The organism is Rathayibacter sp. YIM 133350, assembly GCF_037404875.1.
Lineage (GTDB): Bacteria > Actinomycetota > Actinomycetes > Actinomycetales > Microbacteriaceae > Orlajensenia.
In genome coordinates, this window is sequence record NZ_JBBELO010000019.1 from 57672 (window position 1) to 114230 (window position 56559).

Consider the following 56559-nt stretch of genomic DNA (forward strand, 5'->3'; position numbering starts at 1 on the left):
CGCCGTCTCGACCATGGCGTCGCTGTCACTGCAGCTCATGCGCGACGGCATTCCGCTCTCCGTCGTCACCGACGAGCGTGCGCTCTCGACGGCGACACCGGTCGCCCTGCTCGATGACTGCTCCCGGCTGGTGGGAGTGCAGCGGCGCTACCCCTCTGTGCGCGAATTCGCCCGCACGTCGACCGCCCGCCTGCCCGCCCCGAGTGTCGTGTTCGTGGTGGCGGGTTCGCAGACCCCGGTCGCGGAGCTGCGGGCCGTCGAGCTGCTCTTCGGCGATGCCCGGGTCGTGGTCGTCCGGGTGGACCGCTCGTCCGCCGCGAGCGTCGCCTCGCTCGCGGGCATGGCCGTGCTCACCATCAGCGACCTGCCCGAGTTGCCGCGGGTTCTCGGGAGGCTCGCATGAGCGCCGCCTTCCGCCGTCCCTCGACGTCGTCGCTCGTCGACCTCGGGGTGCTCGCCGTACTCTCCGTCATCGGGGTGCTCGGGTTCGAGACCGCCTACGGGGGCGCGAACTTCCTTCTCGGGGCGTGCTTCGGCATCCTCGTCGGCATCGGGGCGGGGCTGCTGGCGTTCTCCCTGCGCCTGGGCGTGCTGACCACGACGCTCACGGGACTGCTCGCCTACCTCCTGCTCGGCTCGCTCACCATGCCGGGCCAGGCGATCGCCGTGCTGGTGCCGACTCCCGAGACCCTCGCGGGCCTGGTCATCGGTCCGGTCTTCGGCTGGGCCGACATCCTGACCGTGCAGACGCCCGTCGAGGCGCCGTACTACGTCGCGGTCGTTCCGTACTTCGCCGCGTGGCTGGTGGGTTTCGTCGGCGCCGTGCTCACCCTCGTCTGGCTTCCTCGTCGACGGGGAGCGGTGCGGGCGGCCGTCATCCTCATCGGCCCTGTGCTGCTCTATCTGTGCGGCATCCTGCTGGGCACACGTGAGCCGGTGTTCGCGGCGGTGCGCGGCATCGTCTTCGCCGTCATCGCCCTGGCCTGGATCGGCTGGCGGATGCGGTCGACACCGACCTCGACATCCCCGGAAGCGGCGCGCCGGCTGCGCACGAGCCGGCTGATCGGCATCGGTTCGGTCATCGCGGGTGCCGTCGTGATCGGCCTCGGCTCGGCCGTGCTGACGGCGCCGCCGGCCGCTGCCCGCTTCGTGCTGCGCGATGAGATCGTGCCGCCCTTCGACCCCGTCGACTTCTCCAGTCCGCTCGCCGGTTTCCGCAAGTACACCAAGGTCATGCGCGACGACACCGTGTTCACCGCAATGGGCCTGCAGGCCGGCGATCGCATCCGTCTCGCGTCGATGGACGCCTACACGGGCCGACTCTGGAACGTCGCCGGACCGGAGGACAGCGCGAAGGGAGACGGCGGCTTCGAGATCGTCGGCTCCACGCTGCCGGCGCCCGACCTGGCAACAGTCGCCGGCCGGCGCGACGCACGCATCACCGTGAAGGACTACGACGACGTGTGGATGCCGAGCGTCGGCTACCCGCGCGGGCTGCACTTCGATGACGCCGACTCCGAGGCGCGTCGCGGCGACATCCGGTACAACCCCGACAGTGGGACGGCCGTGCTCACGAGCGGGCTCCACGCCGGCAACAGCTACGACGTCACCGCCGAGGTGCAGCGCGAGGTCGACGCGGGTGCGCTCGAGAAGGTGCCGGTCGCCCGCATCGAGGTGCCCGCCGTCGAAGACGTGCCCGACGTGCTGGTCGCGAAGGCCGTCGAGTTCGCCGGCGACGCCACGACGCCCATCGACCGCCTGGCGAACATCGAGAAGGCGCTGAAGTCGCGCGGCTTCCTCAGCCACGGCCTGGCGTCGGATGCGGTGGCCTCGCGGGCCGGGCACGGCGCCGATCGCATGAGCGAGCTCTTCACCCGCAGCCAGATGGTCGGCGACGAGGAGCAGTACGCCTCGGCCATGGCCCTCATGGCCCGCCATTTCGGCTATCCCGCCCGCGTGGTCATGGGCTTCGCTCCCGAGATCACCGACGGCTCCCCGGTGAACGTCAAGGGCTCCGACGTGACCGCGTGGGTCGAGGTGCCCTTCGAGGGCGTGGGCTGGGTGCCCTTCTTCCCGACCCCCGACCAGACCGACGTGCCGCAGGACCAGGTTCCCAAGCCCAAGTCGCAGCCACAGCCGCAGGTGCGCCAGCCCCCGCGCAATGAGAGCGCCGACGACCAGCTGCTGACCACGGTCGACATCGACAAGTCCGACGACAAGAAGAAGAAGCCGCCGATCATCATCCCGGCATGGGTCTGGGTCACGGCGGCGGTTCTCGGCATCCCCCTGCTCGTGCTGCTCGTTCCCCTCGGCATCGCCGCCCTGCGCAAAGCCGTCCGGCGGCGACGGCGCGAGCGCGCGCCCTCCGCGGATCGACGTGCCGCAGGCGCCTGGACCGAGCTCACCGATCGCCTCGAGGAGATCGGCCTGACGGTACCCGCGCCCGCCTCGCGCCGCCAGGTCGCGGCGGCTCTCGAGCAGCAGTGCGCCGACGAGGGCCTTGCGAAGACGGGGTCTGCCGTGGGTCTCACGACCCTCGCCGACGAGGTCGATCGCACGGTCTTCAACGGCGAGGACGTGCCTGCCGAGCAGGTCGAGCAGCAGTGGAGGAACGTCGACGCCGCCGTCGCCGCGGTCTACCTGGCTGCTGGGCCGCTGCGCCGATTCGTCGCCCGTTACCGCGTGCGCCACTCCTCCCCGCGGAAGCCGCGGTGACGTAGGGTGGCTGGCGTGGAGAGAGACGGGTTCATCGTTCCGCCGCCGGGCGTGCTCGCGCCCCGCGACGCCCCGCACGAGGACTCCTCCACGGTCGAGCGACGCGACATCCGCGTGCCGGCGTCTCCGGTGCGCGCCGCGCCGCTGACCCCGCTTCCCGCCCAGAAGCCGCCCTTCGCCGCGCCGCCCTTTGCGCCGCCCGCAGCGCCGCCGCCCGCCCCTCCTGTCGCGGCCGCGCCTCCCACCGCACCCACCCCGACCCGCGCATCCGAACCCCTCGCCTGGAGGCTCGAACTCGCCGATGGTCAGAACGTGGCCGTCGAGGGTCGCCTCGTGCTCGGGCGGCGGCCCGTAGCCCCCGAGGAGAGCCCGGACGCAGTGCCGGTGGCGGTCAGCGATCCCGCGCGCTCGGTATCCAAGACGCACGCCCTCATCGAGGTGCGCGACGGAGCGCTCGTCGTGACCGACCTGCACTCCACCAACGGCGTCACGGTCGCCGACGAGGAGATCGCGTCCGGCCTGGGCGTGGGGCTCGTGCCCGGAGCCCTCATCCGTCTGGGCGAGTTCGAAGTGCGCGCCGTTGCGGGGCCGGCGGGAGAGTCGCGCTGAGCACGGGGTGGTACTCTTGCCTCGTGCTGCGCACTCCTCAGCTTCTTCTTGGATGCCGCGACGAGACCTCGTTCTGACAGGCCACCCTCGTCGCGGAGTTTCCCGCCGGCTGAATCCGTAGAGACGAAAGTGCAATGCGAATGAACCAGCAGAACGCCTCCGAGGCACCGCTGACCCTGGCCGAGAAGGTCTGGAACGCCCACCTGGTCAAGAAGGGCAGCAACGGCGAGCCCGACCTGATCTACATCGACCTCCACCTCGTGCACGAGGTCACGAGCCCCCAGGCCTTCGACGGCCTACGGATGGCCGGGCGCCCCGTGCGCCGCCCCGATCTCACGATCGCGACCGAAGACCACAACACGCCCACCATCGGCATCGACCGGCCGATCGCCGACCTGACGAGCCGCACGCAGATCGAGACGTTGCGCCGCAATGCCGAGGAGTTCGGCATCCGGCTGCACTCCCTCGGTGACGTGGAGCAGGGCATCGTGCACGTCGTCGGCCCGCAGCTCGGGCTCACCCAGCCGGGCATCACCGTCGTCTGCGGCGACTCGCACACCTCGACGCACGGCGCCTTCGGAGCGATGGCCTTCGGCATCGGCACGAGCGAGGTCGAGCACGTTCTCGCGACGCAGACCCTGCCGCTGAAGCCCTTCAAGACGATGGCGATCAACGTCGAGGGCTCGCTGCGCCCCGGGGTGACCGCGAAGGACATCATCCTCGCCGTCATCGCCAAGATCGGCACCGGCGGCGGTCAGGGCTATGTGCTCGAGTACCGCGGCAGTGCCATCCGTGCGCTGTCGATGGATGGCCGCATGACCATCTGCAACATGTCGATCGAGGCCGGCGCGCGAGCCGGAATGGTCGCCCCCGACGAGACCACGTTCGAGTACGTCAAGGGCCGCCCGCACGCCCCGGCCGGCGAGGACTGGGACGAGGCGGTCGCCTACTGGAGCACGCTGCACACCGACAAGGGCGCCGTGTTCGACGCCGAGGTGTTCATCGACGCCGACGAGCTCGAGCCGTTCGTGACCTGGGGCACCAACCCCGGGCAGGGCGTCTCGCTCTCGGAGTCGGTTCCCGATCCCGCAGCCTTCGCCGACCCGCACGAGCGTGCGGCCGCCGAGCGTGCCCTCGAGTACATGGATCTCGAGGCGGGCACGCCGCTGAAAGACGTGCACGTCGACGCCGTCTTCATGGGCTCGTGCACCAACAGCCGCATCGAAGACCTGCGCGCCTTCGCCTCCGTCATCCAGGGCAGGAGGAAGGCCGACGGCGTACGCGTCATGGTCGTCCCCGGGTCGGCCAGAGTGCGGCTCGAGGCCGAGGCCGAGGGGCTCGACAAGGTCTTCACCGAGTTCGGTGCGGAGTGGCGCTTCGCGGGCTGCTCGATGTGCCTCGGCATGAATCCCGACCAGCTGGCTCCGGGGGAGCGCTGCGCCTCGACCTCCAACCGCAACTTCGAGGGCAGGCAGGGCAAGGGCGGACGCACGCACTTGGTCTCGCCGCTCGTCGCGGCCGCGACGGCAGTGCGTGGCACCCTCTCGAGCCCGTGGGACTTGGAGGCGGCGGGAGCGTCGACCGCATCCGTCGGCGAGAGCGAAGGGGTGGTGCGCTGATGCAGAAGTTCGAGACCGTCACCGGGACAGCCGTCCCCTTCCGCCGCTCCAATGTCGACACCGACCAGATCATCCCGGCCGTCTACCTCAAGCGGGTCACCAAGACCGGCTTCGAGGACGCGCTCTTCGCCGCCTGGCGCCAGGACCCCGACTTCGTGCTCAACCGGCCCGCCTACGCAGGCGCGCGCATCCTCATCACCGGTCCCGACTTCGGCACCGGCTCCTCTCGCGAACACGCGGTCTGGGCGCTGCGCGACTTCGGCTTCGACGTGGTGCTGAGCCCGCGCTTCGGCGACATCTTCCGTGGCAATTCCGGCAAGCAGGGCCTGCTCGCCGGGGAGGTCGCCGAGACCGACATCGAGCGGCTCTGGGCAGCGATCGAGGCGGAGCCGGGAATAGAAGCCACCGTCGATCTGGTTGCCAAGACAGTGTCGATCGGCGCGCTCAGCGTCGGCTTCGACATCGACGATTACACTAGGTGGCGGCTCCTGGAAGGGCTCGATGACATCGGGCTGACCCTCCGCGACGAAGAGAGCATCGAGCAATTCGAGGCTCACCGAGAGCGGTGGCGGCCCCGAACCCTGCCGGTGAAGCAGAAAGTACAGCTGGAGAACGCTTGAATACGCTCGGTGAAGACGCACGCAACCATGGCACCGCCGTTGGGCTCGCCGTCGACAGGATCACGATCCACGGCGGAAAGCCGCTACGGGGACGCATCGAGCTGAAGGGCGCGAAGAACCTCGTCACGAAGGCCATGGTCGCCTCCCTGCTCGGTGAGACGCCCAGCGTTCTGAAGGACGTGCCGAACATCAGCGACGTGCGCATCGTGCGCGGGCTGCTCGAGGTGCACGGCGTCAACGTCGTGCAGGGCGTCGAAGAGGGCGAACTCATCTTCGACCCGTCGAACGTCGAGAGCGCGCACTTCGCCGACATCGACGCGCACGCCGGCTCGAGCCGCATCCCGATCCTGTTCTGCGGCCCGCTGCTGCACCGCCTCGGCGAGGCCTTCATCCCCGACCTCGGCGGATGCCGCATCGGCGACCGCCCGATCGACTACCACCTCGAGGTGCTGCGCAAGTTCGGCGCCGTCGTCGAGAAGCTGCCGAGCGGCATCCGCATGTCTGCTCCCAACGGCCTCAAGGGTGCGAAGGTCTCGCTGCCCTATCCGAGCGTCGGTGCGACCGAGCAGGTGCTGCTCACCGCCGTACGCGCCGAGGGCACGACCGAGCTCTCCGGTGCGGCCATCGAGCCCGAGATCATGGATCTCATCAACATCCTGCAGAAGATGGGCGCCATCATCACGGTCGACACCGACCGCGTGATCCACATCGAGGGCGTCGACCGCCTCGAGGGCTTCACCCACCGGGCTCTGTTCGATCGGAACGAGGCGGCCAGCTGGGCCGCTGCCGCGCTGGCGACCGAGGGCGACATCTTCGTCGGCGGAGCGCGCCAGAGCGAGCTGCTCACCTTCCTCAACGTGTACCGCAAGGTCGGCGGCCAGTTCGAGATCCACGACGACGGCATCCGGTTCTGGCACCCCGGCACCCCGCTGAACCCCGTGTTCATCGAGACCGACGTGCACCCCGGCTTCATGACCGACTGGCAGCAGCCCCTCGTGGTCGCACTGACCAAGGCGCAGGGCGTCTCGATCGTGCACGAGACGGTGTACGAGCAGCGCTTCGGATTCGTCGACGCCCTCATCGAGATGGGCGCCACCATCCAGGTGCACAAGGACTGCCTCGGCGGCCAGGCGTGCCGCTTCGGGCAGCGCAACTTCAACCACTCGGCGGTCGTGGTCGGCCCGACGCCCCTGCACGGTGCCGACATCGAGGTGCCCGACCTGCGGGGTGGGTTCAGCCACCTCATCGCGGCGCTCTCGGCGGAGGGCACCTCGACGGTCTCCAATGTGGGCATCATCGCGCGCGGCTATGAGAACTTCATCACGAAGCTGCGCCTGCTCGGGGCGGACTTCGTCCTCGAAGGATAATAGGCGGATGCCCCGCACCGCCCTGCAGCGCCGCAACCGTCGCGAGACGCGAACGCCCTCGATCTTCTGGTTCCTCGCGGGCGTCGTGCTGCCCATCTTCAACGTCTCGGTGAACTACCGGTTCCACGACACCGAGAAGCTGCCGAATGAGGGCGCGTTCGTGCTGGCCCCCAACCACTACAGCGAGATCGACCCGATCGTCGTGGGGGTCGCGGCCTACAAGCTCGGCCGCGTCCCGCGCTTCCTCGCGAAGGCGTCGCTGTTCGACGTGCCCGTGATCGGGATGCTGCTGCGCGCGAGCGGGCAGATCCCGGTCGACCGGCACGGCAGTTCCGGCCATCGGGCGATCAAGGCCGCCGAGGAGCTCGTGGCGAAGGGCCGCATGATCGTCGTCTACCCCGAGGGCTCGCTCACGCGCGACCCTGACATGTGGCCGATGCGCGGGAAGACGGGCGCCGTGCGGATCGCGCTCGAGCGCGGCATCCCGATCGTGCCGATGGCGCACTGGGGCGCCCAGGCTCTCATGCCGCGGTACGGAAAGAAGCTGCACCTGTTCGGCCGCAAGCCGGTCGACGTCATCTTCGGCGACCCCATCGACCTCGGCCCCTTCCAGGACCGGCCGCTCGAGCCGGCCCTGCTCATCGATGCCACGAACGTGGTCATGAACTCCATCGCCGCGCTGCTCGCCGACCTGCGTCATGAGGCGGCCCCCGCCGAGCGCTGGGACCCATCGCTGCACGAGCAGACCGAGACGGGCCGCTTCGATGGCTAGGCCCGCCAAGCCCGTCGCGAAACGACGGATGCGCGTGGCGGTGCTGGGAGCAGGAAGCTGGGGAACCACCTTCGCGAAGGTGCTCGCCGATGGCGGCGCCGACGTGATGATCTGGGCCCGCCGGCCGGAACTGGCGCGCGAGATCCACGAGGCCAAGCGCAATTCCGACTACCTGCCCGGCGTCAACCTTCCCGTGACCCTGCGCGCATCCGCCCGCCTCGACCTCGTGCTCGCCGGCGCCGAACAGGTCTACCTCGCCGTGCCGAGCCAGTCGCTGCGGGCCACGCTCGCCGCCGCCGAGCCCTACCTCGGCGCGAACGCCGTCGTCGTCTCGCTCATGAAGGGCGTCGAGAAGGGCACCGACCTGCGCATGAGCGAGGTCATCGCCGCGAGCCTTCCCATCACCGAGGACCGCATCGCGGTCGTCTCGGGCCCCAACCTCGCGCTCGAGATCGCCAAGGAGCAGCCGACCGCGGCGGTCGTGGCGTCGACGAGCCTCGAGACGGCGCAGGCGGTGGCACTCGTGGCCGCCACCAAGTACTTCCGCACCTTCGTCAACGTCGACGTCATCGGCACGGAGTTCGGCGGTGTGCTGAAGAACCTCATCGCCGTGGCCATCGGGATCGTCGACGGCGTGGGCTATGGCGAGAACACCAAGGCGTCGATCATCACCCGCGGCCTCGTCGAGATGACGGACTTCGCGGTCGCGCACGGCGCCCAGGTCGAGACGCTGTCGGGGCTCGCCGGCCTCGGAGACCTCATCGCGACGTGCCAATCGCCGCTCTCGCGCAACAACACCGCCGGCCGCCTGCTCGGCCAGGGACTCTCGATGACCGATGTCGTCAAGCAGATGAAGCAGACGACAGAGGGACTGGCATCCGTCGGCCCCGTGCTCGAGCTCGCGAAGGCGAAGGGCGTCGACATGCCCATCGTCGAGCAGGTTCGGCAGGTGCTCGCCGGCACGCTGGCCCCGCGCGACATCGCCCCTCACCTCACGACCGATTCCGACGAGCCGCAGGGCGAAAGGAGCCTCGATGACCGATCGACTCAGGGTGGTGCTGCTCTTTGGCGGTCGCTCAAGCGAGCATTCGATCAGCTGCGCAACGGCGGGGGGAGTGCTCTCGGCGATTGACCGGGAACGCTACGACGTCATCCCCGTCGGCATCACCCGAGAGGGCGCGTTCGTGCTCGAAGCGGATGACGCGAGCCGGTTCGCGCTCGATCCCGAGGCGCTGCCCGAGGTGCTCGACAACGGCACGCGCGTGCTGTGGCCCGACAGCACCGCATCCCGCACCCTGCACGTCGTGAACGCGGCAGGGGAGAGGAGCTCGCTCGGCGAGATCGACCTCGTCTTCCCCATCCTGCACGGGCCCTTCGGAGAAGACGGCACCATCCAGGGGATGCTCGAGCTCGTCGGCCTTCCCTACGTCGGATCGGGCGTGCTGGCCAGTTCCCTGGGCATGGACAAGCAGTTCACCAAGTCGGTGCTGCAGCACAGCGGCATCGCCGTCGCGCCGTGGCTGAGCCTCACCTCCCGCGAGTGGGCGAGTGACTCCGCTCGTGTGCGTGCCGGCATCGAACCGCTCGGCCTGCCCGTGTTCGTCAAGCCGGCCCGCGCCGGATCGAGCGTCGGAGTGACGAAGGTGTCGCATCCCGACGAGCTCGACGCGGCCCTGGCTCTCGCGTTCAACGAAGACGACAAGGTGCTCATCGAGGCCGCCGTCGTGGGGCGCGAGGTCGAGATCGGCGTGCTCGGCGGCCGGCCGGGGGATGCCGCGCGCGCCTCGAGTGCTGCCGGCGAGGTGATCGTGACCGGGCGTGACTTCTACGACTTCGAGGCGAAGTACCTCGACGCGCCCGGCGTCGAACTCGTCTGCCCGGCCGACCTGACCGACGAGCAGCTCGCCGAGATGCAGGATCTGGCGGTGCGCGCCTTCGACGCCATCGGCGGAGAGGGACTGGCGCGGGTCGATTTCTTCCTCACCGAGCAGGGCTTCGTCGTCAACGAGCTCAACACGATGCCGGGCTTCACGCCCATCTCGATGTTCCCGACGTGCTGGCTGAACTCGGGGCTGAGCTACCCCGAGCTCATCACGGAACTCATCGAGGTCGCCGTGGCGCGCGGAACGCGCGTCGGCTGACCCGCCCCGCCTCGCCCAGCGCCCGCTGTTGCGCCACTTCGGGGCGTGTTGCGCCAGAACATCTGGCGCAACGGCCGTGGAAGTGGCGCAACGCCGCATCCGGGCGTTGGGTCAGGGCGTGGCGGTCGGGGTCGGGATGTCGTCGACGTCGGTGCACTTCCGGTCCTGCGGCAGGATCGAGACGGCCTGGGCGAGGTCGGTGAGCGTCGTCGCGCCGCTGACCTCGTCGTAGTCGAGGATCACCTCGACGGCCGGAGTGCGGCCGTAGGTCGTGAACCGGTAGCGCGGGGCGTCCGAGTCGTCCTCGATCCAGTCGACGCCGTTCACGTTGACGCACGCGGCGGTCGTCGGTCCGGGGGTGGGTACCCCGCAGCGCAGCAGCACGGCAGCGGGGTCGCCCCACGCTCCGGTGCCCTGCGCATCCGTCTCCCGCTCCGGCTGGTCGGCGACGCTCTGCGGCAGTCGCACGACGACGTCGGCGCAGGCGGCGGAGGATGCGTCTGCCGCCGGCTCGAGGGAGACGGCGGCGGCGCAGCCGCTGAGGGCGAGCGCCGCCAGTGCCGCAGCACTGGCGAGGGCGAAGCGGGTCGCGAGTGAGCGGGAAGACATCCCGTTCAGGCTAGCGTGTTCACCGTGGACCTCCCTGAGCGCAGCGCCTCCCCGAGCATCGGCGAGGTGCACGAGCTCCAGGCGCTCTCGCGCATCTTCCCGCGACTTCCGGCCGCCGACGCCGCCATCATCGGCCCCGGGGATGACGCCGCAGTGCTCTCGGCGCCCGATTCCCGGTACGTCGTCACGACCGACATGATGGTGCACGGCCCCGACTTCCGGCTGGCCTGGTCGACTCCGTTCGAGCTGGGCTGGAAGGCGGCGGCGACCAACCTCTCCGATGTCGCGGCCATGGGAGCCCGGCCCACCGCCCTCGTCGTCGCGATCGCGGCTCCGGTGACGCTCGGCGTCGCCGTGCTCGAGGGCATCGCCGACGGACTGCGCGAGGCCTGCGCGGCGCTCGCACCCGGATGCGGCGTGGTGGGAGGCGACCTCTCCGCATCCGACACCCTCACGCTCGCGGTCACGGCGTTCGGCGACCTCGAGGGCCGGCCCCCCGTGCTGCGCTCCGGGGCGCGTTCGGGCGATGTCGTGGCCTACGCCGGCACCCTCGGCGCGGCCGCACTCGGCCTCGCCCTGCTCTTCGCCGAGGCGACGGATGCCGACGGACGGCCGGATGCGGGCCTCGCCGACGCGCTGCGAGCCCGGCACCCCGGTCCGTTGGCCGCCCAGCTCGCGCCGAGTCCGCCGATCGGCGCCGGCGTGATCGCCGCGCAGGCCGGCGCGACGGCCATGCTCGACGTGTCGGACGGTCTCGCCCTGGACGCCACCCGCATCGCCCGCGCCAGCGGGGTCGGCATCGACCTCTCGTCGGCGGCTCTCGGAGTCGACCCGGAGAGGGCACTCGGCGGCGGTGAGGACCACGGCCTGCTCGCGACCTTCCCGGCGCGCGACGCCCTGCCGGAACCCTTCCGGCGCATCGGGCGGGTCACTGAGGATGCGGGCGTGCTGAGCGTGGACGGCGTGCCACGCGCGCCGGCCGGCTGGGATCCCTACGCGGACTGGGACGGCGCGGCCGGCTGAGGCCCGTCCGGTCCGGCGGAGTCGGGCTCTGCGTGTGCGGTCGCCCACCACAGCGTGGTCTCGCCGTACTTCCTGTGCCGATCCAGGGCGATGCCGGCCGGCCAGCGCGGTTCCGGCGACCGGGTGCTGCGCTCCACGAGGACCACGGCTCCCTCGGTCAGTCGGCCGGCCAGGCTGTGCAGGGCTCGTGCGAGCTCCGGCTCGGGCAGGTCGTAGGGCGGATCGATGAAGACGAGGTCGGCGGCCATGCCCTCGGTGTCGAGGAAGGCCTGCACCGATTGCGTCGCCACCCGGATGCGGGGCTCGTGGCCCTTCGGCGCGGCACGACGCACGGCATCCGCGTTGCGACGGCAGAGGGCCGCCGCGGGGGTGGAGCGCTCGACGAGCACCACGGAGACCGCACCCCGGCTGACCGCCTCGAGCCCGAGAGCACCGGAACCGGCGTACAGGTCGAACACGACGGCGTCAGTCAGGGCGTCCCGCGCCTCGAGCGCCGAGAAGATCGCCTCGCGCACGCGGTCGCTCGTCGGCCGCGTGCCGCTGCGGGGAACCGCGAGAGCGAGCGAGCCGGCGAACCCCGAGACGATGCGTGTCATGGTGGCACGAGCCTACCGGCGCGAACGCCCCGCCACCGTCGCACGCGATGTCCGCCCGAGCGCCTAGCATCGAATCGTGACAGCGACGAGCCGGAGGTCCTCCGCAGCGGGGGCGGTTCCTCTCGGCATGGACACCGCTCTCAGCACCCTCCTCTCCTCGGCCATGGCCGGCGCGCTCGGCAAGGCGTTCGGAATCCGCACGGTTGCTGACCTGCTCGCACACTACCCGCGGCGCTACGCCCGGCGGGCCGAGCTGAGCCCGCTCGCCGAGCTTCCCCTCAACGAGAACGTGACGATCGTCGCCGAGGTGCGGCAGGTCAGGTCCCGCCCCATGAAGGCGCGGCGGGGCAGCATCCTCGAGGTCGAGATCTCGGATGGCACGGGCATACTCTGGCTCATCTTCTTCAACCAGCCATGGCGCGACCAGCAGCTGCGACCCGGCGTGCGCGGCATCTTCGCCGGCAAGGTGAGCGCCTACAAGAACGGGCGCCAGCTCGCCCATCCCGACTACCAGCTGCTGACCGACGAGGAGCGGTCCACCGATCCCGAGACCGCTCGACGCTGGACCGAGACTCCGATCCCCATCTACCCGGCCACGAGCACCGTGGCGAGCTGGAAGATCGCCGGTGCGATCGTCGACGTGCTCGATCACCTCGGCCCCGTCGACGACCCGATCCCCGAGACCCTCCGCCGGCAACGGCGGCTGCTGGACGCGCGCGCGGCGTACGAGGCCATCCACCGGCCGACCACGGATGCCGACTGGAAGCGGGCACGGGAGACCCTCAAATTCGGCGAGGCCTTCGTGCTGCAGGCCGCCCTCGTGCAGGAACGCGCACGCCGCAGGACGCTCGTCGGGGAGCCCCGCATACCGCGTGCCGGCGGCCTGCTGGAGCGCTTCGACGCCCGCCTGCCGTTTGCGCTCACCGGCGACCAGGTGCGAACCGGCGCCGAGATCGCCGCCGACCTTGCGGCATCCTCCCCGATGAACCGGCTCGTGCAGGGCGAGGTCGGTTCCGGCAAGACGCTTGTCGCCCTGCGGGCCATGCTCGCCGTCGCCGAGTCGGGAGGGCAGTCCGCCCTGCTGGCTCCGACAGAGGTGCTTGCCGCCCAGCACCTGCGTTCGATCGCGCGGGCGCTGGGCCCCGATCTGGCACCCGAGCTCATGCCCACGCTGCTCACCGGCCAGATGCCGACAGCCGACCGCCGGCAGGCCATGCTGCGCGTCGTCTCGGGACAGGCGCGCATCGTCGTGGGCACCCATGCCCTGCTCGGCGACTCGGTCGGGTTCTACGACCTCGGCCTCGTCGTCATCGACGAGCAGCATCGGTTCGGAGTGGACCAGCGGGAGGCGCTGCGGTTGAAGGGCAGCACGCCGCCGCACGTGCTCGTGCTGACGGCCACGCCCATCCCGCGCACGGTGGCCATGACCGTGTTCGGAGACCTCGACGTGAGCGTCATCCGTGAGCTGCCGAAGGGCCGGGCGGGCATCGAGACCCACGTCGTGCCGCTCGCCGAGAAGCCGACCTGGTTCGGCCGGGTGTGGCAGCGCACCGCTGAGGAGCTCGCACTGGGCAGACAGGCGTTCGTCGTGTGCCCGGCGATCGAGTCCAAGCAGGGCGAAGAGGGGGAGAGCCTCGAGGAGGCAGAGGGCGAGCCCTCCGACACCGTGCCGATCGCCTCCGTCGTCGAGGTGCTCGAGGAGCTGCGGCGAACGCCGGCGCTCGCCGGCCGGCGCATCGAGGCGCTGCACGGCCGCATGTCGGGCGATGAGAAGGATGACGTGATGCGCGCCTTCGCCGCCGGCCGCATCGACGTGCTCGTGGCCACCACCGTGATCGAGGTCGGCGTCGACGTGCCCAATGCGTCGACCATGGTCGTGCTCGACGCCGACCGGTTCGGCGTCTCGCAGCTGCATCAGTTGCGCGGGCGCGTCGGTCGCGGCACGGCCGCCGGCGTCTGCCTGCTCGTGACGCGGGCCCCCGCGGAGTCCCTCGCGCGCGAGCGCGTCGAGGCGGTCGCCGCCACGCTCGACGGGTTCGAGCTGGCGCAGGCCGACCTGGAACTGCGGCGTGAGGGCGACGTGCTCGGCCAGCGGCAGTCCGGGGGACGCTCCTCACTGCGACTGCTGCGGGTGGCGAGCGACGGCGACCTCATCGTGGAGGCCCGTGAGGCCGCCGAGGCGATCATCGCCGACGATCCCGAGCTCGCCGCCCTCCCGGCGCTGCGCACTGCGGTGGAGCGCAGGCTCGATGAATCCGAACGCGAGTTCCTGAACAAGGGTTGATGCGGCCCCGTCGGTCGCCATCGTGGCGCCGCCGCCACGCGCGGCGGGATGCCGCAGCCTGCACCGCCTCCTGAACAGGGGGAGCGGATGTTGAGGATTCACACGGGAACCCCAGCGGTGTGCCCCTGAGCCCGCGCTAATGTGAGGAACATGCGCAGGATCGCTGTCGTTCCCGGTTCATTCGACCCCGTCACACTGGGTCACCTCGACGTCATTGCGCGCGCAGCCGGTCTCTACGACGAACTCCACGTGCTCGTCGTGCACAATCCCGAGAAGAGCGCCCTGCTCCCCATCGCCCAGCGCGTGAGCCTGCTCGAGCGCTCCATCGCCGACGCGGGCGTCGGCGGCAACGTGATCGTCGCATCCTGGAGCATGGGCCTGCTCGTGGACTACTGCACCGATGTCGGAGCCAGCGTTCTCGTGAAGGGCGTGCGCTCCCAGGTCGACGTCGCCTACGAGACGCCCATGGCGATCGTCAACCGCAACCTCGCAGGCGTCGAGACCGTCTTCCTGCTCCCCGACCCAGCACACGCCCTCGTCTCCAGCTCGCTCGTGCGACAGGTGGCCTCACTTGGTGGCGACGTCGCCCCCTACGTGCCCGCCGCCGTCGCCGATTTCCTCCAGGGATCTTTACGATGAACAGCTACGCCACCCGCATCCCGACCGATTCCTCCGTCGCCCCGAGCGACGACACCGAGGCGATGGGGCTCGAGGAGGTCAACCACCACGCCCGGCTCATCATGGGCAACGTCGAGTCGGTCATCGCCGGCAAGCACGGGGCCGTGCGCACCGCACTCACCGTGCTGCTCGCCGAGGGGCACCTGCTGATCGAGGACGTGCCGGGCGTCGGCAAGACGATGCTCGCGAAGGCGCTCGCCAAGTCGGTGGACTGCACCGTCAGCCGCATCCAGTTCACCCCCGACCTGCTGCCGTCGGATGTCACGGGCGTCTCGATGTTCAACCAGGCGGAGCGCCGGTTCGAGTTCAAGCCGGGCGCCGTGTTCGCGAACATCGTGATCGGCGATGAGATCAACCGGGCATCGCCGAAGACCCAGTCCGCGCTGCTGGAGTGCATGGAGGAGCGCCAGGTCACCGTCGACGGCACGACCTACCCGCTCTCCTCGCCGTTCACCGTGGTCGCCACGCAGAACCCCATCGAGATGGAGGGCACCTACGCGCTCCCCGAGGCCCAGCGCGACCGCTTCATGGCGCGCATCTCGATGGGCTACCCCGACAGCGAGAACGAGCTCGAGATGCTCACGACCCGCGACCTCACGAGCCCGCTCGAGCGCCTGGACGCGGTCGTCACGCTCTCGCAACTGCAGGCCATGATGGCCGCGGCGCGCGCCGTCTTCGCCGCTCCCGGCGTGAAGGAGTACGCCGTCGACCTCGTTCGTGCCACGCGCGAGGACCGCGACCTGCGCCTCGGCGGCTCGCCGCGCGCCACCCTCCAGTTGGTGCGCGCGGCGAAGGCTCACGCCGCGCTGCACGGTCGCGATTTCGTGCTCCCCGACGACATCGACGACCTCGCCGTCGCGGTGCTCGGCCACCGCCTCGTGCCCACCAGCCGGGCGCTCGGCCACCACCACGCCGACACGGCGGCGCTCATCGAGGAGATCGTGCAGCGCATCGTCTCCCAGACGCCGGTGCCACTCGGAAACCAGAAGCGGGGCTGAGCCCGAGATGACGGCACGGGATCGTTCGCAGCGGCCGTGGTGGCCGCGGCCGACGCTGCGCGGGGTCGTCTTCCTCTCGGCCGGGGCCCTGCTGTTCCTGTACGGGCTCTTCCTCGAGCGTCGCGACGCCCTCTTCATCGGATGCTTCCTCATCGCCGTGCCGGTCGTCGCCATGGGCTACGTGCTCGTGCGCCGGCTGCGGATGCACGTCACGCGCAGCTTCAGCCCGCCCATCGTGGTGGCCGGAAGCGAGAGCGTCGTCGCTCTCGTGGTGCAGAACCTCTCGGCACGGCCGAGCTACGGGGCGCGCTGGCGCGACTCCGCAGAGCCCGGCATCACGGTGCCCGGCCAGACGATTCTGCCGGGCCTGGGCCGGCACGGTCGCCCCGATGAGGGCGACACGGCTCGGCTGGAGTACACGCTCACGCCGCGCCGGCGCGGCATCTTCGGCATCGGTCCGCTGGTCATCTTCCGCAGCGACCCGTTCAGCCTGGCCACGGGCGAGCAGGTTCTGGGGGAGGCGCACGACCTGGTCGTGACACCGCGCGTCACCGCGCTGCCGGGCAACGCCCTCTCGCTGACGAGCGGCGAGGGCTCGCTGCATGAGCTGCTGCGGCACACGAACCCCAACTCCGATGAGCTCATCGCCCGCGAGTACCGTCCGGGCGACCCCTTGCGGCGCATGAACTGGCCGGCCACGGCGCGCCACGGCGAGTTGATGGTGCGGCAGGAGGAGCAGCGCAGCAATCCCGAGGCACGGATGATCATCGACACGAGCCTGTCGGGCGCCGGCTCCCGCGCCGGCGGGGCGCTGCCCGACCGACGCGCCCGCCTCGAGGCCGCGTTCGAGCTCGCGCTCGAGATGGCGGCATCCGTCGGCATCCACCTGCTCGAGGCCGGCTTCAGCCTCGACGTCGTCGAAACCGGCCCGAGTCAGCTCTCGCCGGCCGCCGAGCGGGTACGCGGGGGACTGCGGGGCGATGCCCCCACCACCTACCGGGTGCCGGCGGGGGACCGCGAGTTCCTCGAGGGACTGGCCGGCCTGTCCGTTCCCCGCGGCGGCCGAGTCGGCTCCGACCTCCCCGAGTCGCCCGGGAGCGCGGTGCGCAATCCCACCGTGCGCATCCCGGCCTTCGCCGTGCTCGTGGATCCCGATGAGCGCGAGTGCCGTGAGCTGGTGGCGCTGCGGCCCTATTGCGACCCCGCCGTGGCGTTCGTGACGGAGACCGTTGCCCCGGCGCTCGTGGAGCGCCTGGAGGACGGCGGCTGGACCTGCGTGCCGGTGCGCACCGTGCGGGGGATCGCCGCGGCGTGGGCGAGCCTTGATCGTACGGGGAGGAGCGTGCATGAGCCGGTCTGAGACCCGTTCCCTGTTCGCGACCCGCGGCCGGCCCTACTGGCCGCTGACGCTCGCGCTCCTGCTGCTGCTGCTCATCGGATCGATGGCCCTCGGTCCCGTGCTGCGTGGAGCGTCGTGGTGGTGGGTGATGGCGGCGGTCGCGAGCATCACCCTGGTGTGCTCCGCCCTCTTCCGCAAGCTGAACTGGTCGCCGGCCCTCGTGCCGCTCGGCGCAGCGGGCGTGCTCATCGTCGTGCTCACGCTGTTCTTCGGCAACGGGACCGGCCTGCTCTGGCTCATCCCCACGCCCGGAACCTTCCAGACGTGGGGATCGCTCGCGGATGCCGGCACGCTCTCGATCCAGCAGCAGGCCGTTCCCGCCGTCCCCTATCCCGGCATCGTCTTCCTGCTCGCCGTGGGCGCCGGACTCATCGCCATCGCGCTCGACGTCGTCGGCGTCATCCTGCGCTCCCCGGCCATCGCCGGCATCCTCGTGCTCATCCCCATGGCCGTTCCCGCCCTCGTGACGAAGGCCGGCGCCAATGTGTGGATGCTCGTCGTGGCGGCGGCCGCCTACCTGCTCGTCCTGCGCGTCGACGTGCGCCTGCGCCGAGCCGAGGAGGCGGCGTCACCGGAACGGGGACGCGCGGCTCCGCGCAGCGTCGGTCCGGTGCGTCAGGGACCGGGGCCGGTGTGGGGTTCGCTCGGGGTGGGAGTGATCGGCGTCGTCGGCGCACTCGTGCTCTCGGTGGCGACCCCGGCTCTCTCGGACTCCACCCTGCTGCAGTCGCGGTCCACCGGCGTGCTCTTCGGAGCCGGCGTCAGTCCCCTCATCGACCTCGGACAGGACCTTCGCCGACCCGAGGAGACCCTCGCACTGCACTACAGCACGGATGCGGACCGCCAGCCCTACTTCAAGCTGCTCACGCTGGATGAGTTCTCGGAGGATCGCGACTGGGTCGCCGGCCACGGTGCCGTCGACCCCGCGAACACCGTTGAGCGCATCGGGCCGGCCCGCGGGCTGACCGACGACGACGTCAAGCGCGAAGAGGTGAAGACCTCGGTCCACGTCGACGGGGTCGTCAGTTCCTGGCTGCCTGTGCCGTACCCGGCGACCTCGGTGGCGGGCCTCGGGGGCAGCTGGAACTGGGATGCGGACGCCCTCACCGTCTCGAGCGACCGGGCCACGACCCGCGGGCAGGACTACACCGTCAAGAGCCTCGCCGTCGCGCCGACGGCCGACCAGTTGCGCCAGGCGGGCACGGAATATCCCGCCGACGTGATCTCGAAGGTCGCGCTGCCCGAGCAGACACCGGAGGTCATCGCCCAGACCGCCCGCGACGTGACAGCCGGAACGGACAATCCCTACGACGCTGCCGTGGCGATGCAGCGCTACCTGCGCAGCACCGCCTTCGCCTATTCGACGACAGCGCCGGTCGATGAGGGCTACGACGGTGGCAGCCTCGAGATCGTCGCACAGTTCCTGCAGGTAAAGAAGGGGTACTGCATCCACTTCGCCTCGACGATGGCGGTGATGGCCCGCACGCTCGGCATCCCGGCCCGGCTCGCCCTCGGCTACCTGCCCGGCGAGGCGACGCGCGACTCCTTCCAGGGCAACACCCGCTGGAACGTGTCCTCGCACGACCTGCACGTCTGGCCCGAGCTCTACTTCCCGGGGACCGGGTGGGTCAGCTTCGAGCCCACGACCGGTCGTGGTTCCATCCCCGACTACGCGCGGGCAGCGGCGGCGGCGGGTACGACCACGGCGCCGCCGACGCAGACGGATGCGCAGGAGCGCGCCGAGCAGCAGCGCAACCAGCACGGCGACGTCTCGAGCACCACGGATTCGTGGACGGACAGTCTCGTGGGCGTGCTGCAAATCGGCGGCATCGTGGTCGGCGTGCTCCTGCTGCTCCTGCTGCCGTTCCTGGTTCGCAAGGGCGTGCGGTTCGCTCGCCGGCGGCGGGTGCGACGGGGCCGTGGCTCGCCGGAACTGCTGTGGCGCGAAGTGGCCGACACGGCATCCGACTACGGCCATGCCGTTCCCGACACCGAGACCGCGCGGCACCTCGCGCACCGCATCGTGGGCCTCGATTCGGCGGATGCGGGCCTCGCCGACAGCGTGGAGCGTCTGCTCGTCGCGGTGGAGCGTGAACGGTACGCACCGCCGGAGGCCGCGGCCCGCGACGCGTCGGGACTGCTCGGCGACCTCGACCTCGTGCTCGCCGCCGTGCGTTCCCGTGCCACGTGGCCGGCGCGGCTGCGTGCTGCGCTGCTTCCGCGTTCGCTGCGACCGGCGGCGTTCGGGCCGGGGAGTGCGAGCGCCGCCACACCGGCCTGATGCGCGTGCCACCGCCGGTAGAATCGGGGGGTGAGCAAGATCGAGAAGACGCCGTACAAGGTCAACGTTCGCGACCTCGTGCACCGCCCGGGCGAGATGCGCGAACAGCACTTCAGCATCCCCGTCGACGAGGATCTGGGCGAGGGGCTCGTGGCGGTGAAGGCCGGCGACTGGATCGACGTCGACCTGCGTCTGGAGTCCGTGCACGAGGGCATCCTCGCCTCGGGCGAGGCCTCCGCGACGGCCGCGGGAGAGTGCGGTCGATGCCTGACTGACATCGAGCTGAGTGTCCAAGTCGAGTTTCAGGAGCTTTTCGCGTATTCTCGTGAGGAAGCTTTCGAGTTTGAGGTTCAAGACGACCACGTGGATCTTGAACCTCTTGTCAGGGATGCGGTGGTGCTCGCACTGCCGTTCCAGCCGGTCTGCCGGCCTGACTGCCCCGGTCTCGATCCCGAGACCGGATTGCGGCTGGCCGATCATCCCGAACTCATCGCACGAGCACAGCGCGACCCGCGCTGGGACGCGCTTGCGGGCCTGGAAGCTTCCTCAGACATCAGCGCCGGCGCCCCGGCGCCCGCTGAACCGAAGAAAGAGAGATAGTCATGGCTGTTCCCAAGCGGAAGAAGTCACGCGCCAACACGCACGCACGCCGCTCGCAGTGGAAGGCCGAGGTTCCCGCCCTGGTCAAGACCGTCGAGAACGGCAAGGTCACCTACAGCCTTCCGCACCGTGCGAAGGTCGTCGAGGACTCCGCGGGAACCCCGCTGTTCCTCGAGTACAAGGGTCGCAAGGTCGCCGACGTCTAGGTCGAGCAACCCCCGCCGCCCTCACGCGCACCGATGATCGCACCGGAAGCACCACGGGCAGAACTTCTCGAGAAGCTCGGCATCGATATCGATGACGGGCTTCTCGAGCTTGCGCTGACCCATCGCTCGTACGCCTACGAGCACGGCGGCATCCCCACGAACGAGCGCCTGGAGTTCCTCGGGGACTCCGTGCTCGGGCAGGCCGTGACGGTGATGCTCTACCGCGACCACCCGGAACTCAGCGAGGGCGACCTCGCCAAGCGCCGGGCGAGCCTGGTCTCGAGCGTCGCGCTCTCCGAGATCGCCGACGGCCTGGGTCTCGGCCGGTTCATCCGGCTGGGCCGCGGCGAGGCGCAGACCGGTGGACGGGCCAAGCCCTCCATCCTCGCGGACACGGTGGAGGCCATCATCGGAGCGGTTTACCTGGACTCGGGCCAGGATGCCGCGACGCGCTTCGTGCTCGAGCTCATCCAGCCGCTGCTCGCCGATCCCGCTCGCTTCGGCGCGGCGATGGACCCCAAGACGAGCCTGCAGGAGAGCGCCGCCCGCATCGGCGCCAGCGCGCCGGTCTACGTGCTCACCGAGAGCGGACCCGACCACGCGAAGATCTTCCTGGCCACCGTGAGCGTGGGCGAGACCATCGCAACCGGTGAGGGCACGAGCAAGAAGAATGCCGAGATGGCTGCCGCACTGCAGGCGTGGTCGCTGCTGAACCACGCCCGTCCCGTCGAGCGCTGAGTCGCCGTGCCCGAACTTCCCGAGGTGGAGGTGGTACGCGCCGGACTGGAACCGGCCGTCACGGGCGCGCTCATCGCGGGGGTCGAGGTCTTCGAGCCCCGGTCGCTGAGGCGGCATGTGCAGGCGCGCGGCGGCTTCGTCGAACTGCTCGAGGGCCGGCGCCTGCTCGCGGCGGTGCGTCGCGGCAAGTTCCTCTGGGTTCCCCTCGACAGCGGCGACGCCCTCGTGGCGCACCTCGGCATGAGCGGGCAGGTGCTGCTGCGCGAGCCCGGCCGGCAGGAGAGCGGGCTGCTGCGCATCCGGCTGCACCTCGAGCATCCGGATCTCGGCGAGTTCTGGCTTCACTTCGTCGACCAGCGCATCTTCGGGTCGATGGCGATCGACGCGATGATGCCCACGTCCGACGGGTTCGCCGCGGGATTCTCCGGGCGTGCCAAGGGACCCTGGCAGAGCCTCATCCCGGCCCAGGTCGCCCACATCGCGCGCGATCCGCTGGACCCGGCCTTCGACGACGCCGCCTTCCTCCGCGCCCTGCGGCGCACGCGCAGCGGGGTCAAGCGCGCGCTGCTAAACCAGCGCCTCGTGAGCGGCATCGGCAACATCTATGCCGATGAGGCGTTGTGGGCGGCGAAGATCCACTACGAACAGCCCGGCGACTCCCTGACGCTGCCCCGCGCACGCACACTGCTCGCCGAGGTACGCCACGTGCTCGCCAAGGCACTCGCCGAGGGCGGAACGAGCTTCGACGCGCAGTACGTCAATGTCAACGGCGCCTCCGGCTACTTCTCGCACTCCCTCAACGTCTACGGGCGGCAAGGGCTGCCGTGCCCGCGATGCGGCACCACGATCGTGCGGGAGCAGTTCATGAACCGGGGCAGCCACCTCTGTCCCCCCTGCCAGCGACTGCGGCGCCCCCGGACACCCGCTCAGACGCCGGCGACGTCGCGCCTCCACGCGCCCTCGTAGCCGATCGGACGGAAGCCCATCGCCTCGTTCACGGAGAGCATCGGGCGGTTCTCCTCGGCATTGAAGGTGATGATCGACGGATGCCCCGGAAAGGCGCGCTCGAGCGCCCTCAGATTCGCCAGCTTCACGAGCGTGCCCAGACGGTGTCCGCGGTGCTCGCGCAGCACGAGGGTGTCGTCCTGGGTGATCGCTCGGGTCGGCTCGGACGGCACGAGCAAGGTTGAGAAGGCGACCAAGGCGCCGCTGCCGCGATGCACCACGGCTGCCGTCAGCGGGACGAGGTCGGAGGACTCCCGCGAGGCGTCCTCCGCATCGAGGCGTGCCTCAGTCCAGACGTCTTCCGGTTCCTGCAGGCCCGCGGTCGGGGCATCCGTGCTCATGCGCGTGTGCAGCCTGGCGAGGTCGGCGCGGTATCGCGGTGGAGTCGAGCCGATCCAGGTGAGGGCGTCGTAGTCGGATGCAGCATGCACGACGGTGTCGGCCTCGAGTCTGCGCAGCGCCTCGGGATCCGCCGGCAGCGCCAGTCGGCTTCCGCGGTTCAGCTGCTCGAGCCGGTAGCCGCGGTCGAGGAGGAAGCGCACCTCGCGATTCTCCAGCGGGACCGAGCCGAAGCCCGTCGGCGCGTCAAGGCGGGGGCCGGAGGCATCCGGTGAGGCCGCGTACACGATGAAGGTCGATCGCCCGTCATCGGTGGCGAATTGTTCGATCGCATCGCTGAGGGCGGATCCGATGCCGATGCCCCGCGCCTCCGGACGCACCAGCACCTCGAGCCAGGCATGCGTCGACGCCGGGTCTGCGAGCGTGTCGCACACGGCGCGGCCGACGACGGCTCCGTCCAGTCGGGCGATGAGGCCGTGCTTAGGATCGAACTCGGTGTTGCGCCACATCGGGAGCAGCTCATCGGCCCTGTAGCCCAGATCATCGGTGCCATAGGCCACCGCCTCGCAGACGTTGCGCACGGCGTTCGCCGCCTCGAAGTCCTCCCAGCCGGCTGCGCCCGGCGCCTCGGGCACGATGAGAGGCTCGATGGTGAATCGCGACGTCATGCGAATGCCTTCCGTGGGCCAACATCGAGTGCGGAACTTCGCAGCCGACCAGCCTAGCCGCCTGCCGGGCGCGAGGCCAGGCGTCGGGTACCGTTGTGGCCAAGCATCCGTCACCGAGAAGAGGCGCACGTTGTACCTGAAGAGCCTGACCCTCAAGGGGTTCAAGTCCTTCGCGCAACCCACGACGTTCGCCTTCGAGCCGGGTGTCACGTGCGTCGTCGGTCCGAACGGCTCCGGGAAGTCGAACGTCGTCGACGCCCTGGCCTGGGTGATGGGCGAGCAGGGCGCCAAGACCCTGCGCGGCGGCAAGATGGAGGACGTCATCTTCGCCGGAACCTCCACGCGCGGGCCGCTGGGCCGCGCCGAGGTGACGCTCACCATCGACAACTCGGATGGCGCACTGCCGATCGACTACACCGAGGTGACGATCGCCCGCACGCTGTTCCGCAACGGGTCGAGCGAGTACGCCATCAACGGCGAGGGCTGCCGGCTGCTCGACGTGCAGGAGCTGCTGAGCGACTCGGGCCTCGGCCGCGAGATGCACGTCATCGTGGGGCAGGGCCAGCTCGACGCCGTGCTGCGCGCCAGCCCCGAAGAGCGCCGGGGCTTCATCGAGGAGGCGGCCGGCATCCTGAAGCACCGCCGTCGCAAGGAGAAGACGGTACGCAAGCTCGAGGCGATGCAGACCAACCTCACGCGGCTCTCCGACCTCGCAGGCGAGATCCGGCGGCAGCTGAAGCCGCTCGGCCGCCAGGCCGAGATCGCTCGCGAGGCGCAGGGCATCGCGGCCGTGGTGCGTGACGCCCGCTCGCGCCTGCTCGCCGACGAGGTGCTCACGCTGCGCACCGCCCTGGATGCGCACACGCGCAGTGAGCATGAACGCCACAGCGAGCGAATCGTGCTCCAGGAGCAGCTCGAGCAGAAGCAGCTACGCATCCAGCGCATCGAGCAGGAGCAGACCGGAGACGCCGTCGACGCCGCCCGCCGAACCAGCTTCGCCCTGGAGTCCGTGCAGGAGCGGTTGCGTTCGCTGTTCACCCTCGCCAACCAGCGCATCGCCCTGCTCGGCGCGCAGGCCGAGGGTGGCGACACCACGCCGAGCGTGACGACGCAGATGGTGCAGGACGCCCGCGACGAGGCCGAACGCCTCTCCTCCCTGCTCGGTGCGGCCGAGATCCGGCTCACGCAGGCGACAGCGGCGACGAAGGCGGCCCGCACCGGGCTCGACGCCGTGGACGACGAGATCGCGGCCCAGAGTGCGCTCGTCTCGCGTCACGACCTCGAGCTGAGCAAGCTCACCGGCCAGGCCGATGCCGCGGCCTCACGCCTCGCCGCGGTACGGGGCGAGGTGCTGCGCCAGCAGAACGCGCTCGAGGGCGCGAGCGGTCGACGCGATGCCGCGATCGCCGAACTCGAGCGCGTGGAAGCGGAGTCCGACGCGACGGATGCCGGCGAGACCGACCTCGACGAGACCTACGAGCTCGCCCAGAACGCCGTCTTCGAGGCCGAGGCCGAGATCGAGCGCCTCCGCGAGCGACTGCACGAACGCGAGCGCGAACGCGACGGGCTCACGGCTCGAGCCGCAGCACTCTCGCTCGCCCTCGACACGAAAGACGGCTCGGCTGCCCTCGTGGCCGCCGGCATCCCGGGCGTTCTCGGGCTCGTCGCCGAGCACGTGCAGGTGCAGTCCGGGTTCGAAGCGGCGATCGCCGCTGCGCTGGGTTCCCTCGCCGACGCCGTGCTCGCCTCAGACGTGGATGCGGCGGCCCGGGCCGTGCAGTACGCCGTCGACGAGGAACTCGGCCGCGTGGAGGTCGTCGTCGCCGCTCCGGACCGCGCGGTCGCGGCGGGCGCATCCGTGGACGGACTCACCGCCGCCACCGAGGTGCTCAGCGCGCCCGACGGAGTGCGCAGCCTTCTCGGGACGACGCTCATCTCCGAGGACCTCGACGCAGCGCGAGCCGCGTGGAGTGCTGGACTGAGCCGCTCGGCCGAGGCGGTCACGGTCATCACTCGTGCCGGGGAGGTGCTCAGCGCGTACGTGCTGCGCGGCGGGAACGGTGCGAAGCGGTCGCGGCTGGAACTGGTCGCCGAGCGGGAGAGCGCCAGGGAACGGCTCTCCGAGGTGACGGCCCTCATCGAGGATGATCGGGCGGAACTGGCCGAGCGCCGCTCGGTCCTCCAGGCGGCGAAGGAGGCTTCGGCGGCAGCACTGAGCGGCCTGCGGGAATTCGACGCGCGCCTGGCCGCTGTCACCGAACGGCGTAACCGGGCCAAGGTGCAGGCCGAGGCCGCTGCGGCCGAGCACGAAAGACTGCGGGCGGCACTGGCCCAGGCGGGCGACCGCGTGAGCGAGGCGGAGACGGTCGCCAACACCGCCAAGGCGGCGCTCGAGACCGCGCGCTCGCGTCCGCGTCCGATCCTCGACGTGTCCCAGCGCGAGGCGCTGCTGGCGGAGCTGGAGACCGCTCGGGAGGCCGAGGTCGAGGCGCGTCTCGGCCTCGAGACGGCACGCGAGCGGGTGCGTGCCGAGCAGGCACGCGGGGAGGCCCTCGCCCGCGCTCTCGAGGCCGAGCGGGCCGCTGCCGAGGAGGCCGCGCGGCGTGCCGTCATCCGTCGCCGTCAGGTGGCAGCGGCGACCGGTGTGGTCGAGGCGCTGCCCGCCGTCCTCTCCTCGGTCGAGGCATCCGCGAGCCAGGCGCGCGTGGTGCTCGCCACCGCCGAGCAGGAGCGTGCAGGCCAGAACGAGGAACTCGGCCGGCTGCGCCGCGAGGAGGCCGGGCTGCGTGAGCGTCTGCAGGCCGTGACCGAGAACGTGCACGGTCTTGAACTGGCCATCTACGAGAAGAAGCTGCACCTCTCGAGCCTGCTGGAGCGGGCAGGCTCCGAGCTGGGACTGGTCGAAGACGTGCTCGTCGCTGAGTACGGACCCGACGTTGCCGTGCCGGCGGATGTCGAGGGCGGTGAACCCCGACCCTTCGACCGGGCGGAGCAGCAGCGCCGGCTCGAGAAGGCCGAACGCGGCTACGCCCAGCTGGGCCGGGTGAACCCGCTGGCCCTCGAGGAGTTCGCCGCGCTGGAACAGCGCCATTCCTTCCTCACGGAACAGCTGAACGACCTCACGAACACGCGGCGCGACCTGATCAGCATCATCGAGGAGATCGACGAGAAGATGCAGGTGATCTTCGAGGCGGCCTTCCTCGACACCCAGGCCGCGTTCACGGAGGTCTTCCCGATCCTGTTCCCGGGTGGAACCGGCAGCATCACGCTGACCGACCCCGAGAACCTGCTCACCACGGGCATCGAGGTGGCGGTGAAGCCGGCCGGGAAGAAGATCGAGCGGCTCTCGTTGCTCTCGGGTGGTGAGCGCTCGCTCGCAGCCGTGGCCCTGCTCATCGCCATCTTCAAGGCGCGGCCGAGCCCCTTCTACATCATGGACGAGGTCGAGGCGGCGCTCGACGACGCCAACCTCGGGCGGCTGCTGCGCATCTTCGAAGACCTGCGCGCCTCGAGCCAGCTCATCGTGATCACGCACCAGAAGCGCACCATGGAGATCGCGGACGCGCTCTACGGAGTCTCCATGCGGCAGGACGGAGTCTCAGCTGTGGTCGGCCAGCGGGTGGCCGAGGAGCGCGTCAGCGCCTGAGCCGCCGCCCGCCCGCGCCCGCGGCGCCGGCCGCGCCCGCCCGCGCGTGCCCCGCCGAGTGTTGCGCCACTTCGACGGCCGTTGCGCCAGAACAACGGGCGCAACGAGCCCCGAAGTGGCGCAAGGGCGTCAGCCCAGTCAGGCCGTCGGTGATTGCGCGATGCGTACCGTGTTGCCCGAGGGATCCCGGAAGGCGCAGTCGCGCGGCCCCCACGGCTGGTCGATGGGCTCTTGAAGAACCTCGGCGCCCGAAGCGCGCACCGTCTCGAAGGTCGCGTCGACATCGTCCGAGCGGAAGACGAGGATGGGCAGTACGCCCTTGGTGAGCAGCTCCTGCAGGGCGTCGCCGTCGGCCTGAGACCGGCCGGCGTGGGGCACCGAGAGCACGATCTCGGGACCGGGCTGGGCGTCGCTTCCCAGGGTGACCCAGCGGAACCCGCCGGAGGCAACATCGTTGCGCACCTGGAGGCCGAGGGCATCGCCATAGAAGGCGATCGACTCGTCGACGTCGTTGACGGTGATGTTGCAGTACTGAAGTGCGATGGTCATGAGGCCGACTCTATTCCGGCGATCCCGCCGGTACTTCTCCGATCCTGCTCGATCGCATCCGTGGGCGAGCGACAGCGCGGGGTCGTCGCCACGGGTGTGGCCGGGGCGTTCGCACCTGTCGGATGCCGTCTGCCCGTCCTCCACACATTCCAACCCACTACTTCTGCGTGCTCGGGGGCGTGTGGCAGCGAGCCCGCAGCAATTGCGGGTCCGACCGGATCGAGCACGCAGGAATTGCGGGTGTCGGCGCTGCCGCACCCACAGAATCTGCGGGCTCGGCATCCGTAGCTGCGAGAACGCAGAAATTGTGGGTGCCGCGGCTGCCCACTAACTCCGCGGGCTCGGCATCCGTAGCTGCGAGAACGGAGGAATTGCGGGTGCCGGGGCTGCGACACCCACGGAATCTGCGGGATCGGGAACGCCGCACCCGCCGAATCTGCGGGATCGGCGCCCGGGCCGCGGGACGCGGTCAGGGGAGCGGGCGGTTGCTGCGGATGACTCCCTGCGGGTCGACCCGCTGCTTGATGGCCGCGAGCTTCGCGATCGTCGCGGGCGGGAACGCATCCGCCAGTCCGGCGCCCGCGCCCAGGAACGTCGGCACCATGCCCTGGGCGGGGTAGCGGTCGGCGACGTCCCGCAACGGCTGCAGGGCGGCCTGGGCCGCCGGCACCTGCGCGGGATCGAAGATGAGCACGCCGGCTCCGATGAGGGCGGGTGCCGAGATCGCGCCCAGCAGCGCATCGCTCTGCCGGCCGATGGCGCCGCCGAGGATCCGCACTCCGGCGCGCGAGAGCCCCTTCTCGGCGCCCGCGAGGAACGCGTCCACGAACGCCTTCGCCGACTCACGGTCGAAACCGTCGATCGTTCCGCCCCAGTCCACGGTCGGCATCGGGTCGACGGGCTCGTTCGCCACCGCGGCGAGGCCGCCGATCGTGAACGAGGTCAGGCCGTCGATGATCGGCGTGGCGATGCCGCGCAGCGCCTGTGCCACGGGCTCTGCGGATGCGGCATCCCCGAGGGCGACGATCGCCACGGACGTGACGGAGCGCCCCCTCAGCGGCTCGGGCAGGACAGGAAGGTCGGGAAAGCGAGCAACTCCCACGTCGATGCCGAGCTCGGGATGCTCCGCGGCCAGATCTGAGACCGCGAGGAAGACGTCCACGGCGGCCTCGAGCGGATAGAACAGCGATCCGCCGAACAACGCGTCGCCCGGATGCAGGCGGAACTCGATCGCGGTCACCACTCCGAACAGCCCGCCGCCGCCCCGGAGGGCCCACAGCAGCTCGGCGTCCGAGTCTTCGGTGACCCGGCGCACCGCACCGGTGCCGTCCACGAGCTCGACCGCCGTCACGGAATCGGCGGCGAGGCCGTACGCGCGAGAGAACATCGAGTGGCCGCCGCCGAGGGACAGGCCTACGACGTTGACCTCGGGGTTGCTGCCCGAGAGGGCGATGAGGCCCGTGCCGTCGAGCTGGGAGAGAGCGGGTCCCCAATTGACGCCGGCTCCGACGCGGGCGGATGCGGTCTCGACGTCGATCGTGATCTCGTCGAACCGCTTCGGGCGCACGAGGATGACGCCCTCGAGCGAGCCGTTCGCCCCGTGCCCGTTGGGCTGGGTGCTCACTCCCAGTCCGGCCGCAGCGGCGGCGCGCACGATGCGCTCGACGTCGTCGACGTCTGCCGGCACCGCGATGGCCGCCGGCCGTTGGTCGACGGAGAGGTTCCACGGCAGCCGCGCCGTCTCGTACTGCTCATCGCCCGGCAGCACGAGGTCGCCGGAGAGTTCTGCCCGAAGGGCGTCCAGTGCGGATGATTCTGTCGTCAGTGACACGAAGGTCTCCAGGTTCGTGAGGGATTGTCGGGTCAGCGCCACGCTAGCGAGCAGCACCGACACGGCAGAAGAGCTTCGTACCCGCCACGCACGGCGGTTCGCTGCCCGCGTATTCCGATGCATGAACCGCCGTCGCGAGAAGCCGGCCATCGCCGCCCCGGTACGCTGGGCGCATGGCAGAACGCAGTTCGTGGTCGCTCGCCGGCGCACTCCGTGGCATGTTCACGAAGAAGACGATCGACGAGGGCACGTGGGAAGACCTCGAGGACGCCCTCATCACGGCGGACTTCGGCCCCGACCTCACGGATGCGATCGTCGCCGACCTGCGCGCGAAGGTCGCCCGCTACAACACCACCGATCCCGCCGACCTGCAGCGGATGCTGCGGGAGGGCATCGAGGAGCGCCTCGTGCGCTTCGACACGACCCTCAAGCTCACTGAGCGACCAGCCGTCGTGCTCGTCGTCGGCGTCAACGGCGTGGGCAAGACCACGACCATCGGCAAGTTCGCCCGCTTCCTGCGCACCTACGGACGCACGGTCGTCGTCGGGGCCGCCGACACGTTCCGAGCCGCGGCGGTCGAGCAGCTCGCCACCTGGGCGCAGCGCGCCGGCGTCGAGGTCGTGCGGCCGCAGCACCAGGGCCAGGATCCCGCGTCGGTCGCCTTCCAGACCATCGAGAAGGCCAAGGCCGACGGCACCGAGATCGTGATCATCGACACCGCCGGACGCCTGCAGACCAAGGGCGGCCTGATGGACGAGTTGTCCAAGATCCGCCGGGTCATCGAGAAGCAGGCGCCGATCAGCGAGGTGCTGCTCGTGCTCGACGCCACGACGGGCCAGAACGGGCTCGCCCAGGCGCAGGCCTTCGTCGAGCACGCGGGCGTCACCGGTCTCGTGCTCACCAAGCTCGACGGTTCGGCGAAGGGCGGCTTCGTGCTCTCGGTGCAGGATGTCACGGGCATCCCGATCAAGCTCGTCGGGCAGGGTGAGGGCATCGGCGACCTCACCGGCTTCACGCCGCACGTCTTCGCCCAGCAACTGGTGGGCTGAGCCATGGCGATCGAGCACGACTACTTCGGCATCATCGGGGACTACTGGTCGGAGCGGGTTCCCGCCGGCGACCAGGACGTGGAGGTCGTCGTCGACGCCGACCCCGCGACCGTGAGCATGGACGCCCTCGACATCGCCGCCGGCATGATCGTGGAGCTCGAGGTGCTCGACGCCGAGGCCAGGGAGGCGTTCGTCTCCGAGTTGGCGAGCGGCTCGTCGGCGACGAGCGCCTTCGTCGCCGCGCTCCTCGAGCAGCTGGATGCCGACACCCTCGCCGACGCGGTCGATCGCGAGTCGGGCGACGCCCAGATCGACGTGCTGCGTTCCCTCGAACTGCTGCGGGTCGACATCCGGCCGGGCAACGACGGTGACGAGGAAGCGTTCGCCTCGTTCGAGTACGCGCTCGCCCCCGACGAGACCGACGTGCGCATCGTGGCCATCCTCGATGCCCGGGCCGAGGTCGTCTCGGTCGACGCGCAGCTCTGAGTCCGGCACCAGCGGCGGAGCAACCCGTCGGCGGGCCGGTAAACTGACTGGCACCATGGCTACTTTCGGCACCCTGTCTGACCGTCTGTCCGACACATTCAAGAACCTCCGCACCAAGGGCAAGCTCTCGGCGGCCGACGTCGACGGCACCGTGCGCGAGATCCGTCGCGCACTGCTGGACGCCGACGTCTCGCTCGAGGTCGTCAAGGACTTCACCGGCAAGGTGCGCGAGCGTGCGCTCGGCGACGAGGTGAACAAGGCGCTGAACCCGGCCCAGCAGGTCGTGCAGATCGTCAACGAGGAGCTCATCCAGATTCTCGGCGGGCAGCAGCGCCGGCTCGAGTTCGCGAAGAAGCCGCCGACGATCATCATGCTCGCCGGCCTCCAGGGCGCGGGAAAGACGACCCTCGCCGGGAAGCTCGCCAAGTGGCTCAAGAAAGACGGCCACACCCCGATGCTCGTCGCCGCCGACCTCCAGCGTCCCAACGCCGTCACGCAGTTGCAGGTCGTGGGGGAGCAGGCGGGCGTGCAGGTGTTCGCGCCGGAGCCCGGCAACGGCGTGGGCGACCCTGTGCGCGTGGCGAAGGATGCGGTGCGCGAGGCCGAGCGCCGCCAGTACGACACCGTGATCATCGACACCGCCGGTCGCCTCGGCGTGGACGCCGAGCTGATGAAGCAGGCCGCCAACATCCGCAAGGCGACCGATCCCGACGAGGTGCTCTTCGTCATCGACGCGATGATCGGCCAGGACGCGGTCACGACCGCCAAGGCCTTCCAGGAGGGCGTTGACTTCACCGGCGTCGTGCTCACCAAGCTCGACGGCGACGCGCGCGGTGGCGCCGCCCTCTCGATCGCCTCGGTGACCGGGCGGCCCATCATCTTCGCGTCGACGGGCGAGGGCCTGGATGACTTCGAGCCCTTCCACCCCGACCGCATGGCCAGCCGCATCCTCGACCTCGGCGACATCCTCACCCTCATCGAGCAGGCGCAGGGTGCGTTCGACGAGGAGGAGGCTCGCAAGGTCGCCGAGAAGTTCGCGACCGACACCTTCACGCTCGAGGACTTCCTCGGCCAGATGCAGCAGCTGCGCAAGATGGGCTCGCTCAAGGGCATGCTCGGGATGCTGCCGGGCGCCCGCGGCATGAAGCAGCAGCTGGAGAACTTCGACGAGCGCGAGATCGTGCGCACCGAGGCGATCATCCAGTCGATGACCCCGGCCGAGCGCAAGAACCCCAAGCTGCTGAACGGTTCGCGACGCCTGCGCATCGCCAAGGGCTCCGGCATGACGGTCACCGATGTGAACCAGCTCGTGACGAGGTTCGAGCAGGCGGCCAAGATGATGAAGACCGTTGCCAAGGGCGGCGTCCCCAACGTGCCCGGCATGGGACCCATCCCCGGAGCCGGCTTCGGGGGCGGGCGTCCGAAGCAGCAGCCCAAGAAGAAGGGCTCGCGATCGGGCAATCCCGCCAAGCGCGCAGCCGAGAACGCGGCCATCTCGACGGGGGCCGGCGTCGCCAGCGGCGCGCCGGCGGGTTCCGGATTCGGCCTCGGCAAGGGAGCATCGCCGACCGGAGCGCCGAGCGCCGAAGACCTCGCAGCGCTGCAGAAGCTGCTCGGCCGCTAGCTCCGCCGGCCACCGCGGGCCCGTTCACCCGTAGGGTGAACACATGAGCTATGACGCCGGTGAGCGACCCATCCGCATCGGGGTGCAGGTGCAACCCCAGCACGCGCCCTACGAGAAGATCCGCGACACCGTGCGCGAACTCGACGACCTGGGCGTCGACCTGGTGTTCAACTGGGACCACTTCTTCCCGCTGAGCGGTGACCCCGACGGCCTGCACTACGAGGCCTGGACGATGCTCGGCGCCTGGGCGGAGCAGACGAGCAACGTGGAGTTCGGGTCGCTCGTGAACTGCAACAGCTACCGGGGCGCCGATCTGCAGGCCGACATGGCACGCACCCTGGACAACATCAGCGGCGGCCGTTTCGTCTTCGGAACGGGCGCCGGCTGGTTCCAGCGCGACTACGACGAATACGGCTACGAGTTCGGAACGCCGGGCACGAGGCTGAAGGCGCTGGCGGAGGCGATGCCGCGCATCCGTGCCCGCTGGGAGGTGCTGAACCCCGCGCCGGTGCGCCGCATCCCGGTGCTCATCGGCGGTGGGGGAGAGCGCAAGACGCTGCGCATCGTCGCGGAGCACGCCGACATCTGGCACAGCTTCGCCGACGTGCCCACCCTGACCCACAAGCTCGGTGTGCTCGAGGAGCACTGCGAGAGCGTCGGACGCGACATCGGCGACATCGAGATCTCGGTCGAGGTGCGCAGGCAGTCCCCGGAGGCAGCTCAGGAACTGTACGACCTCGGCGCGAGGCTGTTCACCATCGGCATCAGCGGCCCCGACTACCCGCTCGACGACGTTCGTCGCTGGCTCGCCTTCCGCGATTCGCGCAATGCGTGAGCGCGACTTACTGACAGTCAGGTAAGTTCGAGACGGATCATCGGCGGGGAGCGCCCCGCCTCCGACAGAGCACGCGAGGTGTGAACGACATGAGCATAGGCAACGCCGACTATCGGGATGCGGGACTCGCCTTCCCCGACGACTTCCTCTTCGGATCGGCGACGGCGTCGTACCAGATCGAGGGAGCGGCGACGGAAGACGGCCGCGGGGCCTCCATCTGGGACACGTTCAGTCACACCCCCGGCAAGGTCTGGAACGGCGACACGGGTGACGTCGCCGACGACCACTACCACCGGCTCGACGAGGACCTCGACCTCATGAAGGAGCTCGGGCTGCAGGCGTACCGCTTCTCGATCGCGTGGCCGCGCATCCAGGCCACCGGGCGCGGCGAGGCGAACGAGGCCGGACTCGCGTTCTACGAGCGGCTCGTCGACGGCCTGATCGCGCGCGGCATCCGCCCCATCGCGACCCTGTACCACTGGGACCTGCCGCAGGCACTCGAGGATGAGGGCGGCTGGCGCAACCGCGAGACCGCCTACGCCTTCGCCGACTACGCGCGCATCGTGGGCGAGCGCCTCGGGGACCGCATCACGGTCTGGACGACCCTCAACGAGCCGTGGTGCTCCGCCTACCTCGGCTACGGTTCTGGCGTCCACGCGCCGGGCCTGACGGATGCGCTCGCCTCGCTGCAGGCCGTGCACCATCTGAACCTCGCGCACGGCCTCGCCCTGCAGGCGCTGAAGGAGGTCGTCACCAACGACCCCGGCTTCTCCATCACCCTCAACCTGCACGTCGCGCGACCCGAGGGACCCACCGGCGAGGAGGCGGTTCGCCGCATCGACGGCGTCGCCAACCGCGTCTTCCTCGACCCGCTGCTGAACGGCCGCTACCCGGCCGACGTGCTGGAGGACACCAAGGAGATCACCGACTGGTCCTTCGTGCAGCCGGGCGACCTCGAGGCGATCACCGCCGTTCCGATCTCGCTGCTCGGCGTGAACTACTACTCGACCGGCCGTGTGCAGCTCTGGGACGGGGCCGGGGCGAAGTCGCAGGCCGACGGTCACAAGGATGCGGAGGGGTCGCCGTGGCCCGGTGCGGCGGGCGAGGTCGAGTTCCTGCCCCAGCCCGGTCCGTACACCGAGATGGGCTGGAACATCGAGCCGGCCGGCCTGGAAGACCTGCTCGTCTCGCTGCACGAGGAGTTCCCGCACGTTCCGCTCATGGTCACCGAGAACGGCGCGGCCTTCGACGACGTCGTCGTCGAGGACGGCGACTCCCGTGCGGTGCACGATCTGGATCGCACCGACTACCTGCGCAGGCACTTCACGGCGGCGCACCGGGCCATCGAGCGCGGCGTCGACCTGCGCGGCTACCAGGTGTGGTCGTTCATGGACAACTTCGAGTGGGGCTACGGCTACTCGAAGCGGTTCGGCATCGTGCGGGTGGACTACGACACGCTCGAGCGACTGCCGAAGGACTCGGCGCGCTGGTACGCGGAGCTCATTCGTACCCGCAGCATCCCCGACACGCCTGCCGCATAGCGGAGCGCCTGCCGCATAGCCGCACAGCGGACCGAAGGGCCGCCCGTTCTCAGAGCGGGCGGCCCTCGCGCATCTCGCGCACGACGTGGGCCACGACGGCCTTGAGGTCGCCGCCCGCCGCCTCCGCGACAGCCAGCTGCCGCTGGTAGCCGGCTCCGATGTCGAGAAGCTCGGGCAGCTGCAGCAGTTCGCGGGTGCACCCGAGTCGATCGGCGAACGGCTCGAGCACCTCGATGAGTTCGCGCAGGTCGTCGGTCACGAGCGCCTCACGACCAGTCGTATCGAGGATGATCTCCGCCTCGAGCCCATAGCGTGCGGCGCGCCACTTGTTCTCGCGCACGTACCAGGGCTGCATCGACGGCAGCGTCTCTCCGTCATCCAGGCGCTGGCTCATCCACTCGACGAGGCACTGGATGAGGGCGCCGAGGGCGCCGAGTTCGAAGGGCGTCGAGACGCCATCGCATGCGCGTACCTCGAGAGTGCCCCAGTGCGGCGACGGGCGGATGTCGCTGCGCACCTCGGTGTAGTCGGTGATGACACCGGTGCGCGTCATGTCGTCGACGTAGCGCTCATAGCCGCTCCAGTCCTCGAACTGCCAGGGCAGTCCGGCCGTCGGCAACTGCTGGAACATGAGCGCGCGGTTGGAGGCGTAGCCGGTGTTGACCCCCGCCCAGAACGGGCTGGAGGCCGAGAGTGCCTGCAGGTGGGGGATGTAGCCGAGGAGGGCGTTGAGGATGGGGACGGCCTTGTCGGCCGACTCGATCCCCACGTGCACGTGGATGCCCCAGATCATCATGTTGCGGCCCCACCACCGCGTGCGGTCGATGAGTCGGTGATAGCGGTCCTTGTCGGTGATGCGCTGGTCGTACCACTGGCTGAACGGGTGCGATCCGCTGCACATCACGTCGGCTCCGAACGCTGCCGCGGCATCCCGCACCTCGTCGATGACGCCGTCGAGCTCGGCCACGGCCTCGCCGACCGTGTGGTGCACGCTCGAGACGATCTCGACGGTGTTGAGCATCAACTCGCCGGTGGCGCGCGGATGCGGTGACCCGTCGGCATCCTTCATGGCCTCGAGCACGCCGTGCGCGCAGTCCGAGAGTTCGCCGGTCAGGGAATCGACGAGTTCGAGCTCCCACTCGATGCCGACGGTGGAACGTTCGGAGTTCGCGAAGCTGATGTGCACGGTGCGCCGCCTTTCTGAGCGTCCTGCCATCCTTGCGGCTCGACGCCACGAACGCCACGACCGGCACCCCGCGCCGCCTGTGCGGGCGCCGATTATCGTCGGCGGCCGAAATCTGCAAGGTTTGTTAGCCACCCCTGAAGATCCGGGCCTCTCACTATTTTCGAGAAATGGATCCGCCTATTTTCAGGAAAGTGGATTCGGCTCCTAGGTAAAACCTAGTGCCACTGGTGCCACTTCCTGTTGGCAACCTTGGCAAGAAGTTGGCAAGGGTCGGCGGGGATGGTGCGTCATGCCTTCATGCGATTCTCGTTGAGCCTCCCATCAAGCGGAAGCATCGGGGGATAAACTCCGCTGATGTTTGGAGGCCGGTGAACAACAACACGAATTTCTTCAGCGATGACAAGGGGTCAGCCGCCGTGCTGAAGCATGGTGTCCTTGGTCGGTACGCGGCGAAGTTCATGGCCAAGACCTCCAGCACTTCGCCGGGCAGGCGCGTCGGATTTCTCGACGGCTATGCCGGTCAGGGAGAGTACGTGAACCCGATCACCGGCAGCACGAAAGAAGGTTCACCCGTCATCCTCCTGCGGATCGCCATCGACCTCGTGCGGGTAGGGCGAACCTCTCACCTCGTCTTTGTGGAGAAGGAGAAGGGGGCATACGCGAGCTTGAACGCCGTCGTGCGGGCTTCCACATACTCGCCGGCAGTCGCCCATCACGGCGATGTTGAGGAGCACATCCAGGCGGCCTTGGATGAGTTCGACAACATGCCTGCGCTGATCTTCTTGGATCCTTTTGGGTCATCTCTGGATCACGCGTCGCTGGTAAATCGGGTGCTGAAGAGACCCGGCACACAACCGACGGAGCTTCTGCTCAACTTCAGCCTTCAAGCTCTGCGCCGCATGGGGGCGCGTCTGTGGGAGGCCGAGGGTGCCAGCGGAAGGGCGAAGACGCTGGAGCGCGTAGATCACTGGCTAGGAGGCGACTGGTGGCGCGCGTTCTTCATGGCACCCGATGTGCTCTCGCTGCCGAAGTCCGAGCGTGCCGATGCCGCCGCCACCCGGGTCGCCACCGAGCATGCCAAGCGGATTCATGACGCAACCGGGTGCGGATACTTCGCGGTGCCGATCAGACGCAAGCCCCACGCGAAGCCTCTCTTCCTCCTGACCCTTTACTACCCCCGTCAGTTGGCGGTGTTCGACTTCAACGAAGCCGTCAGCTTGGCACTGAAGGACTGGCGAGCATTCCTCCATGACCTGGAGTTGGCCGAGGCGGAGTTGCTTGACGAGAGCGACCCGCAGTTACTCTCTCGTGTTGCCGAGCTTCAGACGGTCTACAAGCTGGACGAGGCCCAGATTGACCGGGATGCCATTGATGAGATCAAGAAGTCGGTCACGGAGGCCCTTCGGACTCGCACGTCGTTGTCTGTTCGGACTGACCTTCGCCTGGTGATGGGAGAAGCCATCGGCGTGGGACGCACGACCCACCTGCGTACGGCCTGGAAGGAACTGGCGGCAGAGGGTATCGCGGGAGAATGTCCGAAGGGTGACCTTGACTCTGCTGTAATCGGACGCGCTAACTGAAGCAAGGGGAGGTCGACATGTCGAAGACCACCATCGAATGGACCGAGATCACATGGAACCCGGTCACGGGGTGTGATCGAACGTCAGCAGGATGTGACAACTGCTACGCCCTCACGCTATCGAAGCGCCTGAAAGCAATGGGCGCGGAGAAGTATCAGACCGACGGAAATCCAGTCACTTCAGGCCCCGGTTTCGGTGTGACGATCCATCCCGCATCCCTCCAACAGCCGTACTCATGGCGAAAGCCCGCAACCGTCTTCGTCAACTCGATGAGTGACATGTTTCACGCGAAGGTGCCGCTGACATTCGTGCAAGATGTGTTCGATGTGATGGCGGACACGCCTCAGCACACATACCAGATTCTGACGAAGCGGTCCGTGAGACTGCGCCGTCTAGCGCACAAGCTGAACTGGCCAACGAACGTTTGGATGGGCGTATCGGTTGAGGAGCCAAAGGTTCTGAACCGCGTCGATGATCTTCGGGAGGTCCCGGCAGCCGTGCGCTTCCTCTCTTGCGAACCCCTAATCGCGCCGCTTCCAGACATGAACCTTGATGGGATCGACTGGGTAATCGCCGGGGGCGAGTCAGGTGCTCGCCATCGTCCAATGGAACTGGCCTGGGTCGAGGAAATCCGCGATCAGTGCACGGACTCGAGCATTCCGTTCTTCTTCAAGCAGTGGGGCGGACGAACGCCCAAGCAGAATGGGCGGACACTTGCCGGTCGAACTTGGGATGAGATGCCCGTTCCCAAGGTGCGGCACGCTGCTGCCTAAGGCAGTCCGACCTCAAGGAACGGGACTCCTACACGTGGGATTTCCGGAGTTCAACTGCCGACGACAAACCCGGGATCATGTTTGCAGATCATCAAGAAATCCTCGGCCCGACGTGTGGGTATTTGGGATTGTTGTAGGCGGACTAGGCCGGGGCGCTACAGCCGAGCAAGCAGTTCACGTAGTTCGGCTGGCCCAACCCACGGTCGTCGATGAATCATTCGATGGCAGTTCGAGCAGAGCAGAGCGAGGTCAGAAAGTCTTGTCGTGCGCTCGCCCGACACGTAGAGCGGGATGACGTGGTGGACCTCGATGTAGTCGCGGCCACGTGCACCATATCTGGCTTCAAAGTCGAATCCGCAGACCTCGCAGGCGACCTGCAGTCCTGCATCACGCACCGATTTGATCTTTCGTGCGCGGAGCTTGGGATTGCGCTCTCTCCGAACGTGTCGCGCTAGGAGAATCCGCCCCTCCACCGCCTCCGCAAGGTCTTCCGCTGCCTCCGGGAGAGGCTCGATCCCGTCCTCAAACGCCTGACGAATCGCCCTGGCCTCCCGTGCCATCCCGTCGGGATCCGCCAAGAACGCAAGCAACACGGGCACGTCGAGCTTGTTTCCGTTAGTAGGCACACCCGCGTAGTCGGGGTGCCGAGTCGCTATGTCCCAAGTTTCCGAGCCACGCTGTCTGGACTGCGGAAATTGCTATCACGGTTCTCGACCGGATGAAGCCTCGCGCGATTCAACAAGGCGGAAGTTCGATTACTTCCCGGTCCGGGTCGTCAAGTCCTCTCCAGTCGTTCTGCCTAACGAGGTCAGCCGCGAGAACAATCTCTTCGTATGCCCATTTGATGCGCGCCACGGTGTCAGGTTAGCCATTCGCCCAACTGCATCGGGTGTTCGGCACGCCCCACGAAGTAGGCCGGAATTGGTCCAGCGGCGGAAACGATTCGTGCGGAAGACTTTGTTCCATGGACATCAACAACCTTCCGACTGGCCCGTCAATCCCCGAAGGCACCCTCGCCCTCGGCTCCGGCGACACTGTTACCTTCATCCGCCGCTGTGACGTTTGCTTTGCGGCGATCCTGGAATCGCACGATGCGGACTATGCGGAGCATGTGCAGTGGCACGAGCGCACGGGGACCAACCTCCCGCCGTCTGATTGAGATTGGAACGGTCTCCGGTCACCTGACTTGCGCCGGGACGTGCGAGGCCGCTGTGAGAACGGACTTCTACACGCGGCGCTCCGGTGACCGTGAATGTATGACGGACCCCGGAATCTTGTTTCGCTGCACAACCAGAAATCCCCGGCCAACGTAGCGGCGTGAGAAATCTTGTTGGTTAGGAATCGTGAAGCGCTCGGTAGACCGACGCTCGACTCATGCCTGTGAGGGTGGCGATTTCATTGACGGGGCGACCCTTGACCCTGTACTGCTGCACTTTCCGAATCTTTTCCGGACTGAGCGCCGTACGGGGACGACCAGCGACCTGTTCGCCATCCTTGGCACGCGCCGCACGGGGGATCTCACCGATGCCGGGATTCTTCTTCTTCCAGTGGGCCTTCAACTCGTCCACGAGCCACGTCGGGAGGGACACGTCCCGTGTCTCACCGTTCTTCGTCCCCTCCTCAACACGAGCGTGCTGCTGAATCCACTGCTTCGAGATGTCCAGCACTCCGGTCTTCAGATCGAGGTCCGTCCGGTTGAGGGCCAATCCCTCTCCGATCCGAAGCCCTCCGATCATGAGAACGGTCCAGAGCAGCCGGTCCTCTTCCGTCGAGGCAACAAGAATTCTCCGGAACTCTTCCTTGCTGAGCAGGGGCCTCTCAGGAGTCAGATCCTTCCGGGCACCCTCCACGAGGCACGGGTTGAAGGTGATTTCCCGCTTCCGGACTGCCTGAGTCATCACGAGGCTGAGCACGTTGTAACGGTTCTTCCGTGCAGGGATCTCAGGCTGGCTATAGAACCAGTCATCCACCATGGTCGGAGTGATGTGCCGAAGCTCGTTGTGGCCGAAGGTGGGGGACAGGTGGAGGCGGAGGTCCCGGAGGTAATTGGCCCGGGTCTGCTCCTTCACGTCCCGACGCTGGATGACCTTCACTGCCCACTCATCGAACGTGATGGAGCCAACGTCCTTCTGAACGTGCACTCCTTCGTGAAGCTCTATCCGAAGGTTGGCCTCTGCCTTCACGGCATCGGTCTTCTTCGTGAAGCTCTCCGTCGAGTATGGCTTGCCCTTGTACGTGATCCGACCTTGATACTTGCCCGATGCCGTCTTCCTGATTCCCATTGAGTCCTCCTACCGAGTTATACGGACGAGGAGCCACTTGGAAAACCTTGGCAAGATCTGGCAAGGTCCCCCATTTCCCGTGGATTGGTGCGGAAGACTCGAATCTGCAAGAATGGTCAGTCGAGTTCCGTTTCCGCCCGACCCTCTAATCAGGCCTTCGGAACCCCCTTGAACCTTTGCCGAGTGTGCACCCCACGCTCACGGCTCTCAGTTCGCCCAACCTCACAGAACACACAGGAGAATTGTGGCTGTCAAGATTCGTCTCAAGCGCCTCGGAAAGATCCGCGCCCCCTACTACCGCATCGTCGTCGCCGACTCGCGCACCAAGCGCGACGGTCGCGTGATCGAGGAGATCGGCAAGTACCACCCCACCGAGGAGCCCTCGTTCATCGAGATCGACTCCGAGCGTGCGCAGTACTGGCTCGGCGTCGGCGCCCAGCCGACCGAGCAGGTCGCCGCGCTGCTCAAGCTCACCGGCGACTGGGGTCGCTTCAAGGGCGACAAGGACGCCGTGAGCACCGTCAAGGTGAAGGAGCCCAAGGCCCCCTTCGTCATCGACGAGAAGAAGAAGCCGGTGCTGCGCCCCAAGGCCGAGAAGCCGGCCAAGGCCGCCGAGCCCGAGGCCGCTGAGGCCACCGAAGGCGACGAGGCCTGATCTTGCTCGGTTCCGCCGTCGAACACCTCGTCAAGGGGATCGTCGATCACCCTGAAGACGTGCGCGTCGCCAGCAAGGACACCCCCCGGGGCGAGGTCCTCGAGGTTCACGTGAACCCCGAGGACCTCGGCCGGGTCATCGGCCGTGCCGGCCGCACGGCCAAGGCCCTGCGCACCCTCATCGCCGCACTCGCCGATGGCCGTCGCGTGCGCGTGGACGTCGTCGACACCGACGCCTGACAGTGAGCGCCGACAGTCCCAAGCGCACGCAGTTGCGCGTCGGGCGCCTCACGAAGGCGCACGGCCTGAAGGGCGCCATCAAGCTCGAGCTCTACACCGACGAGCCGGAGCGGCGCTTCGTTCCCGGTGCGGTCTTCTCGCTGCAGGTTCCGGCATCCTCCCCGTGGCACGGAAAGGCGCTCGAGCTCATCGAGTTGCGCTGGTACAACAGCCAGCCGGTCGGCTTCTTCAAGGACGTGCCCGACCGCACCACGGCCGAGTCGCTCGTGAAAGGCATCCTCTGGGTCGACCAGGATGCCGCTGAGCTGCCGGTCGAGGAGAACGCCTGGTACGACCACCAGCTCGTCGGACTCGACGTCGTGCGCGACGGCGTGAAGGTCGGACTCGTGGCGCGGGTCGACCACTTCCCGGCGCAGGACCTGCTCATCGTGAAGACCTCCTCCGGTGAGGTGATGGTGCCGTTCGTCGCCGCACTCGTGCCCTCGGTCGACCTGCAGGCCGGGGTGGTGACCGTCACGCCGCCGAACGGGCTGTTCGAGGAGCTGCCCGACGACGCCGCGGACGCGCCCGACGCTTCCGACACCGAAGCGGAAGACACCGATCCGGAAGAGACCGGCCGGGCGTGAGCGCTTCGCGCCGCCGACCAGCGGGCACCGGGGAATCGGCTCCGACGCGGCGCTCGTAGACTCGACGCATGCGCATCGACATCGTCACGATCTTCCCGACGTTCTTCGACGCGCTCTCGATCTCGCTGCTGGGCAAGGCCGCATCGACGGGATTGATCGACCTGCACGTGCACGACCTGCGCGAGCACACCCACGACCGGCACCGCACCGTCGACGACACCCCGTACGGCGGGGGAGCGGGCATGGTCATGAAGCCCGAACCGTGGGGAGAGGCGATCGACGCCATCCTGGCCGAGTCGAACGACGACCCCCTGCTCGTCTTCCCCTCGCCCGCCGGAGTGCCCTTCGTGCAGGCGCGCGCACGTGAACTCGCCGCCGAGAGCCATCTCATCTTCGGCTGCGGTCGCTACGAGGGCATCGACCAGCGCGTCATCGACCACTTCGCCACGCGCATGCGGGTCGAGCTGATCAGCCTCGGCGACTACGTGCTGAACGGGGGAGAGGTCGCCGTGATGGCCATGATCGAGGCGGCCGGCCGTCTCATTCCGGGAGTCGTGGGCAATCCGGCGAGCCTCGTGGAGGAGTCGCACGAAGACGGCCTGCTCGAGTACCCCAGTTACACCAAGCCCGCGCACTGGCGCGAGCTCGACGTGCCGCCGATCCTGCTGAGCGGCAACCACGGTGCGATCGCCGGATGGCGCCGCGAGCAGCAGCTGGAACGCACCCGACGCGTACGGCCGGAACTCCTGGGCCCCGACGCGGAGCACTGAGCCGGGCCGAACGGATGCCGGGAGCCGTCAGGATTCATCATCCGGAAACACGCCGGTGCCTGTCATGAAACACCCTGTGCATAACTTCGGAATCGGCGGGCCGCCAGCCTGCCGGTGAACGAAGGCGGGTGCGCATGGCGGGGGGAGCGCGGTCCACACCTGCCCTGGTGATCCTCGCGCTCACGCACGGGGCGCCGTCCGGCCCCAACCGTGCGGCCGTCATCGCGCTCGTGGATGCCATCGCCACCGCGCGCCCCGACGTCGACGTCTCGATCAGCTTCGTCGATGCCTGGCAGAGCGACCTCCCACAGGCGCTCCCGCCCGCATTGGCCACGTCCTCATCTGTCGTCGTGCCGCTCGTGCTCTCGGCGGGGTTCCATGTGCGCGCCGAACTCGCCGACTCGCTCGGCCAGGCGGTGCTCGCCGACGCACTCGGCCCCGACGGCCGGCTCGTCGAGGTGCTCGCCGAACGGGTGCGCTCCCTCGGCATCCTTCCCCGCGACTCGGTGCTGCTCGCGGCGGCGGGATCGACCGACCAGCGCGCGGTCGCCGAATGCTTCGAGACGGCCAGGATGCTCGGTGCGGCCCTCGGTCGGCCCGTCACCGTGGGCTTCATCGCGGCCGCCAGTCCACGGCTGCACGACGCCATCGAGATGCTGCGCGCCGTGCATCACGGCTCACGGGTCGTCGTGGCCACCTACCTGCTCGCGCCCGGGCACTTCAACGACGCCATCACCACCGCAGGGGCCGACCTCGTCTCGCCGCCGCTCGTGGTGCCCGACGGCGCTGTTGCAGAACCCCTCGTCGACCTCGTGCTGGAGCGCTACGACGTCGCCTGGTCGCGCCGCCAGCCGACCCCCTCCCCGGCCCCCTGACGCCCGCCGCGCGGGTCAGCCGCGGGCGGTGAGCACGAGCGGGCCGTCATCGGTGATGGCGACCGTGTGCTCCATGTGCGCACCGCGCGATCCGTCGGCCGAACGCAGTGTCCAGCCGTCGGGGTCGGTGAAGATCTTGTCTGTGCCGAGCAGGAACCACGGCTCGATGGCGATCACGAGCCCGGCGCGCAGCGGCAGGCCACGGTGTGCGCGGCCGTTGTTCGGGATGTGCGGGTCGCCGTGCATCGTGCGACCCACCCCATGCCCGCCGAAGTCGGTGTTGATGCGCAGGCCCTGCGCGAGGGCGACCTCTGCGATGGCCGCCGAGATGTCGCCGATACGGTTGCCCGTGCGCGCAGCCGCTATGCCGGCCTCGAGCGCACGGGTCGTCGTGTCGATCAGCTGCAGGTCTTCGTCGCGGGGCGTGCCGACCACGACCGAGACGGCGGAGTCGGCGACCCAGCCGTCGACGGATGCGGCGAAGTCGAGCGAGAGCAGGTCACCGTCCCGCAGCGTGTAGTCCCGGGGCAGGCCGTGCAGCACGGCGTCGTTGACCGAGGTGCAGATGACCTTGCCGAACGGACTGGCTCCGAACGAGGGGTGGTAGTCGATGTAGCACGACTCTGCGCCAGCCTTGCGGATCATGTCGTGGGCCAGCCGGTCCAGGCTCAGCAGGTTCACGCCCACGGCCGCAGCCGCGGCGGTCGCCTCGAGCACGGATGCCACGAAGGCGCCGGCCGGCTTCATGGCCTCGATCTCGGCAGGGGTGCGCAACTCGATCATCGATGTCCTCTCGTCGCTTCCATTCTCCCCCGTCGCGACGGGTGCACGAGCGTGGCCCGCGCATCCGCCCTCGGCGAACTCCCACCCCATGGCGCACGCAGAGTGCCTACGCTGGTGGCGTGATCATCCGTCGGGCCTTCTACTACGCCCTCTTCCCGGCCGTCGTCGTGCTGCCGGCGTGGACCCTCATCGGCTGGGGCATCTTCGGCCACGGCGGCTGGGCGCTGCTCGGGCTCATCATCGCAGCCCCCGTCATGGCCATCGCCCTCGCGGTCGTCGCGCTGCTCGTGTTCGCGCGCCCGCAGGTGCGACGCGAGCGGGCCGTCTCGTGGATGGATGCCGCCTATCTCGCCGTCTGGTACGCGTGCCTCATCGCCTTCGGCTTCCTCGGCGAGACGGCGACCCTCTTCGCGGTGCTCGGCGTCGCCGCCGCGCTGACGGCCTTCTGGCTCTCGCTCTCACAGCTGTACCGGGCGGGCGTGAAGGGCGTGCGCGACACGATGGCCGCCTTCGAACGCCAGGCCGCCGCTCCGGCGACGCAGCAGGCTGTCATCCGTCACGCCGACGGTGAAGACGAGGTCATCATCGTGCGCGAGGTCAAGCCGTAGGACCGGCCGGCCGCGTTCACGTCCGGTGACGCAGGAGGGCGCCCACCCCGCGCACGGTGAGGGTCGGCGGGTAGCAGCGCGCCACGGCCATCCCGATCGCCGGAAGTCTCACGGGGTCGCGATACACGAGGTAGAGCGGCTCGAGCGATGTGGAGAACTTGCGTTTGAAGCGCAGCAGGGAACGGAACCCGTAGAGCGGCTCGAGCGTGCGGGCGAGCAGGTCGAGCACCGCTGAGAGGGCCCCGGCGTGTTCCGTCGCCGAGTTCGCCAAGGGGGATCCCGACAGGCTCACCACCTCGAGTCCGGCGTCGGCGAAGCGGGCGACGGCCTCCGCGATCGCGAATTCCATGACCCCGTTCGCCGCGGCCGGCGCTCGGCGCATCATGTCGAGTGTGCGTCCGACCAGGAGACCGTCCCGACGGATCGGCAGCCAGCTCGTGATCGCGCACAATCGATCCTCCGCGTCGAGCACGGCGCCGAGCAGGACGTCGTCATCGCGGAGCTCGTCGAGCCCGCCGAGGGTGAAGCCGAGTTCGGGAAGCTCCTTCGATGACATCCACTCCTCGGAGAGTGCGGTGATCTGCGCGGTGATGCGCGCCGGCATCTCGGCCCAGTTCGACCAGCGCACGCGCAGACCGTCGCGCACGGAACGATTGACGGCGGTGCGCACGTCCTGCATCGCCCGGCCCGACGTCGAGAACGTTCGCGGATCGAGCGTGATCTCCTCGGCGACCTCGATCGCACTCCAGCCGGCCTCGACCAGGATCGCCCGAACCGGCTCGTGGACGCTGTAGAACGCCGGAGTCCATGCCGACGCATCGCAGAACTCCACGAACCGACGCAGCGTATCGGCTCCTGCGGCGACCTCGCCGATCGGGTCGGAGGTCGTCACGGCCACGCCGCCGACGACCCGGTAGGCCACCCCCGCTGTCGCCTCTGGCGCGGTCCACAGTTCGTTTCCCGCCCACGTGGTCATGAAGCCGAGGGTGCCCGAGCCGCGATCCAGGAGCGAACGGATGCGCATCGCATCCGGAGCGACAACGGCGGCGGTGCTGCTGAGGCGCAACATCATGACGGCGATCGCGATGAGCCCGAACCAGAAGAGGGGGCCGATTCCGTGGCTCAGCCACGAAGACGCCGCCGAGACGGGATGCAGCGCATGTGCGGGCACCCGAAGGAACGAGGTGGGCAGCACGAGTGAGGGCAGGTTCTGCACGACAGTCTGCCAGGTGGCGATCGGCCTGAACTGCGTGCGCAGCACCCACGATCCAGCGAGCGCCACGCCGACGCACAGCAGCGTCCACGCGGCCAGGAGCGCACCGCTGCGGCTCCGCAGGCGAGGATCGAGGCGAATGGGAAAGGCCCGTCTCTCGGCCAGAAGCAGGAGGGAATAGGCCAACGGCGCGAGGATGCTCGCAGCCACCCAGATTCCGAGTTCAGCGTCGTGCCTGCCGGCCGGCGCGGGGTGTGCGGAGGGCATGACGCCGAGGTACCAGGCGGCGACCAGCGACTGCACGGTACCGAGGGCGGCCAGCAACCAGACCGCCAGCCGACGGCCGGCGAGCAGGCCCCAGGCGCCGACGAGCATGAGCAGCAGGGGGAGAAGGGACAGGAGGGTCCCGCCCACTCCGTGCAGATGGGCGTGATCCAGAGCGTTGATGCAGTCCAGCGGGAACGTGCCCGCCCGGCAGTGTGCGCTCGGCCGAGCCGACGGCGTCGCATCCGACAGGGTGATGCCCAACGGTGCGAGCAGGCCGAAACGCACCGGAGCGGTGAGCGAGAGAAGGGGGCCGAGGGCGAGGACCACGGTGACCAGGGCGAGCAGGCCCCGCCGCTCCCGCCGGGAGCTGGTCCAGTGCCGGCCGCTCGGCGTGGGAATCGTGAGCCGGCCGCCGAGCAGCCCGGCTGCGACGGCGACGAGAAGATAGAGGTCGGACGGCAGGCCGCTGTACAGCGTCATCGCGACGGCACCGGCCACGAGCAGCACCCGGATGCGCCTGCGCCAGATGCCGGGAGCGCTTGCGCTGGCCCACGCGATGGTTCCGGCTATGGGGGTCAGCGGATCGAGGGTGTCGAGAGTCCTCACCGACGATGCCCAGTACTCTCCGGTCCGCGAGCCGACGACCTGAACCCCGAGCCCGACGATCGAGGCGAAGGTGCCCGTGAGCACGAAGGCGAGCGCGGTGCGGATGCCGCCCATCGTCCGCTCCGCCCAGCCGACGGCGAGCAGGGTCGCGCAGACGGCCACGACGAGTCCGATCGCGTTGGCCGCCACGAGCTGCGAGGTGACGAGCACCCACCAGTGGTGCTCGGCGAGTGCGGCGGGATCGGCTCCCGCGCGCTCAGGGCTCAGGGCGCCACGGCCCGCGCCCGACAGGGAGAGGATGCCGAGTACCAGCAGGATGGCGGCGATCGCGAGCGTCACGGGCAGCCGACCGGCCTGGCGCAGGAGCCTCATGAGACCGGCCCGACGCCGAGGTGCGCGAGCACGGGCTCGATCCCCGAGGAGAGCACGTAGCGCACCGTCGCCCACTCGTGACCGGTGCCCGGCGACACGACCCGCGAGGTCGCGATGCCCGCGGCTGCGGCGGCCCGCCGCATCCGCTGCACGCCCGGTCCGTACTGCGCATCCCGGCTCCCGTAGCCGAAGACGGCCGTCGTGCCCGTGTACGGCGCGTGCGCTGCGAGGATCGTGGCGGGCCGCGCCGCCATGTACGCGGATGCGCTGCCCCCGAAGCCGACGGCGATGGTGTTGGCGGTGTCGCCGTTGCGGGGAGTGACCTGCCCCGAGACGTCGACGATGGCCGAGAACAGCTCCGGATGCGCCGCGCCGAGCTGGATGGCGCAGGTTCCTCCCTGGGAGAAGCCGCCGATGGCCCAGTGCGCCGCATCCGGCTCTACCGTGAGGTGGGTGCGGATCCATCGGGGAACGTCGCGTGTGAGGTAGCTCGCCGACGCGCCGAGAGGAGAGTCCAGGCACATCGGGTTGGCGGTGGGGGAGCCGAGTTGGTCGGGAACCACGACGATGGGTGCGAGGCCACCGTCGCGCGCGGCCCAGGCATCCATGATGCCGCGCAGATGACCTGCGCGCACGACGTCGCCGGGTCCGCCTGGCTGGCCGGACAGCATGACCATGACCGGCAGGGCGGGAGGATCGCTCGCGAGCGCCGCAGGCGGAAGGTAGACGTAGGCGGGTCGGGCCGGGAAGTGCGAGGTCGTACCCGGGATCTCCACCTGCGCCACGAGGCCGCGCTGCCCGCCCGACGTGCCACGCCAGTCGGCCGGCGGCGCGCCGACGCGCGTGCGGTCGGCGAACAGCGGAGCGCCGCTGCGCTGTCGTGCGGCGACACCCGCCGGGAGGGCCTCTGCCGCCGGCTGTCCGATGAGCGCGCCCACGGTCGGGTACTGCCCGAACTCGGCGTTGACGGCGAGCGCTCCTGCCGTCAGCGCGAGAACGACCCCCGCGGCGGCGAGGAAGCGCCGCCAGCGACCGCCGCGCACGAGAGCCGCACTGAGCACGCCGAGCGCGCCGAACGCCCCCACGACGCCAGCCCGCCCGAGCGGGTCGAGGGCGGTGTCGAACGTGCTCGGCGACTCCGCCCAGCGGCACAGCGCAAGGCCGATCCCGGTGCCGAGTGCGCCGGCCGCGACGGCGATGGCGATCCACACCGCTCGAGGGCGCACCAGCGTGACGACGACAACGGCGGCGCCGGCCACGAGACTCACGCCGATGAGGAGCACTCCCGAGAGCAGGTCGATCCCGTCAAGCCAGTTCTGCACGGCGCTCCTGTCTCGTCGTCGCCAGCTTTCAGTGTGCTCATCCGCCGCCACCCGTATTCTTGGAGGAGACCGCGACGGGTGAGAATCCTCACAGGACGGCGTCGAGCCCGCGCGTTTTGGTGCGGATGCGCATCCGTGGCAGAATGGTCGATTGTGCCGCGGCACGTCTCTGCCTCCGGGGAGCACGCACTGCGCGAGAAGCGCGAACGGCACACATCTTCTTCATTCACCTAGTCCGTGTTCGACCGGTGGCGGGCACAGAGAGCGAATCATCATGCACATCCTCGACTCCGTCGATGCAGCCTCACTGCGGTCGGACATCCCCGACTTCCGCGCCGGCGACACCGTCAAGGTTCACGTCAACATCATCGAGGGCAGCCGCTCCCGTATCCAGGTCTTCCAGGGCGTCGTCATCGGCCGCTCCAACGAGGGCGTGCGCGAGACCTTCACGGTTCGCAAGGTCAGCTTCCAGGTGGGCGTCGAGCGCACCTTCCCGGTGCACTCCCCGGTGATCGACCACATCGAGGTCGTCACCCGCGGAGACGTTCGCCGCGCGAAGCTCTACTACCTGCGCGACCTGCGCGGCAAGAAGGCCAAGATCAAGGAGAAGCGCGACAACTAGTCGACGCCTCCCGCGCCCGCCGTGGCGCTGCCTGAGCTCCCCGCCCCGTATGATCGGGTGGGGAGTTCAGACGTTAATGACAGAAGAATCGGTGCGGCCTCGCACAGAAGAGGATGCGGACCAGTTGCGACCGCGCCGAGGGCGCCAACGGGGTGCGCTGATCTTCGCGCGGGACCTGCTGGTGATCCTCGTGGTCGCCGTGCTCATCTCGTTCCTCGTGAAGACCTTCCTCATCCGGTCCTTCTTCATCCCCTCGGAATCGATGCGCGAGACGCTCCAGGTGCACGATCGCATCATCGTGAACGAGCTCGTGCCCGATGCCGTGCCGATCAACCGGGGCGACATCGTCGTCTTCAAGGATCCGGGCGGCTGGCTCGCGCCGCAGCCGCCGATCCAGCAGAATCCTCTCGCAGCGGGCGTCGACTGGCTGCTCTCGCTCGTCGGCCTCTCGGCTCCCGACAGCAACGACCACCTCATCAAGCGGGTCATCGGCCTGCCCGGCGACCACGTGAGCTGCTGCAACGCGCTCGGCCAGGTGAGCGTGAACGACGTGCCGCTCGACGAGCCCTACATCACCGTTCCCGAGGGCGAGACCCGCGCTTCGAAGGACGACTTCGACCGGGTGGTTCCCGCCGGCTCACTCTGGGTGATGGGCGACAACCGTTACAACTCCAAGGACTCGCGCTACAACGGCGACACCCCGGGCAAGGGCTTCGTGCCCGTCGACAACGTCGTCGGGCGTGCGTTCGTGGTCAGCTGGCCACTGGATCACTGGGCGTGGCTCGACGACTATCCCGACACCTTCGCCGGCATCCCGAAGGGAACCGGCCAGAGATGACTCCGGTCGTCGACCCCACACTGAGCCTGGAGCGGCGGCTGTTCCGTTCCGGATACCCACTCGTGATCGGATGCGACGAGGTCGGTCGCGGGGCCATAGCCGGCCCGGTGGCCGTGGGCATGTCGGTGCTGGATCGCTCCCGCCGCATCATCCCCGAGGGCCTGCGGGATTCGAAGATGCTCAGCGAGCCCCGGCGCGAGGAACTCGCCCCCATCGTGCGCGACTGGGTACTGCACGCGAGCGTCGGCCTCGCCAGTGCGGAGGAGGTCGACACCCACGGCATCATCGTCGCCCTCGGGTTGGCCGCTTCCCGCGCCTACAGTGCGCTGCTCGACGACGGCGTCGACACCTCCGGCGCCATCGTCGTGCTCGACGGCAACCACGACTACCTCTCTCCGGCCATCACCGGAACGGCTGCGGTCATGACGCGCATCAAGGCCGACCAGGATTGCGCCTCGGTCTCCGCGGCATCCGTCATCGCCAAGGTGCATCGCGACCGGCTGATGATCCGGGCGCACGAGGACGCGGCGGTGTACAGCTGGAATGCGAACAAGGGCTACGCATCGAGCGCCCACTACGCGGCCATCGACGAGCACGGGCCGCACGCGCTGCACCGGGTCAGCTGGCTGCGCACACCGGCGCTCATGCAGTTCTGATTCCTGCGCGGCGTAGGATTGACGGACCATGGATGAGGACGAATTCGACGACTACGACCGCGAGGTCGAACTGGCGCTCTACCGCGAGTACCGCGACATCGTGTCGCAATTCAAGTACGTCGTCGAGACGGAGCGTCGCTTCTACCTGGCCAACGAGGTCGAACTCGTTCGTCGCGACACCGAGCACGACTTCTACTTCGAGCTGACGATGCGCGACGTCTGGGTATGGGACGTCTACCGCTCCGACCGCTTCGTCAAGGCCGTGCGTGTGCTCACGTTCAAGGACGTGAACGTCGAGGAGCTCGCGGCCAAGGAGTTCGAGCTCCCCAAGGAACTCGCCCTCGACGAGTAGGCACCCGGGGCACCCCTCGCTCACAGTTCCGGCCGTGCCGGTCGATTCCTCACAGCGCGCTCGGCTGCACTGAACGGATGCCGCCCCTCCCGCAGGCTTGCCTGCGGAGGTGCGCATGGCGGCGAAGGACGATCTCGGTCGGTGGGGCGAAGACCTCGCCGCCGACTACCTGCGGCAGCACGGCTATCGGGTGCTCGAACGCAACTGGCGCTGCCGCCAGGGCGAGATCGACGTCGTCGCCGAGCACGATGGCGAGATCGTCTTCGTCGAGGTCAAGACGCGTTCGAGCCTGGCCTACGGCCATCCGTTCGAGGCGATCACGCTCGGCAAGCTCGCCCGGATGCGCCGGCTGGCGCTGGCGTGGTGCGTGGACTCGGGGCGCCACCACCGCATCCGCCTCGATGCCATCGCCATCGTCGCCCCTCGAGACACCCCGGTCAGCATCGAGCACCTGGTGCGGCTCTCGTGATGAGGCTCGGGCGCACGCGCGCCGTTGCGCTCATCGGCATGACCGGGGCCATCGTCGACGTCGAGGCCGACATCACGGCGCAGCTGCCCAAGTTCTTCCTCATCGGCCTGCCCGACACGGCGCTCTCGCAGGCGCAGCATCGCGTTCGCTCGGCCGCGCAGAACGCCGGCATCCCGCTGACGACGCACCAGATCACGGTCAACCTGTCGCCGGCCGCCCTGCCCAAGCACGGTTCGGGGTTCGACCTGGCGATCGCGATGGCGTGCCTCGCCGCGGCGGGGGACGTCGAGCCGGCATCGGTGGAGCGTGTCGTGCACCTGGGCGAACTCGCCCTCGACGGCCGACTGCGCCCGATCGAGGGCGTGCTCCCGGCCGTGGCCGCCGCCAAGCGCGCGGGCCACGGGACCGTGATGGTGCCCACGGCGTGCGTGCCCGAGGCGGAGCTCGTGCCCGACGTGCGCGTCATCGGCGTCGCCGGACTGCGCGACGCGGCGATCTGGCACGGTGGAGACTTCCCGCCAGAGCCCGTCGACCCACTGCCCGCGCCGCGAAGGGCGACATCGCGTCCGAGGCACCTCGGCGACCTCTCCGACGTGATCGGGCAGGACGCCGCCGTACTGGCGCTCCAGGTCGCCGCCGCCGGCGGCCATCACCTGTTCATGGTCGGGCCGCCCGGTGCGGGCAAGACGATGCTCGCCGAGCGGCTCGCGGGCATCCTGCCCGACCTCACCGAGGATGCCGCGCTCGAGGTGAGCGCCATCCGCTCGCTCAGCGGCGCCGGCTTCGACGGGCGGCTTCCGCGCAGGCCCCCGATCGAGGCGCCGCACCACACGGCGACGCCGGCGGCCATGGTCGGCGGCGGATCGGGACAGATCCGCCCGGGCGCCGCCGCGCGCGCCGCTCACGGCGTGCTGTTCCTCGACGAGGCGCCCCAGTTCGCAGCCCACGTGCTCGACGCCCTTCGCCAACCCCTGGAGTCGGGAGTGATCAGCATCCACCGCGCCACCGCTGTCGCGAGCTTTCCGGCGCGGTTCCAGCTCGTGCTCGCCGCGAACCCCTGCCCCTGCGGGCTCTACGGCGTCTCGCGGGAATCCTGCACCTGCGCGCCGATGGCGCGCCGACGCTATTTCAGCCGCATCTCCGGACCGCTGCTGGATCGCATCGACATCCAGTTGCGCGTGGAGAGGGTCAGTGCGGCACGGCTCAAAGTCGCCCAGGACGAGCCGCGGGCCGGCACGGTCGAGGTGCGCGAACTGGTCACGCAGGCACGGCAGGCGGCGGGGGAGCGACTGGGCGGCACCCGGTGGAGCACGAACGGCGAGGTCGCCGGCAGCTGGCTGCGTGCGGCATCCCATCGTCCCGCGCCGGCCGCCCTGGCCGCGCTGGACCGGGCCTTGGAGCGCGGCGCGCTGAGCATGCGCGGGTACGACCGCGTGCTGCGGGTGGCATGGTCCGTCGCCGACCTGGCTGGCGCCGACTCGCCGACGGCAGACCACATCGGGCAGGCACTGTTCCTGCGGCGGGGAGAGAACGCATGAGCACGCTGGGATTCACGCCCGATGACCTGCGTCGCATGGCCGAGCAGGTGCGCGGCGGCGTCGAAGACGACGACGTCGCCGCTGAGGTCGTGGCCCGTTCCGCCTGGAGCATCCTCGGCGAGCCCGGTGACGGGATGGCCGGGCTTCTCGTGCTCGCCCTGGGCGCGGCTCCCGCCCTCTCGGCGGTGCTCGCGGGCACGAGCCCCACGGTTCTCGCGCGCGACATCGATCCCGAGGCGACGGTAGGGCGTGAGGTGCTCGAACGCGGGCTCGCCGACGCGCTGGCCCGCTGGCGGCCGCGCCTGCGTTCGGCAACGCTCGTGCAGTCGATCGCTGCGGCGCAGCGCACCGGCACGCGCCTGCTCGTACCCGGCGACGACGCGTGGCCGACGGGGGTCGACGACCTCGGCGTGCACGGGCCGGCCGCTCTCTGGTATCGCGGGTCCGAATCGGCGCTCGCCGCCCTCGGGCGGTCCGTTGCCCTCGTCGGGGCGCGTGAGTGCACAAAGTACGGCGCGGCCGTCGCGACCGACAGCGCGGCCGGCCTGGCGGAACGCGGGTTCGCCATCGTGTCGGGCGCCGCCTACGGCATCGACGCCGTCGCGCACCGCGCCACGCTCAGTGGCGACGGGATGACGGTCGCGTTCCTGGCCGGCGGCGCCGATCGGTTCTACCCCGCCGGAAACGACGCCCTCCTCGCACGGATCGTCGAACGCGGAGCCGTCGTGTCCGAACTCCCGTGCGGAGCGCAGCCGACCAAGTGGCGCTTCCTCCAGCGCAACCGGCTGATCGCAGCCTCGAGCCGGGCGACCGTCGTCGTCGAGGCGGGCTGGCGATCGGGAACCCTCAACACCGCCGGCCATGCGGCGAGCCTCGGCCGGCCCCTCGGTGCCGTGCCCGGTCCCGTCACCTCGGTGGCCTCTGCCGGATGCCATCGCCTGCTGCGGGAGTACGACGCGCGCTGCGTCACCACGGCGGACGAGATGGCGGAGCTCGTCACCGGCACGCCCGGCGGCGCACCCGCGCCCGCGCTGGTCGCCGATCGCTCGAGCCACGAGGTGAGGGTCATCGACGCCCTGTCGACACGATCGGCACGCACAGCCGACGACATCGCGCGGCGGGCCGGACTCTCGACGGCATCCGTGGTCGCGGTTCTCGGCACGCTGTCGCTCGACGGCAGCGCGCGACAGGGGGATCGGGGCTGGCTGCGCTCCTGAGGCAGGCGCGCGAGGGGTCACGCGCATCGTCGGTGCGTGGCCCTATCGTGGGTGCCACAGCCATCGTGGATGTGGGGAGGACGACGCCATGATTCCCGAGCCGTTCGGGCAGTACGGATCGCCGACGCACGTCGTCGCCCACCTCAGCGACACGCACCTTCTCGCACACGACGCGCGGCTCTACGGTCGCGTCGACACGGATGCGACGGTCCTGGGCGCCGTCGATCGCCTGCGCGCCGTCGGCAGCGAGATCGATGCGCTCGTGATCACCGGAGACCTCACCGATCGTGGCGAGCAGAACGCCTATCGGCGACTGCGCGGGTTGGTCCAGCCCCTCGCCGACGAGCTCGGCGCCGAGCTGTTCTGGGTGATGGGCAACCACGACGCCCGACCCGCGTTCCGCTCCGCCCTCTGGGACGAGCCCGCCCCGTCCCGCACGCCCGTCGACTACGTGCGCGAGGTGCGCGGGCTGCGCGTCATCGTGCTCGACACGAGCGTGCCGGGCTATCACCACGGCGATCTCGACGACGCCCAGCTGCAGTGGCTCGCTGGCATCCTCAGCGAGCCGGCGCCACGCGGTTCGCTTCTCGCGCTGCACCACCCGCCGTTGCCCACCCCGCTCTCGGCGATGCAGATCCTCGAGCTCGAACGCCAGGACCGCCTGGCGGCCGTTGTCGCGGGCAGCGACATCCGGGCCATCCTCGGCGGACACCTGCACTACGCCTCGACGAGCATGTTCGAGGGCATCCCCGTTTCGGTCGCCGCCGCGACGTGCTACACCATGGATCTCGGCACGTCACCCGGCGTGCTCTCGGGCGTGGATGCCGGCCAGTCCATCAACCTCGTGCACGTCTACGAGGACCGCGTTGTGCACTCGGTGCTCCCGCTCGCGCCCGGACCCGTCGTGACGAGCTTCGGCGGCGACTTCATCGAGCGGATGTCGGCGCTCACGCCCGAGGGCCGGCGCGACGCCTTCTCGCGGCAGCCGGGCGCGGCTTCCGATGACTGACGCGGCGCGCGGCCTGCACGACGCCATCGACCGGTTCGCGGGCTACCTCGCGCTCGAGAGGGGATACTCGCCGCACACCATCCGCGCCTATCGGAGCGACCTGGTCGAACTCGCGGCCTTCGCGGCGGCGGCGGGCGCCTCCGAGGTGCGCGACCTCTCGCTCAACCTCCTGCGCGACTGGCTGTGGCGCTCGACGGAGCAGCAGGCTGCCCGTACGACGATCGCTCGTCATGCCGCCTCGGCGCGGGCCTTCACCGCGTGGCTCACGCGAACGAGCCAGCTGGAGGGCGACCCCGGCATCCGGCTGCGTTCGCCGAAGCCCGCTCAGACCCTTCCGCGGGTGATCACCCGATCCCAGATGGACGGCCTGCTCGAGGGCCTCGCTGCACGTGCAGAAGAGGGCGAGCCGGTCGGGTTGCGCGATCTGGCGGTCATCGAGCTGCTCTACGCCTCGGCGCTGCGCGTCTCGGAACTCGTCGGCCTCGACGTGGACGACATCGACTTCGACCGGCTCACCGTGAGGGTCACGGGCAAGGGGTCCAAGCAGCGTGTCGTGCCGTTCGGCGTGCCCGCAGCATCCGCCCTCAGCGACTACCTGCGACGCGGCCGGCCGGCACTGGCCACCCGGTCGGATGCGCCCGACGTCGCGGCGGCGTTCCTCGGCGCTCGTGGCCGGCGCGTCGGAGTCCGCACGGTGTACGCCCTCGTGGCAGGGCTGCTGGCCGATGTTCCCGGCACCGGTCCGTCGGGTCCGCACGCGCTGCGGCACACCGCGGCGACGCACCTGCTCGACGGCGGCGCCGACCTGCGCGCCGTGCAGGAGCTGCTCGGGCATGCCAGCCTCGGCACCACCCAGATCTACACGCACGTCTC

54 protein-coding genes (2 of these 54 running past the window's edge) are annotated in these 56559 nt (G+C 69.5%); 43 read left to right on the forward strand and 11 right to left on the reverse strand.

Going from position 1 to position 56559, the window contains the following annotated elements; translation table 11 throughout:
- The 9 genes from WDJ51_RS05500 to WDJ51_RS05540 all read left to right on the forward strand — a co-directional run.
- Positions 1–403 carry the 3' portion of a DUF58 domain-containing protein gene (locus WDJ51_RS05500; protein WP_337851430.1) on the forward strand. The gene continues 890 nt to the left of window position 1, outside the view, so the window shows 403 of its 1293 coding nt (coding positions 891–1293); the start codon falls outside the window, past its left edge; it ends in the stop codon at positions 401–403.
- Complete coding sequence (locus tag WDJ51_RS05505; protein WP_337851431.1) at positions 400–2715, forward strand: transglutaminase domain-containing protein; 2316 nt, start codon at positions 400–402, stop codon at positions 2713–2715. Before WDJ51_RS05500 ends, WDJ51_RS05505 begins: the two co-directional genes overlap by 4 nt.
- 15 nt (positions 2716–2730) lie before the next feature.
- Positions 2731–3324 (forward strand): FHA domain-containing protein, encoded by a 594-nt coding sequence (locus WDJ51_RS05510; protein ID WP_337851432.1) that lies wholly within the window; start codon positions 2731–2733, stop codon positions 3322–3324.
- A gap of 134 nt (positions 3325–3458) precedes the next feature.
- Positions 3459–4943 carry a 3-isopropylmalate dehydratase large subunit gene (gene leuC, locus WDJ51_RS05515; RefSeq protein WP_337851433.1) on the forward strand — a complete coding sequence of 495 codons (1485 nt, stop codon included), beginning with the start codon at positions 3459–3461 and terminating at the stop codon, positions 4941–4943.
- Positions 4943–5563, forward strand: coding sequence for a 3-isopropylmalate dehydratase small subunit (leuD, locus tag WDJ51_RS05520; RefSeq protein WP_337851434.1), 621 nt, complete (start codon positions 4943–4945; stop codon positions 5561–5563). The genes leuC and leuD overlap by 1 nt, the downstream gene beginning before the upstream one ends.
- Entirely contained in the window at positions 5560–6930 is a 1371-nt protein-coding gene (gene murA / locus WDJ51_RS05525; protein ID WP_337851435.1) for a UDP-N-acetylglucosamine 1-carboxyvinyltransferase, read from the forward strand. Before leuD ends, murA begins: the two co-directional genes overlap by 4 nt.
- A 7-nt stretch (positions 6931–6937) precedes the next feature.
- A complete protein-coding gene (locus WDJ51_RS05530) occupies positions 6938–7702 on the forward strand; it encodes a lysophospholipid acyltransferase family protein (protein WP_337851436.1) in 765 nt (254 codons plus the stop codon).
- Positions 7695–8834, forward strand: coding sequence for an NAD(P)H-dependent glycerol-3-phosphate dehydrogenase (locus tag WDJ51_RS05535; RefSeq protein WP_337851437.1), 1140 nt, complete (start codon positions 7695–7697; stop codon positions 8832–8834). The genes WDJ51_RS05530 and WDJ51_RS05535 overlap by 8 nt, the downstream gene beginning before the upstream one ends.
- The gene (locus WDJ51_RS05540) at positions 8737–9843 is read left to right on the forward strand and encodes a D-alanine--D-alanine ligase family protein (protein ID WP_337851438.1); all 1107 of its coding nucleotides are present in this window, start codon (positions 8737–8739) and stop codon (positions 9841–9843) included. Before WDJ51_RS05535 ends, WDJ51_RS05540 begins: the two co-directional genes overlap by 98 nt.
- Before the next feature lie 111 nt (positions 9844–9954).
- Here the strand turns inward: WDJ51_RS05540 and WDJ51_RS05545 are convergent, their stop codons facing one another.
- Positions 9955–10452: a DUF3515 family protein gene (locus WDJ51_RS05545; protein WP_337851439.1), complete on the reverse strand. Its 498-nt coding sequence runs from the start codon at positions 10450–10452 to the stop codon at positions 9955–9957.
- A 15-nt stretch (positions 10453–10467) separates the two neighbouring features.
- On the opposite strand from WDJ51_RS05545, the gene thiL reads away from it, so the two are divergent.
- Positions 10468–11475: a thiamine-phosphate kinase gene (gene thiL, locus WDJ51_RS05550; protein ID WP_443218459.1), complete on the forward strand. Its 1008-nt coding sequence runs from the start codon at positions 10468–10470 to the stop codon at positions 11473–11475.
- Here the strand turns inward: thiL and rsmD are convergent.
- Positions 11445–12071, reverse strand: a complete 627-nt coding sequence (rsmD, locus tag WDJ51_RS05555; RefSeq protein ID WP_337851441.1) for a 16S rRNA (guanine(966)-N(2))-methyltransferase RsmD — start codon at positions 12069–12071, stop codon at positions 11445–11447. The two genes, thiL and rsmD, sit on opposite strands and share 31 nt — an antisense overlap.
- A gap of 127 nt (positions 12072–12198) precedes the next feature.
- Between rsmD and WDJ51_RS05560 the strand changes: the two genes are divergently transcribed.
- From WDJ51_RS05560 to mutM, 9 genes are all read left to right on the forward strand, one after another.
- On the forward strand, positions 12199–14355 hold the full coding sequence (locus WDJ51_RS05560) for an ATP-dependent DNA helicase RecG (RefSeq protein WP_337851511.1): 2157 nt from the start codon (positions 12199–12201) through the stop codon (positions 14353–14355).
- Between the two features lie 150 nt (positions 14356–14505).
- Positions 14506–14994, forward strand: a complete 489-nt coding sequence (gene coaD / locus WDJ51_RS05565) for a pantetheine-phosphate adenylyltransferase (protein WP_337851442.1) — start codon at positions 14506–14508, stop codon at positions 14992–14994.
- On the forward strand, positions 14991–16031 hold the full coding sequence (locus WDJ51_RS05570; RefSeq protein ID WP_337851443.1) for an AAA family ATPase: 1041 nt from the start codon (positions 14991–14993) through the stop codon (positions 16029–16031). The genes coaD and WDJ51_RS05570 overlap by 4 nt, the downstream gene beginning before the upstream one ends.
- Before the next feature lie 7 nt (positions 16032–16038).
- Positions 16039–17391, forward strand: a complete 1353-nt coding sequence (locus WDJ51_RS05575) for a DUF58 domain-containing protein (RefSeq protein WP_337851444.1) — start codon at positions 16039–16041, stop codon at positions 17389–17391.
- Positions 17378–19711 (forward strand): transglutaminase family protein, encoded by a 2334-nt coding sequence (locus WDJ51_RS05580; protein WP_337851445.1) that lies wholly within the window; start codon positions 17378–17380, stop codon positions 19709–19711. The genes WDJ51_RS05575 and WDJ51_RS05580 overlap by 14 nt, the downstream gene beginning before the upstream one ends.
- A 30-nt stretch (positions 19712–19741) precedes the next feature.
- On the forward strand, positions 19742–20311 hold the full coding sequence (locus WDJ51_RS05585) for a YceD family protein (protein WP_337851446.1): 570 nt from the start codon (positions 19742–19744) through the stop codon (positions 20309–20311).
- Positions 20312–20313: 2 nt separating this feature from the next.
- A complete protein-coding gene (rpmF, locus tag WDJ51_RS05590) occupies positions 20314–20517 on the forward strand; it encodes a 50S ribosomal protein L32 (RefSeq protein ID WP_337851447.1) in 204 nt (67 codons plus the stop codon).
- Positions 20518–20550: 33 nt separating this feature from the next.
- Entirely contained in the window at positions 20551–21255 is a 705-nt protein-coding gene (rnc, locus tag WDJ51_RS05595; RefSeq protein ID WP_337851448.1) for a ribonuclease III, read from the forward strand.
- Between the two features lie 6 nt (positions 21256–21261).
- Positions 21262–22221 (forward strand): bifunctional DNA-formamidopyrimidine glycosylase/DNA-(apurinic or apyrimidinic site) lyase, encoded by a 960-nt coding sequence (mutM, locus tag WDJ51_RS05600; RefSeq protein ID WP_337851449.1) that lies wholly within the window; start codon positions 21262–21264, stop codon positions 22219–22221.
- On the opposite strand, the gene WDJ51_RS05605 is transcribed toward mutM, so the two are convergent.
- A complete protein-coding gene (locus WDJ51_RS05605; RefSeq protein ID WP_337851450.1) occupies positions 22182–23267 on the reverse strand; it encodes a GNAT family N-acetyltransferase in 1086 nt (361 codons plus the stop codon). The two genes, mutM and WDJ51_RS05605, sit on opposite strands and share 40 nt — an antisense overlap.
- A 130-nt stretch (positions 23268–23397) precedes the next feature.
- Here WDJ51_RS05605 and smc point away from each other — a divergent pair, with 130 nt between their 5' ends.
- Entirely contained in the window at positions 23398–26913 is a 3516-nt protein-coding gene (smc, locus tag WDJ51_RS05610) for a chromosome segregation protein SMC (RefSeq protein ID WP_337851451.1), read from the forward strand.
- Between the two features lie 138 nt (positions 26914–27051).
- On the opposite strand, the gene WDJ51_RS05615 is transcribed toward smc, so the two are convergent.
- Entirely contained in the window at positions 27052–27462 is a 411-nt protein-coding gene (locus tag WDJ51_RS05615) for a VOC family protein (RefSeq protein ID WP_337851452.1), read from the reverse strand.
- 469 nt (positions 27463–27931) lie between these two features.
- Complete coding sequence (locus WDJ51_RS05620; RefSeq protein ID WP_337851453.1) at positions 27932–29293, reverse strand: FAD-binding oxidoreductase; 1362 nt, start codon at positions 29291–29293, stop codon at positions 27932–27934.
- Between the two features lie 173 nt (positions 29294–29466).
- On the opposite strand from WDJ51_RS05620, the gene ftsY reads away from it, so the two are divergent.
- The 5 genes from ftsY (at position 29467) to WDJ51_RS05645 (ending at position 34828) form a co-directional block, all read left to right on the forward strand.
- Positions 29467–30342 (forward strand): signal recognition particle-docking protein FtsY, encoded by an 876-nt coding sequence (ftsY, locus tag WDJ51_RS05625; RefSeq protein WP_337851454.1) that lies wholly within the window; start codon positions 29467–29469, stop codon positions 30340–30342.
- Between the two features lie 3 nt (positions 30343–30345).
- Complete coding sequence (locus tag WDJ51_RS05630; protein WP_337851455.1) at positions 30346–30828, forward strand: DUF2004 domain-containing protein; 483 nt, start codon at positions 30346–30348, stop codon at positions 30826–30828.
- A gap of 55 nt (positions 30829–30883) precedes the next feature.
- On the forward strand, positions 30884–32452 hold the full coding sequence (ffh, locus tag WDJ51_RS05635) for a signal recognition particle protein (protein WP_337851456.1): 1569 nt from the start codon (positions 30884–30886) through the stop codon (positions 32450–32452).
- 43 nt (positions 32453–32495) lie between these two features.
- The gene (locus WDJ51_RS05640; RefSeq protein WP_337851457.1) at positions 32496–33287 is read left to right on the forward strand and encodes an LLM class F420-dependent oxidoreductase; all 792 of its coding nucleotides are present in this window, start codon (positions 32496–32498) and stop codon (positions 33285–33287) included.
- Positions 33288–33376: 89 nt separating this feature from the next.
- Positions 33377–34828: a GH1 family beta-glucosidase gene (locus tag WDJ51_RS05645; protein WP_337851458.1), complete on the forward strand. Its 1452-nt coding sequence runs from the start codon at positions 33377–33379 to the stop codon at positions 34826–34828.
- Between the two features lie 49 nt (positions 34829–34877).
- Here the strand turns inward: WDJ51_RS05645 and WDJ51_RS05650 are convergent, their stop codons facing one another.
- On the reverse strand, positions 34878–36014 hold the full coding sequence (locus tag WDJ51_RS05650; protein ID WP_337851459.1) for a glutamate--cysteine ligase: 1137 nt from the start codon (positions 36012–36014) through the stop codon (positions 34878–34880).
- Between the two features lie 368 nt (positions 36015–36382).
- On the opposite strand from WDJ51_RS05650, the gene tcmP reads away from it, so the two are divergent.
- Together tcmP and WDJ51_RS05660 are read left to right on the forward strand one after the other, a co-directional pair.
- Positions 36383–37594: a three-Cys-motif partner protein TcmP gene (gene tcmP, locus WDJ51_RS05655; protein ID WP_337851460.1), complete on the forward strand. Its 1212-nt coding sequence runs from the start codon at positions 36383–36385 to the stop codon at positions 37592–37594.
- A gap of 17 nt (positions 37595–37611) precedes the next feature.
- On the forward strand, positions 37612–38367 hold the full coding sequence (locus WDJ51_RS05660) for a DUF5131 family protein (RefSeq protein WP_337851461.1): 756 nt from the start codon (positions 37612–37614) through the stop codon (positions 38365–38367).
- A gap of 155 nt (positions 38368–38522) precedes the next feature.
- On the opposite strand, the gene WDJ51_RS05665 is transcribed toward WDJ51_RS05660, so the two are convergent.
- A complete protein-coding gene (locus WDJ51_RS05665; protein ID WP_337851462.1) occupies positions 38523–38966 on the reverse strand; it encodes an HNH endonuclease in 444 nt (147 codons plus the stop codon).
- 365 nt (positions 38967–39331) lie between these two features.
- On the opposite strand from WDJ51_RS05665, the gene WDJ51_RS05670 reads away from it, so the two are divergent.
- Entirely contained in the window at positions 39332–39526 is a 195-nt protein-coding gene (locus WDJ51_RS05670) for a hypothetical protein (RefSeq protein WP_337851463.1), read from the forward strand.
- A gap of 175 nt (positions 39527–39701) precedes the next feature.
- Here the strand turns inward: WDJ51_RS05670 and WDJ51_RS05675 are convergent, their stop codons facing one another.
- Positions 39702–40649: a hypothetical protein gene (locus tag WDJ51_RS05675; protein ID WP_337851464.1), complete on the reverse strand. Its 948-nt coding sequence runs from the start codon at positions 40647–40649 to the stop codon at positions 39702–39704.
- A gap of 244 nt (positions 40650–40893) precedes the next feature.
- On the opposite strand from WDJ51_RS05675, the gene rpsP reads away from it, so the two are divergent.
- The 5 genes from rpsP (at position 40894) to WDJ51_RS05700 (ending at position 43814) form a co-directional block, all read left to right on the forward strand.
- Positions 40894–41304: a 30S ribosomal protein S16 gene (gene rpsP, locus WDJ51_RS05680; protein ID WP_337851465.1), complete on the forward strand. Its 411-nt coding sequence runs from the start codon at positions 40894–40896 to the stop codon at positions 41302–41304.
- Positions 41305–41306: 2 nt separating this feature from the next.
- Positions 41307–41543, forward strand: coding sequence for an RNA-binding protein (locus WDJ51_RS05685; protein ID WP_337851466.1), 237 nt, complete (start codon positions 41307–41309; stop codon positions 41541–41543).
- 2 nt (positions 41544–41545) lie between these two features.
- A complete protein-coding gene (gene rimM, locus WDJ51_RS05690; RefSeq protein ID WP_337851467.1) occupies positions 41546–42169 on the forward strand; it encodes a ribosome maturation factor RimM in 624 nt (207 codons plus the stop codon).
- Positions 42170–42237: 68 nt separating this feature from the next.
- On the forward strand, positions 42238–42939 hold the full coding sequence (gene trmD, locus WDJ51_RS05695; protein ID WP_337851468.1) for a tRNA (guanosine(37)-N1)-methyltransferase TrmD: 702 nt from the start codon (positions 42238–42240) through the stop codon (positions 42937–42939).
- 134 nt (positions 42940–43073) lie between these two features.
- The gene (locus WDJ51_RS05700; RefSeq protein ID WP_337851469.1) at positions 43074–43814 is read left to right on the forward strand and encodes a sirohydrochlorin chelatase; all 741 of its coding nucleotides are present in this window, start codon (positions 43074–43076) and stop codon (positions 43812–43814) included.
- Between the two features lie 15 nt (positions 43815–43829).
- On the opposite strand, the gene map is transcribed toward WDJ51_RS05700, so the two are convergent.
- Positions 43830–44597, reverse strand: coding sequence for a type I methionyl aminopeptidase (gene map, locus WDJ51_RS05705; protein ID WP_337851470.1), 768 nt, complete (start codon positions 44595–44597; stop codon positions 43830–43832).
- A gap of 119 nt (positions 44598–44716) precedes the next feature.
- Here map and WDJ51_RS05710 point away from each other — a divergent pair, with 119 nt between their 5' ends.
- The gene (locus tag WDJ51_RS05710) at positions 44717–45205 is read left to right on the forward strand and encodes an MFS transporter (RefSeq protein WP_337851471.1); all 489 of its coding nucleotides are present in this window, start codon (positions 44717–44719) and stop codon (positions 45203–45205) included.
- 16 nt (positions 45206–45221) lie between these two features.
- Here the strand turns inward: WDJ51_RS05710 and WDJ51_RS05715 are convergent, their stop codons facing one another.
- Both WDJ51_RS05715 and WDJ51_RS05720 read right to left on the reverse strand, forming a co-directional pair.
- Positions 45222–47663: a bifunctional lysylphosphatidylglycerol flippase/synthetase MprF gene (locus WDJ51_RS05715; protein ID WP_337851472.1), complete on the reverse strand. Its 2442-nt coding sequence runs from the start codon at positions 47661–47663 to the stop codon at positions 45222–45224.
- The gene (locus tag WDJ51_RS05720) at positions 47660–48985 is read right to left on the reverse strand and encodes an alpha/beta hydrolase (protein WP_337851473.1); all 1326 of its coding nucleotides are present in this window, start codon (positions 48983–48985) and stop codon (positions 47660–47662) included. The genes WDJ51_RS05715 and WDJ51_RS05720 overlap by 4 nt, the downstream gene beginning before the upstream one ends.
- A 274-nt stretch (positions 48986–49259) precedes the next feature.
- Between WDJ51_RS05720 and rplS the strand changes: the two genes are divergently transcribed.
- The 9 genes from rplS to WDJ51_RS05765 form a co-directional block, all read left to right on the forward strand.
- Complete coding sequence (gene rplS / locus WDJ51_RS05725; protein ID WP_337851474.1) at positions 49260–49607, forward strand: 50S ribosomal protein L19; 348 nt, start codon at positions 49260–49262, stop codon at positions 49605–49607.
- A 76-nt stretch (positions 49608–49683) separates the two neighbouring features.
- Positions 49684–50445, forward strand: a complete 762-nt coding sequence (gene lepB / locus WDJ51_RS05730) for a signal peptidase I (protein ID WP_443218460.1) — start codon at positions 49684–49686, stop codon at positions 50443–50445.
- Positions 50442–51101 (forward strand): ribonuclease HII, encoded by a 660-nt coding sequence (locus WDJ51_RS05735; RefSeq protein ID WP_337851475.1) that lies wholly within the window; start codon positions 50442–50444, stop codon positions 51099–51101. The genes lepB and WDJ51_RS05735 overlap by 4 nt, the downstream gene beginning before the upstream one ends.
- A gap of 28 nt (positions 51102–51129) precedes the next feature.
- Positions 51130–51453 (forward strand): DUF2469 family protein, encoded by a 324-nt coding sequence (locus WDJ51_RS05740; protein ID WP_337851476.1) that lies wholly within the window; start codon positions 51130–51132, stop codon positions 51451–51453.
- A 115-nt stretch (positions 51454–51568) separates the two neighbouring features.
- Positions 51569–51922: a YraN family protein gene (locus WDJ51_RS05745; RefSeq protein WP_337851477.1), complete on the forward strand. Its 354-nt coding sequence runs from the start codon at positions 51569–51571 to the stop codon at positions 51920–51922.
- Positions 51922–53460, forward strand: a complete 1539-nt coding sequence (locus WDJ51_RS05750; RefSeq protein ID WP_337851478.1) for a YifB family Mg chelatase-like AAA ATPase — start codon at positions 51922–51924, stop codon at positions 53458–53460. Before WDJ51_RS05745 ends, WDJ51_RS05750 begins: the two co-directional genes overlap by 1 nt.
- Positions 53457–54677: a DNA-processing protein DprA gene (gene dprA / locus WDJ51_RS05755; RefSeq protein WP_337851479.1), complete on the forward strand. Its 1221-nt coding sequence runs from the start codon at positions 53457–53459 to the stop codon at positions 54675–54677. Before WDJ51_RS05750 ends, dprA begins: the two co-directional genes overlap by 4 nt.
- An 88-nt stretch (positions 54678–54765) precedes the next feature.
- Complete coding sequence (locus tag WDJ51_RS05760; RefSeq protein WP_337851480.1) at positions 54766–55686, forward strand: phosphodiesterase; 921 nt, start codon at positions 54766–54768, stop codon at positions 55684–55686.
- On the forward strand, positions 55679–56559 hold the 5' portion of the coding sequence (locus tag WDJ51_RS05765; RefSeq protein WP_337851481.1) for a tyrosine recombinase XerC. 49 nt of this gene lie beyond the right edge of the window; the window shows 881 of its 930 coding nt (coding positions 1–881); its start codon is at positions 55679–55681; its stop codon lies beyond the right edge, outside the window. Before WDJ51_RS05760 ends, WDJ51_RS05765 begins: the two co-directional genes overlap by 8 nt.

Excerpts from the sequence above, each read along its gene's own strand:
- WDJ51_RS05505 (WP_337851431.1), top strand. The coding sequence starts at position 400 with ATGAGCGCCGCCTTCCGCCGTCCCTCGACGTCGTCGCTCGTCGACCTC.
- leuC (WP_337851433.1), top strand. The coding sequence starts at position 3,459 with ATGCGAATGAACCAGCAGAACGCCTCCGAGGCACCGCTGACCCTGGCC.
- leuD (WP_337851434.1), top strand. The coding sequence starts at position 4,943 with ATGCAGAAGTTCGAGACCGTCACCGGGACAGCCGTCCCCTTCCGCCGC.
- WDJ51_RS05530 (WP_337851436.1), top strand. The coding sequence starts at position 6,938 with ATGCCCCGCACCGCCCTGCAGCGCCGCAACCGTCGCGAGACGCGAACG.
- WDJ51_RS05535 (WP_337851437.1), top strand. The coding sequence starts at position 7,695 with ATGGCTAGGCCCGCCAAGCCCGTCGCGAAACGACGGATGCGCGTGGCG.
- WDJ51_RS05540 (WP_337851438.1), top strand. The coding sequence starts at position 8,737 with ATGACCGATCGACTCAGGGTGGTGCTGCTCTTTGGCGGTCGCTCAAGC.
- WDJ51_RS05545 (WP_337851439.1), bottom strand. The coding sequence starts at position 10,452 with ATGTCTTCCCGCTCACTCGCGACCCGCTTCGCCCTCGCCAGTGCTGCG.
- rsmD (WP_337851441.1), bottom strand. The coding sequence starts at position 12,071 with ATGACACGCATCGTCTCGGGGTTCGCCGGCTCGCTCGCTCTCGCGGTT.
- WDJ51_RS05560 (WP_337851511.1), top strand. The coding sequence starts at position 12,199 with ATGGACACCGCTCTCAGCACCCTCCTCTCCTCGGCCATGGCCGGCGCG.
- coaD (WP_337851442.1), top strand. The coding sequence starts at position 14,506 with ATGCGCAGGATCGCTGTCGTTCCCGGTTCATTCGACCCCGTCACACTG.
- WDJ51_RS05570 (WP_337851443.1), top strand. The coding sequence starts at position 14,991 with ATGAACAGCTACGCCACCCGCATCCCGACCGATTCCTCCGTCGCCCCG.
- WDJ51_RS05575 (WP_337851444.1), top strand. The coding sequence starts at position 16,039 with ATGACGGCACGGGATCGTTCGCAGCGGCCGTGGTGGCCGCGGCCGACG.
- WDJ51_RS05580 (WP_337851445.1), top strand. The coding sequence starts at position 17,378 with ATGAGCCGGTCTGAGACCCGTTCCCTGTTCGCGACCCGCGGCCGGCCC.
- rpmF (WP_337851447.1), top strand. The coding sequence starts at position 20,314 with ATGGCTGTTCCCAAGCGGAAGAAGTCACGCGCCAACACGCACGCACGC.
- rnc (WP_337851448.1), top strand. The coding sequence starts at position 20,551 with ATGATCGCACCGGAAGCACCACGGGCAGAACTTCTCGAGAAGCTCGGC.
- WDJ51_RS05605 (WP_337851450.1), bottom strand. The coding sequence starts at position 23,267 with ATGACGTCGCGATTCACCATCGAGCCTCTCATCGTGCCCGAGGCGCCG.
- WDJ51_RS05615 (WP_337851452.1), bottom strand. The coding sequence starts at position 27,462 with ATGACCATCGCACTTCAGTACTGCAACATCACCGTCAACGACGTCGAC.
- ftsY (WP_337851454.1), top strand. The coding sequence starts at position 29,467 with ATGGCAGAACGCAGTTCGTGGTCGCTCGCCGGCGCACTCCGTGGCATG.
- WDJ51_RS05630 (WP_337851455.1), top strand. The coding sequence starts at position 30,346 with ATGGCGATCGAGCACGACTACTTCGGCATCATCGGGGACTACTGGTCG.
- ffh (WP_337851456.1), top strand. The coding sequence starts at position 30,884 with ATGGCTACTTTCGGCACCCTGTCTGACCGTCTGTCCGACACATTCAAG.
- WDJ51_RS05640 (WP_337851457.1), top strand. The coding sequence starts at position 32,496 with ATGAGCTATGACGCCGGTGAGCGACCCATCCGCATCGGGGTGCAGGTG.
- WDJ51_RS05645 (WP_337851458.1), top strand. The coding sequence starts at position 33,377 with ATGAGCATAGGCAACGCCGACTATCGGGATGCGGGACTCGCCTTCCCC.
- WDJ51_RS05660 (WP_337851461.1), top strand. The coding sequence starts at position 37,612 with ATGTCGAAGACCACCATCGAATGGACCGAGATCACATGGAACCCGGTC.
- WDJ51_RS05670 (WP_337851463.1), top strand. The coding sequence starts at position 39,332 with ATGGACATCAACAACCTTCCGACTGGCCCGTCAATCCCCGAAGGCACC.
- WDJ51_RS05675 (WP_337851464.1), bottom strand. The coding sequence starts at position 40,649 with ATGGGAATCAGGAAGACGGCATCGGGCAAGTATCAAGGTCGGATCACG.
- trmD (WP_337851468.1), top strand. The coding sequence starts at position 42,238 with ATGCGCATCGACATCGTCACGATCTTCCCGACGTTCTTCGACGCGCTC.
- WDJ51_RS05700 (WP_337851469.1), top strand. The coding sequence starts at position 43,074 with ATGGCGGGGGGAGCGCGGTCCACACCTGCCCTGGTGATCCTCGCGCTC.
- map (WP_337851470.1), bottom strand. The coding sequence starts at position 44,597 with ATGATCGAGTTGCGCACCCCTGCCGAGATCGAGGCCATGAAGCCGGCC.
- WDJ51_RS05715 (WP_337851472.1), bottom strand. The coding sequence starts at position 47,663 with ATGAGGCTCCTGCGCCAGGCCGGTCGGCTGCCCGTGACGCTCGCGATC.
- rplS (WP_337851474.1), top strand. The coding sequence starts at position 49,260 with ATGCACATCCTCGACTCCGTCGATGCAGCCTCACTGCGGTCGGACATC.
- lepB (WP_443218460.1), top strand. The coding sequence starts at position 49,684 with ATGACAGAAGAATCGGTGCGGCCTCGCACAGAAGAGGATGCGGACCAG.
- WDJ51_RS05735 (WP_337851475.1), top strand. The coding sequence starts at position 50,442 with ATGACTCCGGTCGTCGACCCCACACTGAGCCTGGAGCGGCGGCTGTTC.
- WDJ51_RS05740 (WP_337851476.1), top strand. The coding sequence starts at position 51,130 with ATGGATGAGGACGAATTCGACGACTACGACCGCGAGGTCGAACTGGCG.
- WDJ51_RS05745 (WP_337851477.1), top strand. The coding sequence starts at position 51,569 with ATGGCGGCGAAGGACGATCTCGGTCGGTGGGGCGAAGACCTCGCCGCC.
- WDJ51_RS05750 (WP_337851478.1), top strand. The coding sequence starts at position 51,922 with ATGAGGCTCGGGCGCACGCGCGCCGTTGCGCTCATCGGCATGACCGGG.
- dprA (WP_337851479.1), top strand. The coding sequence starts at position 53,457 with ATGAGCACGCTGGGATTCACGCCCGATGACCTGCGTCGCATGGCCGAG.
- WDJ51_RS05760 (WP_337851480.1), top strand. The coding sequence starts at position 54,766 with ATGATTCCCGAGCCGTTCGGGCAGTACGGATCGCCGACGCACGTCGTC.